At 37.8% G+C, this 47189-nt stretch carries 44 protein-coding genes, 1 pseudogene, 1 riboswitch and 2 other annotated features; of the genes and pseudogenes, 36 read left to right on the forward strand and 9 right to left on the reverse strand.

What is annotated here, in order from left to right:
- Positions 1–285: 30S ribosomal protein S8 (locus tag CLLU_RS08975; RefSeq protein ID WP_242977529.1), on the forward strand; the 285-nt coding region annotated here is incomplete at its 5' end.
- A gap of 223 nt (positions 286–508) precedes the next feature.
- Positions 509–796, forward strand: coding sequence for a hypothetical protein (locus CLLU_RS08980; protein WP_106009411.1), 288 nt, complete (start codon positions 509–511; stop codon positions 794–796).
- Positions 797–983: 187 nt separating this feature from the next.
- Here the strand turns inward: CLLU_RS08980 and rlmD are convergent, their stop codons facing one another.
- Together rlmD and CLLU_RS08990 are read right to left on the reverse strand one after the other, a co-directional pair.
- Positions 984–2339, reverse strand: coding sequence for a 23S rRNA (uracil(1939)-C(5))-methyltransferase RlmD (gene rlmD / locus CLLU_RS08985; protein ID WP_106009412.1), 1356 nt, complete (start codon positions 2337–2339; stop codon positions 984–986).
- Positions 2340–2342: 3 nt separating this feature from the next.
- Positions 2343–2900, reverse strand: a complete 558-nt coding sequence (locus tag CLLU_RS08990) for an RDD family protein (RefSeq protein WP_106009413.1) — start codon at positions 2898–2900, stop codon at positions 2343–2345.
- Between the two features lie 179 nt (positions 2901–3079).
- Between CLLU_RS08990 and CLLU_RS08995 the strand changes: the two genes are divergently transcribed.
- The 6 genes from CLLU_RS08995 (at position 3080) to CLLU_RS09025 (ending at position 9730) form a co-directional block, all read left to right on the forward strand.
- Positions 3080–4930 (forward strand): LTA synthase family protein, encoded by a 1851-nt coding sequence (locus tag CLLU_RS08995; RefSeq protein ID WP_106009414.1) that lies wholly within the window; start codon positions 3080–3082, stop codon positions 4928–4930.
- Between the two features lie 69 nt (positions 4931–4999).
- Positions 5000–5101: riboswitch (TPP riboswitch) on the forward strand.
- Between the two features lie 487 nt (positions 5102–5588).
- The gene (locus tag CLLU_RS09005) at positions 5589–6296 is read left to right on the forward strand and encodes a reverse transcriptase domain-containing protein (protein WP_477100001.1); all 708 of its coding nucleotides are present in this window, start codon (positions 5589–5591) and stop codon (positions 6294–6296) included.
- A gap of 195 nt (positions 6297–6491) precedes the next feature.
- Positions 6492–7226: a TatD family hydrolase gene (locus CLLU_RS09010; RefSeq protein WP_106009416.1), complete on the forward strand. Its 735-nt coding sequence runs from the start codon at positions 6492–6494 to the stop codon at positions 7224–7226.
- A gap of 16 nt (positions 7227–7242) precedes the next feature.
- The gene (locus tag CLLU_RS09015; RefSeq protein ID WP_106009417.1) at positions 7243–7995 is read left to right on the forward strand and encodes an ABC transporter permease; all 753 of its coding nucleotides are present in this window, start codon (positions 7243–7245) and stop codon (positions 7993–7995) included.
- 12 nt (positions 7996–8007) lie between these two features.
- Positions 8008–9012 carry an ABC transporter substrate-binding protein gene (locus tag CLLU_RS09020; protein WP_106009418.1) on the forward strand — a complete coding sequence of 335 codons (1005 nt, stop codon included), beginning with the start codon at positions 8008–8010 and terminating at the stop codon, positions 9010–9012.
- Complete coding sequence (locus tag CLLU_RS09025; protein WP_170065750.1) at positions 8981–9730, forward strand: ABC transporter ATP-binding protein; 750 nt, start codon at positions 8981–8983, stop codon at positions 9728–9730. Before CLLU_RS09020 ends, CLLU_RS09025 begins: the two co-directional genes overlap by 32 nt.
- A gap of 39 nt (positions 9731–9769) precedes the next feature.
- Here CLLU_RS09025 and CLLU_RS09030 read toward each other — a convergent pair whose 3' ends face one another.
- Positions 9770–11554: a serine hydrolase gene (locus CLLU_RS09030; RefSeq protein ID WP_106009420.1), complete on the reverse strand. Its 1785-nt coding sequence runs from the start codon at positions 11552–11554 to the stop codon at positions 9770–9772.
- A 101-nt stretch (positions 11555–11655) separates the two neighbouring features.
- On the opposite strand from CLLU_RS09030, the gene CLLU_RS09035 reads away from it, so the two are divergent.
- The 5 genes from CLLU_RS09035 to CLLU_RS09055 all read left to right on the forward strand — a co-directional run bounded on the left by CLLU_RS09035 (position 11656) and on the right by CLLU_RS09055 (position 16697).
- Complete coding sequence (locus CLLU_RS09035) at positions 11656–13440, forward strand: RHS repeat domain-containing protein (RefSeq protein WP_242977531.1); 1785 nt, start codon at positions 11656–11658, stop codon at positions 13438–13440.
- 18 nt (positions 13441–13458) lie between these two features.
- The gene (locus CLLU_RS09040; RefSeq protein ID WP_106009421.1) at positions 13459–13842 is read left to right on the forward strand and encodes a hypothetical protein; all 384 of its coding nucleotides are present in this window, start codon (positions 13459–13461) and stop codon (positions 13840–13842) included.
- 364 nt (positions 13843–14206) lie between these two features.
- Positions 14207–14635: a sialidase family protein gene (locus tag CLLU_RS09045; protein ID WP_106009422.1), complete on the forward strand. Its 429-nt coding sequence runs from the start codon at positions 14207–14209 to the stop codon at positions 14633–14635.
- Between the two features lie 74 nt (positions 14636–14709).
- Positions 14710–15390 carry a response regulator transcription factor gene (locus CLLU_RS09050; RefSeq protein WP_106009423.1) on the forward strand — a complete coding sequence of 227 codons (681 nt, stop codon included), beginning with the start codon at positions 14710–14712 and terminating at the stop codon, positions 15388–15390.
- Positions 15391–15398: 8 nt separating this feature from the next.
- Positions 15399–16697 carry a sensor histidine kinase gene (locus CLLU_RS09055; protein WP_106009424.1) on the forward strand — a complete coding sequence of 433 codons (1299 nt, stop codon included), beginning with the start codon at positions 15399–15401 and terminating at the stop codon, positions 16695–16697.
- 79 nt (positions 16698–16776) lie between these two features.
- Here CLLU_RS09055 and bioB read toward each other — a convergent pair whose 3' ends face one another.
- Positions 16777–17763, reverse strand: a complete 987-nt coding sequence (gene bioB, locus CLLU_RS09060) for a biotin synthase BioB (protein ID WP_106009425.1) — start codon at positions 17761–17763, stop codon at positions 16777–16779.
- A 191-nt stretch (positions 17764–17954) separates the two neighbouring features.
- Here bioB and CLLU_RS09065 point away from each other — a divergent pair, with 191 nt between their 5' ends.
- The 8 genes from CLLU_RS09065 (at position 17955) to CLLU_RS09100 (ending at position 23376) form a co-directional block, all read left to right on the forward strand.
- The gene (locus CLLU_RS09065; RefSeq protein WP_170065749.1) at positions 17955–18497 is read left to right on the forward strand and encodes a biotin transporter BioY; all 543 of its coding nucleotides are present in this window, start codon (positions 17955–17957) and stop codon (positions 18495–18497) included.
- 30 nt (positions 18498–18527) lie between these two features.
- Positions 18528–19253, forward strand: a complete 726-nt coding sequence (gene bioD, locus CLLU_RS09070) for a dethiobiotin synthase (protein ID WP_106009426.1) — start codon at positions 18528–18530, stop codon at positions 19251–19253.
- 29 nt (positions 19254–19282) lie between these two features.
- Positions 19283–20647 (forward strand): adenosylmethionine--8-amino-7-oxononanoate transaminase, encoded by a 1365-nt coding sequence (gene bioA / locus CLLU_RS09075; RefSeq protein ID WP_106009427.1) that lies wholly within the window; start codon positions 19283–19285, stop codon positions 20645–20647.
- 63 nt (positions 20648–20710) lie between these two features.
- The gene (locus CLLU_RS09080; RefSeq protein WP_106009428.1) at positions 20711–20968 is read left to right on the forward strand and encodes a type II toxin-antitoxin system Phd/YefM family antitoxin; all 258 of its coding nucleotides are present in this window, start codon (positions 20711–20713) and stop codon (positions 20966–20968) included.
- Positions 20953–21216: a Txe/YoeB family addiction module toxin gene (locus CLLU_RS09085; RefSeq protein WP_106009429.1), complete on the forward strand. Its 264-nt coding sequence runs from the start codon at positions 20953–20955 to the stop codon at positions 21214–21216. The genes CLLU_RS09080 and CLLU_RS09085 overlap by 16 nt, the downstream gene beginning before the upstream one ends.
- A 191-nt stretch (positions 21217–21407) precedes the next feature.
- On the forward strand, positions 21408–22073 hold the full coding sequence (locus tag CLLU_RS09090; RefSeq protein WP_106009430.1) for a LysM peptidoglycan-binding domain-containing protein: 666 nt from the start codon (positions 21408–21410) through the stop codon (positions 22071–22073).
- Positions 22074–22156: 83 nt separating this feature from the next.
- Positions 22157–22642, forward strand: a complete 486-nt coding sequence (locus tag CLLU_RS09095) for an ECF transporter S component (RefSeq protein ID WP_106009431.1) — start codon at positions 22157–22159, stop codon at positions 22640–22642.
- Positions 22633–23376, forward strand: a complete 744-nt coding sequence (locus tag CLLU_RS09100; protein WP_106009432.1) for an AIR synthase related protein — start codon at positions 22633–22635, stop codon at positions 23374–23376. The genes CLLU_RS09095 and CLLU_RS09100 overlap by 10 nt, the downstream gene beginning before the upstream one ends.
- A 59-nt stretch (positions 23377–23435) precedes the next feature.
- Here CLLU_RS09100 and cls read toward each other — a convergent pair whose 3' ends face one another.
- A complete protein-coding gene (cls, locus tag CLLU_RS09105) occupies positions 23436–24959 on the reverse strand; it encodes a cardiolipin synthase (protein ID WP_106009433.1) in 1524 nt (507 codons plus the stop codon).
- 52 nt (positions 24960–25011) lie between these two features.
- Positions 25012–25398: a hypothetical protein gene (locus CLLU_RS09110; protein ID WP_207655977.1), complete on the reverse strand. Its 387-nt coding sequence runs from the start codon at positions 25396–25398 to the stop codon at positions 25012–25014.
- A gap of 149 nt (positions 25399–25547) precedes the next feature.
- On the opposite strand from CLLU_RS09110, the gene CLLU_RS09115 reads away from it, so the two are divergent.
- Positions 25548–27257 (forward strand): ABC transporter ATP-binding protein, encoded by a 1710-nt coding sequence (locus tag CLLU_RS09115; RefSeq protein ID WP_242977532.1) that lies wholly within the window; start codon positions 25548–25550, stop codon positions 27255–27257.
- Between the two features lie 3 nt (positions 27258–27260).
- Positions 27261–29108: an ABC transporter ATP-binding protein gene (locus tag CLLU_RS09120; RefSeq protein WP_106009435.1), complete on the forward strand. Its 1848-nt coding sequence runs from the start codon at positions 27261–27263 to the stop codon at positions 29106–29108.
- A 25-nt stretch (positions 29109–29133) separates the two neighbouring features.
- Here CLLU_RS09120 and CLLU_RS09125 read toward each other — a convergent pair whose 3' ends face one another.
- Both CLLU_RS09125 and CLLU_RS09130 read right to left on the reverse strand, forming a co-directional pair.
- Positions 29134–29886 carry a sulfite exporter TauE/SafE family protein gene (locus CLLU_RS09125; protein ID WP_207655978.1) on the reverse strand — a complete coding sequence of 251 codons (753 nt, stop codon included), beginning with the start codon at positions 29884–29886 and terminating at the stop codon, positions 29134–29136.
- Positions 29887–30028: 142 nt separating this feature from the next.
- Entirely contained in the window at positions 30029–30982 is a 954-nt protein-coding gene (locus tag CLLU_RS09130) for an NAD(P)-dependent oxidoreductase (protein WP_106009437.1), read from the reverse strand.
- A 214-nt stretch (positions 30983–31196) separates the two neighbouring features.
- On the opposite strand from CLLU_RS09130, the gene fdhF reads away from it, so the two are divergent.
- The 13 genes from fdhF to leuB all read left to right on the forward strand — a co-directional run bounded on the left by fdhF (position 31197) and on the right by leuB (position 45120).
- Entirely contained in the window at positions 31197–33335 is a 2139-nt protein-coding gene (fdhF, locus tag CLLU_RS09135; protein WP_106009438.1) for a formate dehydrogenase subunit alpha, read from the forward strand.
- A gap of 157 nt (positions 33336–33492) precedes the next feature.
- Positions 33493–34758 (forward strand): replication-associated recombination protein A, encoded by a 1266-nt coding sequence (locus CLLU_RS09140; protein WP_106009439.1) that lies wholly within the window; start codon positions 33493–33495, stop codon positions 34756–34758.
- Positions 34759–34912: 154 nt separating this feature from the next.
- Positions 34913–35356, forward strand: coding sequence for a GNAT family N-acetyltransferase (locus tag CLLU_RS09145; RefSeq protein WP_106009454.1), 444 nt, complete (start codon positions 34913–34915; stop codon positions 35354–35356).
- 20 nt (positions 35357–35376) lie between these two features.
- On the forward strand, positions 35377–36528 hold the full coding sequence (locus CLLU_RS09150) for a transglutaminase domain-containing protein (RefSeq protein WP_106009440.1): 1152 nt from the start codon (positions 35377–35379) through the stop codon (positions 36526–36528).
- A gap of 99 nt (positions 36529–36627) precedes the next feature.
- Entirely contained in the window at positions 36628–37056 is a 429-nt protein-coding gene (locus tag CLLU_RS09155; RefSeq protein WP_106009441.1) for a flavodoxin, read from the forward strand.
- Positions 37049–37675 carry a DUF3793 family protein gene (locus tag CLLU_RS09160; RefSeq protein ID WP_106009442.1) on the forward strand — a complete coding sequence of 209 codons (627 nt, stop codon included), beginning with the start codon at positions 37049–37051 and terminating at the stop codon, positions 37673–37675. Before CLLU_RS09155 ends, CLLU_RS09160 begins: the two co-directional genes overlap by 8 nt.
- Positions 37676–37824: 149 nt before the next feature.
- On the forward strand, positions 37825–38694 hold the full coding sequence (locus CLLU_RS09165) for a DUF1002 domain-containing protein (RefSeq protein ID WP_106009443.1): 870 nt from the start codon (positions 37825–37827) through the stop codon (positions 38692–38694).
- Positions 38695–38723: 29 nt separating this feature from the next.
- Positions 38724–39599 (forward strand): NAD(P)-dependent oxidoreductase, encoded by an 876-nt coding sequence (locus CLLU_RS09170; RefSeq protein ID WP_106009444.1) that lies wholly within the window; start codon positions 38724–38726, stop codon positions 39597–39599.
- A gap of 43 nt (positions 39600–39642) precedes the next feature.
- Positions 39643–39978 carry a divalent cation tolerance protein CutA gene (cutA, locus tag CLLU_RS09175; RefSeq protein WP_106009445.1) on the forward strand — a complete coding sequence of 112 codons (336 nt, stop codon included), beginning with the start codon at positions 39643–39645 and terminating at the stop codon, positions 39976–39978.
- A gap of 144 nt (positions 39979–40122) precedes the next feature.
- Positions 40123–40317, forward strand: a binding site (T-box leader).
- A 38-nt stretch (positions 40318–40355) separates the two neighbouring features.
- Positions 40356–40555: a binding site (T-box leader), on the forward strand.
- Positions 40556–40701: 146 nt separating this feature from the next.
- Complete coding sequence (locus CLLU_RS09180) at positions 40702–42237, forward strand: 2-isopropylmalate synthase (protein ID WP_106009446.1); 1536 nt, start codon at positions 40702–40704, stop codon at positions 42235–42237.
- Between the two features lie 65 nt (positions 42238–42302).
- Complete coding sequence (gene leuC, locus CLLU_RS09185) at positions 42303–43568, forward strand: 3-isopropylmalate dehydratase large subunit (protein WP_106009447.1); 1266 nt, start codon at positions 42303–42305, stop codon at positions 43566–43568.
- Positions 43565–44059 carry a 3-isopropylmalate dehydratase small subunit gene (leuD, locus tag CLLU_RS09190; RefSeq protein ID WP_106009448.1) on the forward strand — a complete coding sequence of 165 codons (495 nt, stop codon included), beginning with the start codon at positions 43565–43567 and terminating at the stop codon, positions 44057–44059. Before leuC ends, leuD begins: the two co-directional genes overlap by 4 nt.
- A complete protein-coding gene (gene leuB, locus CLLU_RS09195) occupies positions 44056–45120 on the forward strand; it encodes a 3-isopropylmalate dehydrogenase (RefSeq protein WP_106009449.1) in 1065 nt (354 codons plus the stop codon). Before leuD ends, leuB begins: the two co-directional genes overlap by 4 nt.
- 25 nt (positions 45121–45145) lie before the next feature.
- On the opposite strand, the pseudogene cooS reads toward leuB, so the two are convergent.
- Positions 45146–47012: pseudogene (gene cooS, locus CLLU_RS09200) on the reverse strand (anaerobic carbon-monoxide dehydrogenase catalytic subunit).
- Between the last annotated feature and the right edge of the window lie 177 nt (positions 47013–47189).

Here is a 47189-nt window from a genome sequence, read left to right on the forward strand (position 1 = left end):
AATACAAAGATTGAGGAGGAAATAATGTATATGGATAAAGAGAATTTAAAGCAAGAAATATTAGACATATTAAAAAAACATAATTATATAAGCGGATTGAGTGAATGTCCAATGACTACTTTAAAATTTCTTTTAAAAATAGATAATGCTCATTTGGATGCTTCTCCAATTTACGATGCTTTATGTGAACTTGAAGAAGAAGATAAGGTAATAAAAAGCTTTGAGCCATCTGCAGGTAATTTGAATATGAAAATCAATGCGTCAAGATGGTATTTAAAGCAATAGGAAAAATAAAAAAACTGTAGTGAGAGTATAGATTAATTTCTATACATATCTGGTCCAATACACCGTGTACGGAAAATCTTATTGTATTATGATACCCTACATGGGAAAGAAATGTAAATATGGGTATGGAAAGATGAATATAGATTAGTCTCATTTATGACATAAGATAAATATAATAAATAAGTGATAATAACAGATTTTATTATATTTGGAGGTAAAATAAATGAGATTTATAATAGATAGTAAAGTATATGATACTGAAAAATCTGAAAGGATTATAAAATATAAAAAGGAATATCCGCTAGAGGGTCCTTTAGGTCTAATAATAGAACCTAAGTACGATACCATTTTGTATAGGACCAGAAGAGGTAATTGGTTTTCGGTGGCTATAAAAAGTTTTGACAAGAAGGTAGCATATAAAGAAAGCAATGATACGGTGAAAAAATTGTTTAAAAGTTTGAATGAAGTTGAGCTCTATAATAAATATTTTGGTACTTTAGAAGAAGCATAAGGGGAGGTAGCTAATGACTATAAAACCTGTAGTTGAGTGGAACATATTTATTGCCGCCATATGTCGCCCATTGCATGTATTTTGAAAAAAATTTTAAACCTTTAAAACCTTTTAAAATATTTTTTGCGTTCTAAAAAAATCAGCCTTAAAGCTTAGTATATAAAGCTTTAAGGTTTCTAAAATATTTTTATAATTTAATGAGTTTTGCAATACTTTCCACATGAGCGGTATGGGGAAACATATCCATGAGTTTTACCTTATCTAATTTGTATCCGAAGCCAATAAATGTATTGAGATCATTTACCAGGGATTTGGGGTTGCAGGATACATAGATTATTTCCGGAGCATTGAAGTCTATAATCTGCTTTATTGCCTTTGGGTGTATTCCCGGCCTTGGGGGATCAAGTATTATTATGTCGGGTTTATCCTCCAGAGTCTTCATTGCGTGTATTACATCTCCTGCTATAAATGTACAATTTTTTATTCCATTCAGTTTTACGTTTTCATTGGCGGATTTTACGGCTTCTTCTATAAGTTCTATTCCTATTACTTTTTTCACGTGGGGAGACAGTATCTGGGCTATGGTTCCAGTCCCACAGTACAGGTCAAAAACTGTTTTTGAAGAAGCATCCACAATAAAATCCTTTATTATACCGTACAGTTTTTCAGTACCTCTGGAGTTGGTCTGAAAGAAGGATTGGGGATAAATTTTGAATTTTAATCCCATAATTTCCTCTATTATATAATTATTTCCATATAATGTTTCCGCTGAATCTATTTTCACTGTGTCGGATAAGTTATCATTTATAGTGTGGATTATACCCTTCAGCTGGCCTTTGTAATTTGAATTTTTTAATATTTCAACGAGCTGGCTGAAATCAAATTCCGCATGGGAAGTAGTCACTATATTTATGAGAATTTCTCCTGTATTTTTGCCTTTTCTAAGTACTAAATTTCTTAAATATCCGCTGTGACTTCTTACTCTGTAGTAAGGCAGCTCCATTTCTCTGAAGTAAGTCACAATTTTGTTCAATATTGTATTAAAATCCTCATCTACTATTTTACAGCTTTCTACATTTACAATTCCAAAAGCTTTTCCCTTCATATGCATGCCTAGAGTTAAATGGCCGCCTTTTTTCTCATCTCCAAATGTAAATTCCATTTTATTTCTGTATTGAAATTCCTCGGGACTTTTTTCTATACCCAGGAATTCAAAACCTTTGATAGAAGATTGTTCAAACAGATCCAGAACCTGCTGCTTTTTTAGTTCGACTTGTATGTCATAGGGTATAAATTGAAAATTACACCCACCGCAGAGGTTAAAGTGAGGACAGGCTGGCTCCACAGCATAATTTACATTTTCAATTACTTGAACTACTTTAGCTTCTGCATATCCATTTCTTTTTTTTGTAATCTGTCCCTTTATTTTTTGACCTGGCACAGAGTTTTTTATAAATACTTTCATTCCATCCTTCTGAGCAACTCCCATACCTGGAAATTGTAGCTTTTCTATAAAAAATTCGTGTTGGCTGCCTCTCTTCAATTTTTAATCTGCTCCTTTTGGTATTGTGGTGAATTTTTCACCTAGTGTTTTCCTGGATTTGCAGCTTCTCGTTATAACGGGATACAAGATGGACGCTATTAGGAACAGTATTATATACATCCCCTTCATATCTGCTATATAATATCCAAAAACAAGTCTCAAAATAAGGTCAAATAAGTAAAGACATGCTACAGAAATTACGGCTGATACAGCTGTATCTATGATAGAAAGCTTCAAATTGTGCGGCACCAGGCTTTTTTTGACTTTCAGCTCTGTGTCCGGGTTAGAGCTTTTTTCATTTACCGCAGGCTCAATTTTTGTATTATCTACTTCATCATTGTCTGCCTTGGTAATATCTGCTTTAGTGTTGTCAAGCTGGGTGTTATCTCCCTGAGACTCCTCTGCTTTTAAACTGGATTCTTCCTCTTTATCTTTTTTATCTTTAATTTCTTTTAATTTTCTCTTTTCTTCCATGTTTTTATTTTTAAGTTCTTCAAGAAACTGCTTTTTTGATTCTTCATCCACTGAAAGTTTATCTTTATTTTCATCGTTTTCTCCCATTAAAAATATACCTCCTTCTTTTTTTAACCTTTCCATAACAAATATATTATGCTACACTATGGCATTTATGTAAATAGGTATAAAAAATCTTTTATTATTATTCACATATTATTTTACAATTTTGTCCGTTAGTTTTATAATCTTATTATTGTATAAATTGATGATTGAGGATATTTGATATGAGTAAATTGAATTTGTTTTTTCTGAGTTTTTTGGATGTAATATTTTTTGTGGTATGTGTAACTTTTAAAATATTGATATACGGAAGGCACATGGAGACAGGGTATATAAAAACCTCTTCTCTTTTTATTCCGGCTATTGCCCCGGTAATAATTGCAGTTTCCCTGTCTTTGGTTTTAAAGGTAAAAACACGTTCCAGAATACTTTATATATTTAATATTGTAATAAGTTCCTTCATAGTAAGTGATATTATTTATTTTAGATATTTCAAGGATATAATATCTCTTCCCGTACTTATAAGCGGTTTTCAGCTCGGAGCTGTAAAATCCAGTGTGTCAAGCTTGATTGATTTAAAAGATTTTTTATATTTTGCTGATATAGTACTTATAATTCCCTTCATAAACAGGTATGTGAGAAATATCAAATACAATTTTGATCTGAATTATAAGATACCGATAGCTGTACTGCTTCTTTTTATGGGAATTACTCTGGATTTCAAAAGCTTCTACGGGCTTTCGAAAGAGCAGCCCAGGCTTTTGAGTACAATGTACAATAAAGTGTACATAACCAGAAAGCTGGGTATATTAAATTATCACTGCCTGGATATCTATAACTCCATTTCAGCAAATATAACTAAGCTGACACCCGTTTCCAGAGAGAAGCTGGAGGATATAAATGCTTTCATGGATAATAATAAGTCGGACAATAAAAAACTGAAGGGATATGCAAAGGGAAAAAATCTTATAATGATACAGGTGGAGGCTCTTCAGGAATTTGTAATAGATGCCTCTATAAATGGACAGGAGATAACTCCAAATCTAAATAGGTGGATGAAAAGATCGGAGTATTTTGATAATTTTTACTATCAAGTGGCGGCAGGAGGCACTTCCGATGCGGAGTTCATGACCAATAATTCAATGTACCCGGCATCAGCCGGTGCAGTATATTTTTTGTATTCCGGGAATGAATTCAATGCCATGCCTGAAAATTTTAAGAACAATGGCTACAGTACAGCGGCATTTCACGGTTTTAGAGAAAACTTCTGGAACAGAGACATAATGTACAAGAAATTTGGCTTTGATAATTTTTATGGTGAAAAAAGCTATAAAAAAGATGAATCCATTGGGTTGGGACTCAGTGACAGATCCTTTTTAGAACAGTCCCTGACAAAACTGAACAATATGAAACAGCCTTATTATGCCTTTTTAATAACACTGACCAGTCATTATCCCTATGATGCTGTGGACAAATATGGGGATTTTGATGTGGGGGATTTAAATGGAACCCTTCTTGGAAATTATTTAAAGGCCATACACTACACTGATGAACAGCTGGGAATGTTTTTAGATTCACTGGATAAAAACGGTACACTTGAAAATTCAGTTGTAATGCTGTATGGAGATCACTATGCAATACCCAAGGACAAAGAGCAGCAGCTGTTTAAATTTCTGGATATGAGCTCCGCCTCCGACGTGGATTGGGAAAAGCTTCAAAAGGTACCTTTACTGGTGCATTTTCCGGACGAATCAGTAAAGGGAGTAAATGATACCTATGGAGGTGAAATGGACATATATCCTACAGTGTGTAATTTATTTGACCTGCCCGGGAAAAATATGTTTGGGAAAGATCTTTTCAATCCCAAAAATCAGAGGGTGATATTCAGAAACGGTTCCTTTATAGATGAAAATTATTATTATTCTGCCCAGGATGACGTATACTACAGTGTAAGAACCAGGAAGAAACTGCCTGAAAACAGCAGCCTCAAAAAAGAGAAAGATAGTACACTGGATCAGCTCGGGTATTCTGATTACATATTGAGGCATGATGCAATTGACAAGCTGAACAAATAAATTATGAACAAAATGTTTACATTTTTATAAATAAGTGATACCATGATGTTGTAATAAACTTAATATTGTCTGTAGTGTCAGGGGTGCCGGTACGGCTGAGAAAAGTGAAAACTTTAACCCTTTGAACCTGATTCGGGCAGCGCCGACGTAGGGAAACCGCTTTATAATTTTGTATCCTGAAGCACTATTTTGATAGTGCTTTTGTTTTTTTGGTGCGTCCAGATAAGCTGGACCATGCTTACTGGTGAAAGTCCAGACTAGGTAATTACCAAGAAGCCTAGTAGCCAATCACCATGTGCAGTAGAAATACTGGGCATGAAGCGTGAAGGTAATGTATCCCGAAAGGGAGATAGCGAAAATGCAGGTTGTAACATAAAATAAATTCTGCCGCATCGTTAAAAAAGGTCTCCGATAGGAGGAAAAGAGGAAGTTGAGCCTTGCGAAATTGGGTGAAAACCACGGAAGATGGGAAGAACTTGGATAGCACCATCAAAGAATCCTCCGGTGTAGAGGAAACGACATGTATTTATAGTATGGTTCGGAACTGGAGAGACCTTCATCTGCACGGCGGTAACCGTAAAATGAAAGCATATAAGCCAATGGCGAAATTGTCATTTCAGCAGAAAAGGAGTCGGAGGAGTTAATAGTACCAATAATTATGCAGACAATAAAACTGTATATAGGGAAGGTAGGGGTAATGGAAGATGGAGAGTATAAAGAAAGCAAAATCGGCTCTCCCCAAGGTTCACCTATCAGTCCATTGCTTTCAAATATATATCTAAATTATTTTGATGTGGTATGGGATAAATACTATAAACACCTTGGCATGCTTGTAAAGTTTGCTGATGATTTTATTATTATCTCAAGAACAAAGAAAGAAATATACCATGCATATAATGCAGTAAAGAAAATCTTCGAAAGACTAGAATTGCAGTTACATCCTGATAAAACAAGATTTGTGAATATGTGGGATGGTAAAGAAGGATTTGATTTTCTCGGGTTTCATCATAGGCGTAGTCTTGTAGAGAATGGTAAAGGGCAGAGATACCATACAACAATACAAGTACCTAATCAAAAGGCTATGAAGAATATGAGAAGAAAGATTAAAGAAGTCCTTGGAAACAGGTCAAATTTGAAGATGGATATGTATGATTTAGTCCAGATAATGAACAAGAAAATAGTAGGACTTAAGAATTACTATAATCTAAAGTATTCTGGTAAGCAATTAAATAAAATAGATTGGTATATTATAGAAAGGCTTACGATTTGGTACAACAATAAGAAACAATGTAGACCCCGACATAGAGGTGTAAAAGAGGTAATGAATAAACTCAATGAAATAGGATTAAGAAAACTTTCTTCTTAGGATTGTAATGCCTTAGAAAGAAGAATATCGGAAAGCCGTGTGCGGGAAAATCGCATGCACGGTTTGATGAGGGTGCGAAGGAAAACAAAGTTTTCCTTCAATCTACTCTACCTCAAGTTCTATCCCATGGAGAAAGGTATTTTTATGTGCAAACTACATCTGAGCTCAGAAATCATTTGATAGGAGATAGTTGAAATGTTTGTTGATTCCCACAATCATATGGACTTTTATGGGAAAAATTTAAAAAAGGCGCTTGATATCATAAGAAAAGACGATATCAGGACTCTGGGATGCTCCATGAATCTGGAAAGTTATATTTTTACGAAAAAGATAAGTGAAGAGAACGAGAATGTAATACCATGTTTTGGAATACATCCCTGGGAGGCACATAAAAACTGTGGCAGGCTGGATTTTTTTGATGATTATATAAAAGAATGTAAAGTTCTGGGGGAAATAGGTCTTGATTATTACTGGGTGCTGGAGAGAGAAAGATATCCTAAAATGGACAGGGTATTTGAATATTTTCTGGACAGGGCCAGGCGATATGATAAAATAACCAATATCCATACCAAGGGGGCAGAGCAAAAGATATTGGAATATATAAAAAGGTATAAATTGAGGACACCGATAATTCACTGGTACAGTGGTGATATGGATGTACTTGAAGAGCTTTTGAAATGCGGATGCTTTTTCACCATAAGTGTTGATATAGGATATTCCGATCTCACAGATGAAATAGTTGATATTCTTCCACTAGATAGAATATTGACTGAAACGGATGGACCAAATTCACTTGAATGGGTGAATAAAAGGTATGGATATCCCGGGGAAGTTAAAAATATAGTCAGGAAGATTGCCCATATAAAGGGAATTCAGTATGAAGAAGCAAGAGATATAATATCCAGTAATTTTACTGGACTAAAACTATGAAGTAAAGGTGTTTGAAATGAAAAGATCAGAAAATATTCAAAACAAGATATATCCTGTAATTACTATAGCGGTGGTGGTGGCTTTATGGCAGATTATAGTGGGACTTCAATACATAGAGCCCTATATTCTTCCATCACCTTCAGATATTGTAAAGACCCTTGTTTTGGATTTTAGAAACATAATGAAAAATGCGGAAACCACCCTTTATGAATCTTTTGTAGGATTTTTTATATCTATAGTACTTTCTTTTATATTGGCCGTAATAATGGACAGTTTTCATACAGTCAAGAAATCACTGTATCCTATTCTGCTCATATCCCAGACCATTCCCACTATAGCCATAGCGCCGCTTTTCATAATATGGTTCGGATTTGGAGCACTTCCCAAAATAATAGTTGTAGTGACAGTATGCTTTTTTCCCATAGTTGTAAGTCTTGTAGACGGCCTTGAAAAGATAGATGTGGATTACATAAATTTATTTCATAATATGAAAGCGTCCAAACTTCAGATATTTTATCATCTGAAACTTCCCTATGCTCTGGTAAACTTTTTTTCAGGTTTGAAGATTGCTGCAACTTACATGATAATGGCTGCAATTATAGGTGAATGGCTGGGAGGAGACAGTGGAATAGGTGTGTATATGGTGAGGGCTAAAAATGCCTATCAGCTTGATAAGGTATTTGCTTCGATTCTGGTTATTGTTGTAGTGAGTATCGCAATAATCTATGTTATAGACTTTACAGGTAAAAAAATAGTACATTGGAAATAGGAGGGGATAATAATGAGAAAAAATAAATTTGCATTGTTGATACTGGCTGTTTTTGTAAGCGTACTGACTATGTCAGGCTGTGGAACAAGTGATAAAAAAGATACATCAAATTCCCTGGATAAAACCACTGTGATACTGGACTGGACTCCAAATACAAATCACACCGGACTGTATGTGGCTTTGAATAAGGGATATTATAAAGATGAAGGACTGGATGTGAAGGTAGTTCAGCCGTCAGAGGGAAGTGTTACAAATCTTATAGCTGCTGGGAAAGGTGATTTTGGAGTGAGCTATCAGGAAGATGTCACTTATGCCCTTACAAGTGACAATCCTCTTCCTGTGAAAGCCATTGCCACAATAATACAGCACAACACTTCAGGCTTTGCCGCACCTAAGAGCAAAAATATAAAAACCCCTAAGGATTTTGAGGGAAGGGTGTACGGCGGCTGGGGATCACCTTCAGAGGAAGCAGTGCTTAAAGCTGTTATGGAGAAGAGCGGCGGAGATTTCAGCAAGGTTAAGATAGTGAATATCGGAAATGATGATTTCTTTGCAGCCACAAAGAAAAATGTGGACTTTGCATGGATATTTGAGGGCTGGACAGGAATACAGGCTAAGCTTAAAGGAGAGCAGCTTGATTACATACCTGTTAAAGATCTGGATCCGGCTCTGGACTATTATACACCTATTCTTATAAGCAGTAACAAGCTTATAAGCAGGAATCCCGAAAAGGTAAAAAAATTCCTGGCAGCTACTGCCAAAGGCTACGAATATTCCATAAAGCATCCTGAAGAAAGTGCAGATATACTTTTGAAATATGCACCTGAAATAGACAAGAATCTGGCTCTTCAAAGTCAGAAATATATGGCCGGTCAGTATGTGTCGGATGCACCGAGATGGGGAGTTATGAAATCACAGGTATGGCAGCGTTATGCCAAATTCCTGAAGGACAAGGGGCTTATAAAAAAGGAGTTAAATACAAGTGATGCATTCACAAATGAATTTCTGCCCAAATAGCGGTGATGAAATAATGGTTGAACTTGAAAATGTGTGCAAGAAGTTTGAGGACAGGACAGTACTCCAGGATATAACTCTGTATCTCAAAAGAGGAGAATTTGTCTCCATACTTGGGCCCAGCGGCTGCGGAAAGAGTACACTTTTCAATATAATAACAGGATTTGTCAAAGAGGACAGCGGCAGGCTTTTTGTGAGAGACGATATAGGATATATGCAGCAAAAGGATCTTCTTCTGCCCTGGAAGACTGTTCTTTCAAATGTAGTACTGCCTCTTGATATAAAGGGGAGGGATAAAAAGCAGTCGAGAAGAGATGCAAAAAAATACATTGACATGTTTGGACTGGACGGCTATGAAAATAAATATCCCTATGAACTTTCAGGCGGAATGAAGCAGAGGGCCAGCTTTTTAAGAACTTTTTTATGCTCAAAGGAGATAATGCTTTTGGACGAACCTTTTGGTGCACTTGATTCCATAACCCGTGGAAAAATGCAGAATTGGATTTTAGACATGAAGGATAAGCTCCATCGGAGCATACTCTTTGTAACCCACGATATTGAAGAAGCAATTGTACTTTCCGACAGGATATATGTACTCTCTTCAAAGCCCGGCAGAGTAAAAGAGGAGATAGCAGTGGATTTTAGCAGAGACAATAAGGGGAACAGGTTGTTTTCACAGGAGCTTTTAAAGATGAAATCAGATATTTTGAAGCTGCTTTAGGGTCAGACCCCCTGACAAAAAATGTCAGGGGGTCTGACCCTATTTCACTTTGTCTCCATGAAATTGCATTCCCAGCTGATACAATTCAAGTCCTGTGACTGTACCTTTACCGTCAATGTTAAATTTTATGCTGGCATCTGTTATTCTGAGGAAAAAGTCATCTTTGGACTGAGCATACAGTTGATATTTTTCACCGCTGTTGTTCTGCTCATAATAGAGAGCTTTTCCATCTGTGGTTATGGATATATTCCCCAGGTTATCCTGCAGCTTGTAATTACCAACATATCTGTCAAGGGTTTTGCCGTCCAGTGTAATTACACGCTTTGCTTTTGGAAGTGTATAATTTCCTCCCAGAGCTATATCCGCCAGGGTGTCATTTAGAGGATTTATATTGTAATAGCCAACATTGGTGAGAATGATTATGGTCAGGTCCTTGTCCGGGTATCTGGCTATATTGCTTGTAAATCCAACTGTATTTCCACCATGGTATATTTCCCTGCCGTATTTTCCATTTGTCAGCATCCATCCATATCCGTAGTAAGGGCCGGAGGGTGTCATTTCCATATGATTTGAAAATATATTGTCCAGTGTGGACTTTTTCACCAGCTTTTCTGTATAAAGAGCCCTGTCCCATTTGTACAAATCTCCTGTACTGGAATACAGGCATCCTGCACCGTAAGCTCCGTTTAGTGTTGTCTCATCACTTACAGGGTAGACATCCAGATAACCACTGTAGCCTGTGGAGGAATACATTTTTTCAGTGCCCTTATAGCCTAAACTCGTATTTTCCATATCCAGCGGCTGGAAGATGTTTTTTTGAAGGTAATCTTCATAGCTCATGCCGCTTACCTTTGTGACTATATACCCGAGCAGAATATATCCTGAATTGCTGTAGCTGAAACTGGTTCCCGGCTTGAATTCCAGAGGCTTGTTTTTAAATAGATTTATCACGTTGTTTATATCTTTTAAGGAGTCCTGGCTCATACTCCAGAATTCAGGAAGATTGGTACAGTTTACAATTCCAGAGCTGTGGGTGAGAAGATTTTCTATGGTTATTTCATTTCCATTTGGAAAATCAGGGATATACTTTGAAAGAGGATCATTCACGTCTATCAATCCCTTTTCAACCAGCTGCATTATGGCCATGGCAGTGAATTGCTTGGTCATGGAACCTATGGGAAATGTGGTATCCTGTGTATTTTGGATATTTTGCTCAAAGTCCGATTTACCATAGCCTTTGTTCAAAATTATTTTTCCGTTCTGGGCCACAAGTACGCTTCCGTGAAAATTATCCGTACTTTGAAGTGTGCTCAAATAGTTGTCTAATTTCCGTGAAGTGTAGGAATTTTCCTGGTCAGGCTGTACTTTTTCAGGAGTGGATATTTTAACTGTCCTGGTGCTGCTGTCCCAGTTTACAGTTTTGTTCAATATTTCACTGAAAAATTCTAGAGGTACAAAAACAAAATTGGTTCTGATGATCGGTGTTGTTGACAAAGTGACATTTTTACTGTTTACGGATACATTTTTATTGTTGTTCTCAAGCTTTATGGCATAATCCGGAGTGGTGAACTCGGCACTGTCGCCTTTTATCTTCAAGCTTCCGCTTAATCTTTCACAAAATACATTGAGGGAAACCATAACCACTGAGTTGGAATCCTGATAAGGTTGTACGTATTTTGACGGAATCCTTTTTCCATCAATGCTCACTGTGAACTGGTTCCCGCCAGGTGCCGGCGCAGTTTCTGCCTTTACATTTACTGCAGCTCCACCTGAGAAAACCAGAAAAATTGATATAAGTATGGAGGAAAACACTTTCTTGAACATTTACATCATCTCCCTTTATAATAAGATACTATAATCATATCATAAAAAAATGCAACACTGCTAAATTCAGGTGAATTTTTAGGATAAATCATTGGTGTACCGTGTATTTAAACAGCAAAGTCTATAGTGCAGATGTAACAAGTTTCAAAGATTTTACGGGGGTAAGCACCATAATAGGAAGCAATCTCAGCGGAAATTATACCCTGAACGGGCTGGTTAAACAATTCACCTATTCACCATCTTCAATCTTGAGCGGAGATTCCATACTGAAGATGTATCACAGGAACAAAGTGAAGTATGAATATGATACAAGGCTTGGAAGAGTGAACAAGAGGATAGTGTATGATACCTATTACGGTTATGTTTCTGGAAACAAGCCGAATTCGACTACGGGTAGACTGTCCTCAATACAAAACCAGGATGAACCAATGAGCTATGAATATGATGCAAAGGGCAATATAACTAAAATAACCCAAAAAGGTACGGATATAGTATATTCCTACAACGAATTGAACGAGCTCATAGAGGAAGACAATCAGGTGCTTGATAAAACTGTGGTGTACAGCTATGATGAGGGCGGAAATATAACGCAGAAAAGGGAAACACGGCATGATACCGGTGCGCAGACAGTGTTTGCCTACAGCTATGACAATACCTGGAAGGACAAATTGGTGAATTATAATGGAAAGCAGATAACCTATGATGGAATTGGAAATCCTCTCACCTATGACGGTTACACCTATACCTGGGAAGAAGGAAGACAGCTGAAGTCCATAACCGGAAACAGCAAAAGTATAAGCTTCAAATACAATGATGCAGGAATCAGGACGGAAAAGGCTGCAGACGGAGTTGTTACAAAATATTACATTACTGGCAGAAAAATAAACTTTGAAGACAACGGCACTGATAGTATATACTATACTTATGATGATCAGGGTGATTTGATAAGCATGAACCTGAAAGGAGAGGAATATTACTATATAAGAAACGGGCAGAAGGATATAATCGGCCTCTTTGACAGCAATGCAGTGCAGGTTGTAAGCTACCTGTACGATTCCTGGGGCAGGCTTGTGAGCATCAAAGATCAGGATGGAACTGACGTAACTGGCAATGCGGACCATGTAGGTTACAAAAACCCCTACAGGTACAGAGGATACAGGTATGATTCCGAGACAGGGCTGTATTATCTGAATTCAAGATATTACAATCCGGAGTGGGGCAGGTATCTGAATACGGATGCAGCGGCAGGAAAAACAGGGGTGCTTTTATCCCACAACCTGTTTGCCTATTCGATGAACAATCCTGTAAACATGAAGGATGTGAATGGATACTGGCCGGGCTGGCTCCGCAGGGCTGCAGCTGCAGTAAAAAGGGTATTCAACCGTATTGTAAGAGCCGTTGCAAGAGTCGTGGCCGCAGTGAAAAAAGCAGTGTCAAATGTAGCCAGTAGAGCTGCTAAAGTGTATTATAGTATACGACCCAGCAATAAACAAGTAAAAAGCGTTGTGGGAAGTACAGCTGTTGCAGGAATTGAAGAAGGAATCAGTTCCTCATTAGAAAAAGTTCCAGAGCATATATCACTGCAGACAAATAGAGCTATGAGACGTGCAGGTGAGCAATTGATAATACCGGCAAGGGCAGCAGGAATAGCAAGAGGAATCAGCAGTGTAGAGAAAATTGGTGCAGCTGGTCTTGCATCCACTGGAATTTCCGTGTGGGATAATTTTCACAGTGGATACAGCAGCAGTGAAGCATGGAGAAGAACTGAAATAGATGTTGGAGCTGCCGCAATTGGGATTGGAGTTGGTTTATCTACTATATCTTTTGGATGGGCAATTGGAATTACATTTTTATTGAGAACAGCTTCAGAAATTATGAAAAATTAAAAGCGGGGATACAAGAATATGCAGAAGAAGAAAGCAGTATCAATAGTATTAATATTGCTGATACTGAATATAACCAGAAGTATGGGTATAAAAAATATACCAGTTTGGGCCATAATACTTGCATTAATACTATGTATAAGAGAAGCGGTTTTAAGTATTTTAAAGCATAAAGGTAGCAAAAAAGAACTGGTTTATACTATGGCTATATTTTTGATATTAATTACGATGGGGATCATATCAATTATATCAGTTGTTATACAAAATAGTTACCCACAGATTTCACAAATATATAAACCAATAATTAAGACCTTGGTGACAATTTTATTTATAGCTTTGTTTATAGTTACATTTGCTGCTGTGATCTATAAGTATAAAAAGAAGAATAAATTTAAGGATAGATAAAATTTTGATGCTTCACTTTTAAATGGGTCCCCATTTTTGCAGCCAACAGGAAAACAAGCCTGCTGGCTGTTTTTCTGCAATTAATGATGTGAGGAAGAAAGTTAAGAGTAAAGAGTAAAAAGTTTAAAGTAAATGAAGATTTTCAACTTTCAACTCTACTTGATTGGGATAAATTAGTATTTGAAAACAGGGGCGTTGGCAGGATATACTATAATTATAATGAAATAGGACATACAGTAATCAAATTCTGATAAAAAAATTTTCAATTTTAATTTATATTAAAGCTTCGCTAAAGGTTTTCCGGTTATGATAATAAATGTAAAGCAGCTGCTTGAAAAACAAAATTCAAATGGAGGTAATCATAATGAGAGTAAAACTTGAAAATATTTTAGGTGCATGCAGAAAGAAAGCTGCCCTTGTTGTCACTTGCTCGGCTCTGGTGTTATCAATCGGCACAGTTACGGCGTTTGCGGCCAACACCGCCTATGAAAAGGGAAAGATGCTGATTAAAAATCAAAATGGAAAAACAAGCTATTCTACCGACAACGGTCAAAGCTGGGTAAATGGCATTCCAAAAGGTGCTAAAATCACAGTTGGTGAAAACGGAAAATCTGTTTTTACGGCAGGTACACCTTCCAAATCTGGTGAATACAAAAGCCTATTGGTGAAAAATGTAAATGGCAAAAAAAGTTATTCCATAGACGGCGGCAAGACCTGGAGTCAGAATGCACCTGATGGATACAAAGTGACAGCAAATGCAGACGGCAGTGTTAGTGTTGGCAAAGCTAAATAGTATGATATATCCCAGGCAAAGTATAGGCTGTTTATCAGCTTGCTTTGCCTATAAGAATTGATTGGAGGATGCTGATGAGAATTTTAATGGTGGAGGATGAAAAATATATTGCAGAAGCAGTTGCACAGGTGCTTAAACGGAATAATTACAGTGTGGATCTGGCATATGACGGAGAATATGGAATGGATTGCGCAGTTTCCAATATCTATGATATTATCATTCTTGACATTATGCTTCCTAAAAAGGACGGATTGAGTGTTCTGAAAGAAGTCCGGAAGAGTGGCATTGAAACGCCGGTAATTTTATTGACAGCCAGAGGTGAAACGGAGGATAAGGTACGTGGCCTTGATACTGGTGCTGATGATTACCTGGCAAAACCATTCCATACTAATGAGCTGCTGGCCCGTTTGCGTGCATTGGGGCGTAGAAAAACAGAACTTGTAAATAACGGCATACTTAAGTATGGAGATATTGAGCTGAATCCGCTCTCACTTCTTCTTAAACGGGGGAACAGTGAGATAATGCTGACCTTAAAAGAATCTCAGCTGTTGGAATTGCTCATAAAAAGAAATGGCATGATTGTTTCAAAAGAAATTATTATTGAAAAACTATGGGGTTATGATACCGATGCAGAAGACAGTCGTGTAGAAATACATGTATCTCTCCTGCGAAAAAAGCTGACACGGATAAGATCCGGCATTTCCATCCGGGCCGTACGGAATGTGGGATATATTTTAAAAAACAGTAAAGGATAGGTAATAAAATGTTCACGAAACTGCGCAACAGATTTCTTATTTTCAATATGCTTATTACTTCAATAATTATGATTGCTGCATTTGCTGCCATTTATATCATTACCTACAGCAGCATACATTCAGAGATTCAAAAAAAATTAGATCAGCAGTCTCAAATGCAAATTATAACTAAAGAGGAAGATCTGCCTGATAATACCGGAAAAGGAACCAGGTCTACCATCCAAAAATTTTCATTGAATGATAATCTTTCATTTGATATCGAAGTAGATAAAAATGGAAAGATTTTAAATATAGACTCTTTTGTCGATATGCCTGATAAAGCATATCATAAAGCTGCGGAGACTGTCTGGAACAATAAAAAAGACAATTCCACCATAACTTTAGAAGGAAAAGAGTGGAGATATTCCATAGCTAAAATAAAAAAGGAAGTTATTAGAAACGAAGAAAAAAGCATTGTTGTAGAAAATAATTACCGGATAATGTTTTTAGATGTAACGGCGTACAATAAAACACTGTTTCAACTGCTTACTACACTGCTTTCTGTAGCATTAATAATGCTTTTTGTTATTTTTATCATAAGTTTCTATTTTGCCAACCGGGCAATTAAACCAATAGCCGAAGCTTGGGAAAAGCAGAAACAGTTTGTTGCTGATGCTTCTCATGAATTGAAAACGCCGCTTTCAATTATAAATGCCAATTATGATGCACTTTTGGCAAATCAGGAAGAGACGATTAAAAACCAGTTAAAGTGGTTTGACTATATAAAAATCGGCACTGATAGAATGACAAAACTTATAAATGACCTTCTGGCATTTGCAAAGATGGAAAGCATAAATTTAGAAATACGAAAAACACCATTTAATATTGGGAATACCATTGATGAAGTCATATTATCCATGGAAGCCGCAGTGATTGAAAGAGGTATCAGAATAATCAGTTCTATAGAACCTGATGTAATTATTAAAAGCGATCCTGAAAAAGTAAGCCAGCTTGTCACAATTTTACTGGATAATGCTGTAAAGTATTCAAATAGAAATGGGCATATCTACATATCGCTGATAAAGTCAAAACGACGAGTTGTATTTTCCATAAAAAACAGTGGAAAGGGAATAGCAAAACAGGATCTGCCGAAAGTTTTTGACAGATTTTACAGATCAGATCTTTCCAGAACATATGAAAATGGCAGTTATGGTTTGGGATTGTCAATTGCAAAAACAATCATAGACAGGCTGGGCGGCCATATACATGTCACAAGTGAGGAAAATGGATTTACAACATTTACTTTTACACTTAAACTCCATTCATAATTTGCAAACAGCAGTGCTGGCGGATACACCTCAATTGAAAGCAATACCTGCCAGCATATTATAGGAATTAGTGTGATTGTCAATATGTCAGGTTCAAGTCCTGGAGCATTTGAAAATCCTTGTTTACTTCCTGGCCTTCCGTGGTCAGGTAGTCACCTATCAGCATGCCGTTTATGCCTGCGACAAATCCAAGAGCCTGAAGGCTTTTCAGGTTTTTCTCCCTTCCTCCTGCAAATCTTATGTTCTTATGGGGAAGTATGAATCTCATCAGGGCGAAAGTCTTTATTATTTCCAGAGGAGAGAGGGGTTTTGCATTTTCAAGTCTTGTACCTTTAACCGGGTTCAATACATTTACAGGTACTGCATCCACGTCCAGTTCCTTCAGCAGAAATGCATGCTCGATGCGCTGTTCCATGGTTTCCCCCAGACCTATTATCATTCCGGAGCATACTTCCATGCCGGCTTTTTTTGCATAGCGTATTGTGTCAATTCTTTCGTCATATCCATGAGTTGAAACAATCTTGGGGAAAAAGCTCCTTGCTGTCTCCAGGTTGTGGTTATAACGTTCAACACCTGCTTCTGCCAGCTGATTTGCTGCATCTATGGTAAGAGTTCCAAGACAGGCGCACAGCTTTAAATTGGTACTTGCCTTCATCCTTTTAAATGCATTTATTATTATTTTAAAATTCTTTTCCTCTCCTGTATAGCCAAGACCGCTTGTACAAATATCACAATGCTTGGCACCGGCCTTTTCACGTTTTATTGCAGTTTCAACAATTTTATCTTCGTCTATAAGCGGATAACATTTTGCATTTGTATGATGATGGGCGGATTGGGAACAGAATGCACAGTCCTCAGGACATCTGCCTGATTTTGCATTTATTACCGAACACAGATCCACATTATTTCCATTGAATTTTTCCCTCATTCTATTGGCAAAGCTGCACAGCAGAAATATGTCGCTTTCTTTGGATTTTCCAAGAGCTTCAGCTTCTTCCCTGGTGATGTTTCCGCCGTTTAAGATCCTCTGGCCTATTGTAAGTATTTCATTCCATAATTTATCCATAAAAAATCTCCTTGTATAATTTATTGTGAACTTAATTTCGTATAAAGGTTAACAATATAATTATAGCAATACATAAAAAATATATCAAGATATTTTTTGCATTGACAAATATTGAATATTCTACTATGATATTTAATTGTAAACCTAGTATTAATTATAAGTTGACAATAAAATGGAGGTGAGTGATTCTGATGAAGACAAAAGATATGGTGCTGGTATCGATATTTGCAGCACTTACTGCCATAGGTGCCTTTATAAGAATTCCCATACCTTTTGTACCTTTTACACTTCAGTGGCTGTTCTGTGCGTTGAGTGGAATTCTTCTGGGTGCCAGGCTGGGGGCACTGTCACAGGTATTGTATGTGGGGATGGGCCTTGCTGGAATCCCGATTTTTACAGAGGGAGGAGGCTTGTCTTATATATTCAAGCCTACTTTTGGATACCTGATAGGTTTTATAGCAGCTGCTTATGTGATTGGAAAGCTGTCATCCCGGATTAGAAACACCAATTTTATAAAATCCCTGTTATGTGTTTTAAGTGGATTGTTCTTTGTATATCTGTTTGGTGTACTGCACCTGTACTTAATTTACAATCTGTACATGGGCGACAGAAAGACCATTGGATGGGCCATATTTTACGGCTTTATTATCTGTGTGGGAGGTGACCTTGTCATAAGTGTGTCTGTTGCATTTTTGTCTTTGAAATTAAAGGTTTTAAAGGCAGTCAGCAATTGAAATTAAAAATAAAAAATGGAGGGTATTAAAATGACAAAAGCTGTTTACGTGGTGGGAACTGATACGGAGATCGGGAAAACGCTGGTTACTGGAGCTCTAGTTTATATTTTATGCAAAAATGGCTTTAAAGCAGCTTATTTCAAAGCTGCACTCAGCGGCGCAAAATCAATACATGGTGGAATCGTTCCAGGAGATACTGAATTTGTCTGTTCAATTGCCGGTATTGATGAAAAATATGAGGATTTGACACCCTATATCTATAGAACAGCGGTTTCACCTTATCTGGCTTCGAAAATTGAAAACAAGCCCATTGATATAAAAATTATTCAGCATAAATTCAATAATCTGAAAGAAAGATACGACTACATAATATGCGAGGGCAGCGGAGGTGTAACTTGTCCAATTACAGATGCAGATGGTCGGATATACACTTTGGATAATCTAATAAAGGATATGGACATGGATGTTGTCCTGGTGGCCAGGGCAGGACTTGGGACCATAAATCATACTCTTTTAACCGTTGACTACCTGAAAAACAGGGACATTTCCATAAAGGGAATTATAATTAACGGTTACAAGGACAATATGCTCTGCAGGGACAATATAAAAATGATTGAGAATATGACCGACATTCCAATACTTGGAATAATGCCTTTTATAGACACGGGGTCCGGTGAATTTATGGAAAATGTAAAAAGGGAATCTGAAAGGGTATTTAATCCGGAAAAAATAATTGACTGCATGAAAGAAATATAGAATAAAAATTTCATAGGATGGTGAAAAATATGGAAGAACTTGAAAAAAAGGATTTAAAGTACATATGGCATCCATGTACCCAGATGAAGGATTGTGAAAAGCTGCCTCCCATTGTAATAGAAAATGGTGAAGGATGCTATTTATACGACATAGAGGGCAACTCATATCTGGACTGTATAAGCTCATGGTGGACAAATATATTTGGACATAGTAATTCAAGAATTAACAGGGCAGTTGAAAGACAGCTCAGTCAAATTGAACATGTGATTTTTGCACACTTTTCCAATAAGCCTGCTGTGGAATTGGCGGAGAGGCTGGTTAAAATCACGCCGCAAGGATTGTCCAAGGTATTCTTTTCAGATAATGGGTCCTCCGCAGTGGAAATAGCTTTAAAGATGAGCTTTCAATATTATCAGCAGATTGGAAAAACTAAAAAGATAAGGTTTGCAGCAATAACCGGTGCCTACCATGGAGAGACCATAGGCGCCCTTTCCGTAGGGGATCTGGACCTGTACAGTAAAATTTACAAGCCTCTTCTCATAGACACGCTTAGGGTTCAGGGACCTGACTGCTACAGGTGCAAATACGGAAAGGAGAGATGTACCTGTGATGCCCAGTGCTTTAAACACATGGAAAAATCCCTTGCCGACCATCATGATGAGCTCTGTGCTGTGATCATAGAGCCCATGGTTCAGGGAGCTGCAGGCATGAAAATGTATTCACCTGTTTATTTAAAAAAATTAAGAAAAGCCTGTGACTACTATGATATTATTTTGATTGCAGATGAAATAGCCGTTGGTTTCGGAAGGACAGGCAAGATGTTTGCCTGTAATCATGCGGATATAAGTCCGGATATAATGTGTCTGTCCAAAGGAATTAGTGCAGGCTATATGCCCATGTCCGTAGCCATGACCACGGAAAAAATATACAATGCCTTTTATGATGATTATGTCAAGCTGAAAACTTTTATACACAGCCATACCTATGCAGGCAACGCAATGGCTTGTGCCGCAGCCTGCGAGAGCCTCAATATCTTCAAAGATGAAAATATAATTGAAAAAAATATTGAAAAATCCAGGCTGATTGGAGAACTGACAGCCGAAAGGGCAAAAAATATGGATTTTGTGGGGGATGTCCGCCAGCAGGGAATGATAACGGCCATAGAATTGGTCAAGGATAAAAAAACCAGGGAGTGTTTTGACTGGAAGGACAGAGTAGGCTATGAAATATATAAAATAGCTTTGAAAAAAGGGCTTCTTCTCAGGCCCATAGGGGATATACTGTATTTTATGCCGCCTTATGTTATTGAAAAAAATGACATGGAATTCATGGTGAATGGATGTTTCCAAAGTATAAGCGAATATTTTGATTTACCACATGCAGCCAAATATTAAATTTGGCAAAGGTATAGACATCCGTAAAAACGTACGCTATAATATAGGTAAAGAGGTGATATCATGAAAACTGTTAATGTTACTGCTGCTAGAAATGATATATATAATATTATAAATCAAACTATAGTAAGTTCCGAGCCGGTACAAATAACTAGTAAGAATGGTGATGTCATAATGCTCAGTTTGAAGGATTGGGAAGCTATACAGGAAACATTAAATCTTGTTTCTATACCAGGCATGAAGGAAAGTATACTTGAAGGTAAAAAAGAAGCTGTTGAGGACTGTGAAACATTAGAGGATATAGGATGGAATTTAAAGTAGTTTTTACCAGGCAGGCAGTAAAAGATGCTAAAAAGTTAGAAGCTTGTGGTTTGGATAAAAAGGCTAAAAGTTTATTAAAAATAATGATAAAAAATCCTTATCAGAATCCACCTGGATATGAAAAATTAGTGGGTGATTTAAAAGGAGTTTATTCAAGACGAATAAATATACAGCATAGGCTGGTATATGAAGTATTAGAGGATAAAAAAACAATAAAAATTTTAAGAATGTGGACACACTATGAATAATTGATTGTTCATAGTGTTGACTTTGATGACACTAAGGTTTTTGTTAAAATAATGATGTTGGAAATAGCATATAGGTTACATCGGTAACAAAAATATGTTTTCCGTCATAGTATGTAATGTGACAGAGAGATTTTTCTGGATCAAATGAGTCCGGGAAATCTCTCTATTAATTTATAGAGGGAAAATTTTTTATGAGATGCAATTATTACAGGCAGTGTTCTGTAAATCATTATCCTTATATTATACAGCCAGGTGATACTTTATACAGTATTTCACAGAGATTGGAAGTGAGCCTGGATAGGATATTTGCGGCGAATCCGGGAATAAATCCGTATTATCTGCGGGCAGGTCAGGTTATATGCATACCGGCTTGTCTGCCCGGTTATACTTCCAGAATAATTCGTACAGGGGATACTTTGTATAAAATTGCCCGGGAGTACAACGTAAGTATAAGAAGTATACTGGAGGCAAATCCAGGTGTGGATCCAGATTATCTGCGTGTAGGACAGCGGCTGTGTATACCACCTGGAAATGGAGAAGCCTCAAATTGCACGGAAACTGTAACGGCAATGCAGGAAGATATTGACATGCTGATACCTGAAAGCAGTGTTCAGCAAACCCATGAATCAAATTACGGGGATTCTGCTCAGACAACTGCCGTACTTATGGTGAACAGTGATCAAATACGTTTTGATGCGGTACCTGTAACTTTTCACGGTGACTATGCCGGACATTATACGGAAGGCAGAAATTATCCTTATTATACTGATGCAGCTTCAGGAGGCCAGAGAGGCATAAATGTAAAGGATAATTTTGGGGTATGGCATTCTTTTGGATATAGAGTACCTGTAACTTAGTATGAAATTTGGTGCATTGGTCAATTTAAAACCAGTGCATTTTTAATTGATTTCACTTATAATAAAAGGAAGGAGATGATAACATGAAAACAAAAAAGTTGGTCATAATGGCACTTTTTATAGCATTGAGTTTCATAGGTGCCAACATAAAAATTGCGGGAAGCATAGCTTTTGATTCCACTGCAGGGTTCCTGGGAACACTGATTATGGGACCTCTGTATGGAGCAGTGATAGGTGCAGTGGGCCATCTGCTCACGGCAGCTGTCAGTGGATTTCCGCTTAGTCTGCCGATACATATGATCGTCATGGTGGATATGGCGCTTACCATGTTTTTATTTGGAATAGTATATAAAATTTTTTCTAAATCAAAGGAAATAACTGCAGTAATAGTGTCAGGTATAGTGGGTGTTTTGATAAACGGTCCACTGTCGGTGTTTATGCTTATACCTATAATGGGCAAGGCTGTATTGGCCATGCTTCCTCTGCTGGTATTGGCTGCTGTGTTGAATATTGTGATAGCCCATGTAATATACAAATTTTTGCCGGGGAGCATAAAAGAATGGAAATAGAAAAGATAAGGGATTTGAGCTTGATAAAATTAGATGAAACAAGAACCATGATTATAGCTTGTGACAGCTGTGGAGGAGTTGGGAGCAAAAAAGGGGATGTACTTAAAATCCCCCCCTTTTATGTGGGAAGATTCACAGCCAGGGTGGTTCTGTTGGAGGTGATTTGCTCTGGAGCAGAAGTAGTTACAATTACAAATACCGTCTGCAATGAAATGGATAATACAGGAATAGAGATTATTAGGGGAATAAAAGAGGAATTAAAAGAAGCGGGCATCAGGGATGTGATTCTTACGGGCAGCACTGAAGAAAATTTTACTACTGTTTCTACGGGCCTCGGGATAACAGCGGCAGGTATAGCAGTTACTGAAAATTTAAAAGTAAATAATGTAAAGGGAGAAGCAGTTATAATAAGTGCAGGTCTGCCTAAGGTAGGTGCTGAAATAAATCTTGAGTGGGATGAGGAAATAGTGCATTATAGGACAATATATGAATTGCTGCATAATGATCTTGTATATGAGATAGTTCCCGTAGGCTCCAAGGGAATGGCCTATGAAGCAAATCAGCTTGCGGTAAACAATAATTTGAAATGCCATATAAAAGGCAGCTGCGGTGTAGATGTTCAAAGATCAGGGGGACCGGAGACTTCGGTGATTGCGGCAGTGGACAGCAAAGCGGTGGAGAATATATTGAAAGCTGTGCCCAAGACACATGTTATAGGGTATTTGAAAAAATAGATGTGTTTTAAGATGATTCCAGAGTCCAGACGGTTAAACCCTCCTTTCGGGGAAATTTTCTATGCCAGTGGAGCAAACATCCTTAGAATGGATTCCAGAACTCTTTTTAAAAAGCATCTTTTTTCCCATGTTTTTTTTTCTATTTTTTTAGATACTTTTATGGTGCTTATAAAATCATTGTAAATGTCCTTTATTATGGGAACATCATACATATATACCGCGCATTCAAAATGCAGGTACAGGCTTCTGTAGTCCATATTTATAGTTCCCACCACGGCACATTCCCCATCGGAGACAAATGTCTTTCCATGAATGAATCCAGGTGTATACTCATATATTTTTACTCCTGAATCCAGCAGTTTGTCATAATGGGATCTGGTGAGGATCTGTATTGTCTTTTTGTCAGGTATGGAAGGGGTCAGTATTCTGACGTCAACCCCTCTTTTTGCAGCCAGGGAAAGTGCAAGTATCATTTCATAGCCTATCACCAGGTAGGGCGTTGTAATATAGATGTAATCTTTAGCACTATCTATAATGCTCAGGTACACATCCTGTGCCACATCATTGCTTTCCTCTGGACTGCTGTTATAGGGTACCACAATACCCGTATATTCATTGAATTCACTCTCAAACTTGTATTTTCTAAAATTCTCTCTCTTTTTTGTTATTGACTGCCACATTCTCAAAAACATGGACGTAAAGCTGTAAACTGCATTTCCTTCCAGACATACCCCCATGTCTTTCCAGTAGCCGTATTTTCTGTAGGAGTTTATGTATTCATCTCCTATGTTCATTCCTCCGGTAAAGGCAATTTTTCCGTCGATTACTGCAATTTTTCTGTGGTCCCTGTAATTCAGCATCACATTCAATAGTATTTTTATAGGATTGAATATCTTGTATTTTATATTGTTCTTTTTCAAAGATTCTTCAAAATCCTTTGGAAGAGCGAACATGGATCCTATATAATCCACCAGAATTCTGACTTCTACACCGCTTTGTGCCTTCTCCTTCAGTACTTCGAAAATTTCATCCCACATTTTCCCCCTGGAAATTATAAAGTATTCGAGAAATATAAATTTATCTGCTTTTTTTAATTCTTTTAATAGGCTTTTGTACATACTCTCCCCTGAGGAAAAATAATTTATTTTTGTGTTGAAATAAACTCCATATCCACTTATGTTCTTAATTAACCTTGTTTGATTGTAGCGGGTTTTGTTTTCACTTTTCAGCATAGACAGCATGGATTCATTTTCTTCGGGGAATATTTTTTCATCCAGCTCCATTTTGTTCATTTTGTTGAAATTGCGCTTTATGCCGATTCTGGACAAAATGTAGATAATCACTCCCACCACCGGAATCAGCAGTATTAATGCTATCCAGCTTATTTTATAGGATGTATTTTTATCTTTATAATTCAAGTGTATTACAGAAACAGCACTTATAAATTCAAAGAATATAAAATAATAGATAAAAAATATATTGAATATGTTGAATATAAGTGCTATGGCTATAAATTGAAATATTAGCCAGAATATAAAAGCTATGAATTTTAAAATTGAAATAAACGTCTTTCTTTCGCCCAATTGCAGCACCTACTCTTGTATTTTATTTTGAGAATAATTTAAACCCATGGATTTATGACTTTCCCTTGAAGATAGTTCCGCAATTTCTACAGGTTATGGTTACTCTGCCCTTGTGTCTCGGAACCCTCATTTTTTGGGAACAGTTGGGACATTTGAATATTTTATAGTATCTGTTATTGCCAACTTGAATTTTATATTTATTTATCCACCTGACCAGGGGAGAAATAAAGTTTTCATAGGCTTCACGTTCTCTATTTCTCCTGTATTTGTTTCTTGAAAGACATCTCCAGGTGGAATATACTATGCATACGAAACCAAATGTGGCACTGCGTCTGAACAGGCAGAATACAAATCCAGCCGCATAGAGGTGGAGCGAAAGCTTATCCATGCCATAGCTGTTTTTGAAATAATACTGGATTCTGTTTAAATATTTGTTCATGGTAATCACTCCTGTAAATTAAGCTTTATATAGCTATTATACCAGTGTTATATGATATAGTAATATTATATAACATAATTGATGATTTATAATAATTGTCAGTACATTTTAATGTAATAAATTTTTAGGAGTGCATATAATTGAAATTCATGAAAAAATATGTGGATAAATACTGGAAAGGGTTTTTCCTGGCCATATTGTGCCTTACTGTAGAGGCACTGTGTGATTTGATGCAGCCTACCATAATGTCCAAAATAGTGGATGTAGGTGTGGCAGATAAGAATATGGACTATATAGTGAAAAATGGACTGTTGATGCTTGGAATTACAGCATTGGGAGCTGTGGGTGCTTCAGGACGGAACATATTGTCAGGGATGGTATCTCAAAATTTCAGTGCGGATTTGAGGCAGGATCTGTTTAAAAAGGTTCAGAATTTTTCTTTCCAGAGTATTGATAAATTTGAGAGGAGCTCACTTATAACGCGTCTTACAAATGATGTTACACAGGTTCAGAATTTTGTGAACAGCCTTATGAGAATAGCTGTAAAAGCGCCTATCATATGTCTGGGAAGCATTATTATGGCCGCCAGGCTGAATCTCAGGCTTTCAATAATAATATTTGCAGTCATATCACTTGTAGCCCTGCTTATATTTTTGAATATGAAGATGGGGTATCCTTATTTTATAAAGGTTCAGTGTGCTTTGGACAAGGTGAACTCCGTGATGAGGGAATATCTTTCAGGAGTAAGGGTTGTAAAGGCATTTAACAGATCCGATTATGAAAATGAAAGATTTAAAAACTTCAACGAAGATCTGGGCAGATTGTCTATAAAATCAATGAGGTTTATGTCCATATTTTCTCCAGGTATAAATCTGGTTATAAATATTGGAATAGTGTTCGTGCTCTGGATTGGAGGATTATACGTCAACAGCGGGACTATGCAGGTGGGTCAGATAATTGCATTTACAAATTACATGACCCAGATACTGTTTTCCATTATGATCATATCTGCGGTTTTTAATACATTTGTAAGATTCAGGGCCTCTGCAGGAAGAATTTTTGAAATATTTGAAGATGAAAACGAGGGCAGCTCCAATGGATTACTTTCAGATTTTAAGGTAAATGGAAAAATAGAATTTGAAAATGTGAGTTTTTCCTATGGAGATGGGCATAAAGCTGTTGAAAATGTAAGTTTTGTCTGTATGCCGGGAGAGACGATTGGAATTGTAGGGGCGACAGGTTCGGGTAAGAGTACTCTGGTGAATCTGATTCCCAGATTTTATGACACAACCTCTGGTATTATAAGAATTGACGGTGTTGATATAAAGAATATAGATGAAAAGGCATTGAGGGATAAAATAGCTCTGGTGCCCCAGAAAACTATATTGTTTACAGGAAGTGTACTGGAGAATATAAGATGGGGAAAGGAGAATGCTTCTCTGCAGGAGGTAAAAGAGGCTGCAGGGATTGCACAGGCAGATGAGTTTATTTCAAAATTTCCTGAAAAGTATGATACAAGGATCGGCCAGGGGGGAGTAAATTTTTCCGGAGGTCAGAAACAGAGAGTTTCCATAGCAAGGGCAATTGTGAGGAAGCCTTCAGTACTTATACTGGATGATTGTACCAGTGCTGTAGATGCGTCTACGGAAGTTGAAATCAGAAAAAAATTGAAAAATTATTCTGATAAACTGACCTGCATAATAATTGCACAAAAAATAGCTTCTGTAATATCTGCAGATAAAATAGTTGTTATGGATAATGGAAAACTGGCGGGTATGGGCAGACATGATGAGCTTATAAAAAACTGTCAGGTGTATAAAGATATTTTTTTATCCCAGGTTGGAAGGGAGAAAGAGTGATACATGGAGAAAAAATTTAAATATAAAAATAATGTGAGGATGCCATTGGGACCCAGGAGAGGAGGAAAGGGGAGAGGAAGCATCAGGCCGGTTGAAAAGCCAAAAAATTTTAAAAAGACCCTGCTCAGGCTGTGGAAGTATTTTGGCGGTGAGAGAAAGCTTTTACTTTTAATTTTTGTGTTTGTAATATTGGATTCCTTGATATCACTCCTGGGACCTTATTTTATAGGAAAATCCATTGATGCCATGTCCGGGTTGAAATCCATGGTGGATTTTCACCTGCTTTTTACAACGATTCTGCTGCTTCTGTTTACGTATGTATTGGATGGGCTGCTGACTTTTTTTCAAGGATGGCTTATGGCTGGGGCGGCACAGAGGATAATAGTGGAACTTAGAAAAAACTTATTCAGCAAGCTTCAGAAGATCCCCATATCTTTTTTTGATAAAAATACCCATGGTGAAATAATGAGCAGACTCACCAATGATATAGAAAATGTGAGCTCCACCATATCCCAGTCCACTACCCAGCTTATGTCGGCGGTAGTAACTGTGCTGGGTTCCTTTGTGATGATGCTTGTTCTGAGTCCTGTTCTGACTTTTGTAAGCCTTATTACAGTGCCGCTGGTATTTTTACTTACTAAAGCCATAGCAAAGAATACCAGCGATTTGTTTAAAGAGCAGCAGACACAGCTTGGAAAGCTGAATGGGAATATTGAGGAGAGTATATCCGGTATTCAGGTAGTGAAGGCCTTTAACCGGCAGCAAAAAATTATAGATGAATTTGCTGAGATCAATGACAGTCTATGCAGGGTGGGCTTGAAAGCTCAGATATTGTCAGGCTTTTTAATGCCCATTATGAATGTGATAAACAATATAGGATTTGCTGCGGTTGCATGGGTAGGAGGCATCCTGGCCGTAAAGAATATTATAACCGTGGGAATTATAGCCAGCTTTTTAAGTTATTCCAGACAATTTACCAGGCCTCTAAACAGTATAGCCAGTATATTCAATACTCTTCAATCTGCAGTGGCAGGTGCAGAAAGGGTGTTTGACATACTGGATGAAAAGGAGGAATTGAAGGATTGTCCCGGGGCAAAAGTGATTCAAAACGCCAGAGGCCATATTGTTTTTGAAAATGTATGTTTTGGATACAGACGGGATGTGGAAATATTAAAAAATATAAATTTTGAAGTGAAATCTGGTACCAGTGTGGCTTTGGTGGGTCCTACAGGAGCAGGCAAGACCACTATTGTAAATCTGCTCAATAGATTTTATGATGTATCCTGCGGGAAAATTTTCCTTGACGGAGTGGATATAAGGAAATATACCAGGGACAGTCTTAGAAAATGTTTCGGCATAGTTCTTCAGGATACTTATCTTTTTACAGGCACTATATTTGAGAATATCAGGTATGGAAGGCTGGATGCAGATTACTCTCAGGTAAAGAGGGTTGCAGAGTCAGTTGGTGCGGATAAATTCATCGAAAGACTTCCTAAAGGATATAATACTGTGCTTCAGGAAGGGGGAAGCAATTTAAGTCAGGGTGAAAGGCAGATAATATCCATAGCAAGGGCCGTGCTTTCAGATCCTTCCATACTTATTCTGGATGAAGCCACCAGCAATATAGATACCAGAACGGAAATTGGGATACAGAAAGCTATGCGCAAGCTTGTGAAAAACAGAACCAGTTTTATTATTGCACACAGACTGAGTACTATTAGGTATTCTGATATTATAATGGTAATATGTGACGGGAAAATAGTGGAATTGGGAAATCATAAGGAGCTCATAGATAAAAGAGGTGTTTACTATGATATGTACTATAAACAGCTTATTCAGCCGGACCTATAGAAATATGGAAAATACACAATCCAATTTACTTGATAATACCATAGAATATTTTCACAGCAAGGCACAGGGATATGGTTATAAATATCGGCTTTATGAGTTTGGAACCTTTTAAAATGGCTGTGCTGGCGCCTAGTCTGGATCCTATTATCATGGAAATGGCTGCAGGTATGCCAAGTCTGTAGTCGATTTGTCCGTTTATTAAAAATATTGACAGGGATGTTATGTTGCTGGTGAAATTTAGAATCTTTGAATTTCCGCCGGCACGCACAAAATCGAAATTAAAAATGTATATGAGTCCGAATATTAGAAATGAGCCTGTGCCCGGCCCAAAAAAGCCATCGTAAAATCCCAGGGAAAATGCCAGTAAAATACCCCAAAATACGGACTTTTTCTTTAATGCCTTGAATTTGTTTTCCATGCCTATATTTTTAGAAAATATGCTGTAGGTGCTTACCAGCAGTAAAAGTACTACAACTATGGTATTTAAGTATTCAGTGTTGATATTTAACATTGTGTGGGTACCTATTACGGCTCCTGCCAAAGTAAAGGGAACTAGAAATTTTAATATTTTGGAGTCGACCTTGCCGGATTGTGCAAATTTTATGGAGCTGGTAAAAGAAGCGCAGGTTGACGAAAATTTATTTGTACCCAGTGCCATATGGGGAGAAATACCTGTCATCAAAAAAGCCGGGAGGCTTATCAATCCTCCACCTCCTGCTATGGAATCCACAAATGCGGCTAAAAATGCCGCGATACACAGCAGTGTAATTTCTATTATCATCATAATACCCCCTAGGCAATATAAAGTGTCAAGCTATAAATACTTTTTAAATTATAGAACCGTATACTTTAAAAATCAACCTGTAAATTATTATTTATTCTGGTTTTGTCTATAATAAAAAATAAAATACGGTGAACAGCTAGCTGTTCACCGTATTTATTGGATTCTTCTCTATGAAAGCTTTGATATTATTTCCCAGGAGTTCTACGAGTCTCTGTCTCGTTTCAACACATTTACATCCTATATGGGGAGTCAATATGACATTTTTCATGGAAAAGAGGGGATTTTTTACATCAAAGGGCTCCTGTTCCTGTACGTCTAAAGCTGCACCTGCAATGGTTTTATTCTGCAGTGCTTTTATCAAATCCGTTTCGTTTATTATGGAGCCTCTGGCAGTATTTATAATGAATGAAGTTGGTTTCATAAGTTTCAATTTATCCTTGTCTATAAGATATTTTGTATCTTTAGTAAGTGGACAGTGAATTGTTACAAAATCGCTTTTGCGTAAAAGTTCATGGAGAGCAACAAATTTCACGTTGTCAATTGGTTTAATGCTTCTGTTGTATACCAGTACCTTCATACCAAGCTCCAAAGCTGTTTTTATTACACGCTGTCCTATGGCACCTGCACCAATTACCCCCAGGGTTTTACCTTTTATTTCAAAATGAGGTACCTGCAGATCCCTGGTAAAATTACTGAAATCCCTTTGAGTCAGCATTACCTGCTGCAGTGCCAGAGAGGAGCATAAATTCAGCATGAAAGTGATTGTGAGCTGGGCTACTGCATTTGTGCTGTATCCGGGTACATTGCATACCGTGATATCTTTTTTCCCTGCAGCTTCTATATCTATATTGTTGTATCCTGTACCGGCTTCGCAGATAAGTTCTACAGAAGGCGGGAATCTGTCTATTAAATCTCTGCTTAGAGGAAGTTCCTTGGTCACTACGATATTTTGATTTTTTACTCTTTCAAGAATTTCATCTTCAGTACTTCCATCATATAATGTAACTTTAGTGAATTCATTCAAGATGGAAAAATCAATTCTGTCATCAAAATTTATCTTCCTGGAATTTAAAAATACAGTGTTTTTCATTGATATCCTCCCTGTTATTAAATGCTTAAATTCAGTATAACTTTTGTGAAAATTGCTGTCAAATCGTTTACCATATTTGTGATCATCGTATAATATTATCAAATTTAACCATGGGTGTAGTATAAATATTTTTTATATATTTTGAAATAAGTGTCTATTAGTTGTATTATTATAATTGGGAATATTCAAAATATAGTTTAATGGGGTAATTATTATGGAAAATAAAATTTTAACTGTGTGTCCTTACTGTGGAGCTGGATGCAGACTGTATTTAGTTGTCGAAAATGGAAAGATAAAAAGAGCTGAGCCTGCACAGGGTAGGACTAATGAAGGAAGTTTATGTCTTAAAGGTTATTATGGATGGGATTTTCTAAATGATCCTAAAATACTGACTTCTAGAATAAGAAAACCTATGATAAGAAAAGATGGAGAACTTAGAGAAGTCAGCTGGGATGAAGCTATAAAATATACATCTGGCAGGCTTACGGAAATAAAAGATAAATATGGCCCTGATGCTATAATGGGGACAGGCTGTTCCAGGGGGCCGGGCAATGAGGCAAATTATATTATGCAGAAATTCATGAGAGCCGTTGTGGGAACAAACAATGTGGATAATTGTGCCAGAGTCTGTCATGGTCCCTCTGTAGCAGGGCTTGCCAAGGTGCTTGGCAACGGAGCTATGTCCAACAGCATTCCTGAAATTGACAATGCGGATTTGATTTTTATTTTTGGGTATAACCCGGCGGAATCTCATCCTATAGTTGCCAGGAGGATAATAAAAGCAAGGGAGAAAGGTGCGAAGCTGGTAGTTGTCGATCCGAGAATAACGGAAAGTGTCAGAATTTCAGATCTATGGCTTCCGCTGAAGGGCGGTACCAATATGGCACTTGTAAATGGTTTTGCAAATGTTCTCATAAACCAGGGGCTATATGACAAAGATTATGTTGAAAAGTATACTGAAGGCTTTCAGGAGTACAATAAAATATTGAAAAAATATACGCCTGAATATGTTGAAAAAATATCGAAAGTACCTGCGCAGAAGATAAGAAAAGCCATGGAAATGTATGCAGCTGCTAAAAATCCTATGATACTCTATGGTATGGGAGTATGTCAGTTTGGCCAGGCTGTGGATGTAGTAAAGGGACTGGCTTCACTTGCTCTTCTTACAGGAAATTATGGAAGGCCCAGTGTGGGCATAGGACCTGTCAGAGGACAGAACAATGTGCAGGGTGCCTGTGACATGGGTGCACTTCCCAATGTTTTCCCCGGATACCAGAGTGTAACTGATGAAAATATAAGGAAGAAGTTTGAAAAAGCCTGGGGAGTTGAAAAACTTCCGGACAAAATAGGATATCACTTAACTGAAGTGCCTGAATTGGTGCTTAAGGAGCATAAATTGAAGGCATATTATATAATGGGAGAGGATTCAGTTCAAAGCGATCCTAATTCCAATGAAATGAAAAAAGCTTTAAAGGAATTGGAGTTTGTAGTAGTTCAGGATATATTCATGAACAAGACAACCTTATATGCAGATGTGATACTGCCAGCCACCTCCTGGGGTGAGCATGAGGGAGTGTACAGTTCTGCAGACAGGGGACTTCAAAAGTTCAACAAGGCAGTTGAACCGGTTGGAGACATTAAGCCTGACTGGCAGATAATCTGTGATCTGGCTTCAGCTATGGGATATGAAATGCATTATAACAATACAAAGGAAATATGGGATGAGATGAGAGGACTTTCTCCTAAATTTGCAGGTGCAACTTATGAGAAAATGGAGAGCTTAAATGGTGTTGTATGGCCCTGTCCTACTGAGGATCATCCAGGTACTCCGTATCTGTACGAAAATAATGAATTCAGTACTCCAAGCAAAAAGGGTATTTTGTTTGCTTCAGAATGGAGACCTACACAGGAATCACCTGACAGTGAGTATCCGCTAAGTTTATGTACTGTAAGGGAAATAGGACATTACTCGGTGAGAACTATGACGGGAAATTGCCGTGCCCTTCAACAGCTTGAGGACGAACCAGGCAAAATATGGATAAATCCTGAAGATGCCAAAAAACTCAATATAAAAGACGGACAGCTGGTCAGAGTATCTTCCAGAAGAGGTTCGGTGATGAGCAGGGCCTACGTTACAGACAGGGCACTGAGGGGTTCTACTTATATGACTTATCAGTGGTGGATAGGAGCATGTAATGAACTTACCGTGGATAACCTGGATCCTATATCGAAAACTCCTGAGTACAAATACTGTGCAGTGAAGGTGGAGCTAATAGAAGATCAGGATAAAGCCGAGGAACAGCTGAGGGAAACTTATAAAAACATCCGTAAAAAAATGGGAGCATTGAGTTAAAGTATTGAATAATTATTGTGATTGAGGCAGTGTGGTGGAAAGTATTTTAAAAACTTTCCACCATTTTTATGTGGGAAATCTACATGTTATTGAATTCTGCCTCTATAGGTATATAATAAAAATCATTATATGTTTTAATATCGTAGGAGGTGAAATTATGAAGCCGATGGCAGAATTGATGAGGCCGCTTTCACTGGATGACTTTGTGGGTCAAAGTCAAATACTTGGCAGGGGAAAACCCCTATACAATCTCATAGTCAAAAAAATGATACCAAATTGTATATTATATGGACCGCCGGGCACTGGTAAGACCACATTGGCCAATATCATGGCAAATTATATGGATAAAAAGTTCTATAAACTCAATGCCACCACTGCATCATTGAAAGATATACAGAATATTACTTCCAGCCTGGATAATTTACTCAATTATAAGGGTGTTGTCATTTACATAGATGAACTGCAGTATTTCAACAAAAAACAGCAGCAGGCCCTGCTGGAATTTATTGAAAACGGGAAAGTGACGCTGATAGCAAGTACAACTGAAAATCCCTACTTTGCCATACACAAAGCTATTTTGAGCAGATGTAATGTGTTTAGGTTTTTGCCGCTGACCGTTGATGAGATAATTGTGGGATTGGAAAGGGCATTGGGAAAATTGACGGAGGAAGGTATAAAAATCAAATATTCTCGGGATGCCCTGAAATATATAGCTGAAAGTTCTCAGGGTGATTATAGAAAGGCCTACAATATACTGGAATTGGCAGTTAATTCCCAGATGGAGCAGAATAAGGAGATATCGGCGGAATATGTAGAAAAATTGGAACAGTCGCATATGAGAGCTGATTCCAGTGGTGATGAATTCTATAATATTTTAAGTGCACTTCAGAAAAGTATCAGGGGGAGTGACCCGGATGCATCCGTTCATTATCTTGCAAGACTTATAAAGGCAGGTAATATGCTGGCAATAACTCGAAGACTATCGGTAATTGCTGCAGAGGATATAGGACTGGCTTATCCTAATGCTCTTTCAGTGGTGAATTCAGGGCTGGAGCTGGCTTTGAAGGTGGGATTTCCTGAAGCTAGAATAATACTTTCTGAGATTGTAATATATCTGGCTACCCTTCCCAAATCGAATAGTGCATATGCTGCCATAAATTCAGCCATGGAGGATCTTACGCACACCAATGTAGGTGATGTGCCGGATCATCTGAAGGATTCTCACTATGGCGGAGCCGGCAGATTGGGGGTAAAGGGATATAAATATCCACATGACTATCGCAATAATTATGTAAGTCAGGAATATATGCCCAGGGAGTTGAGAGGAAAAAAATACTATATTGCCCAAAACAACAGATATGAAGATAGCATCAAAAAATATTGGAATTCAGTTAAAAAGGTTTCTGAATCAGGTGACTCCTGATTTTAGATAATAACAGTAATTATCTCCTGACTTAAGAAGCTGGGAGTATTAACAATGCCAGCATCTGGATAAATAAAGAATCTGTTATTTGAATAATCTCAAAAAGAAATATATACTTATATTGTTGGTACTTAATGGGATTGGAGATGATTCTGTGATAAGAAAAGGAAAATTGAGAGATCTGGACACAATTGTAGAATACAACTACAATTTGGCAAAGGAAACGGAAAATTTAGAATTGGACAAGGATATTTTAAAGAAAGGTGTGGAAAAAGCCCTATCGGATGATAAAAACGGAGTATACTTTGTCTATGAAAAAGATGACATGGTAGTGGGACAGATGATGCTGACCAGGGAATGGAGTGACTGGAGAAATGCAAATTATTGGTGGATACAGAGTGTTTATGTGAATAAGGACTACAGAGGACAGGGTATATATAAAAAATTATTTGGATATGTAAAATCTGCTGCGGATTCAGAGGATAATGTATACAGTTTGAGACTCTATGTGGAGAAAAACAACGAAAGAGCAAAACGTACCTATAAATCCCTTGGTATGGATGAAACCTATTATCTGGTGTATGAAATAAAAAAATAATGATTTTATGGAGAGATATTATGTTTAAAAAATTATATAAAATTTTATTGGTATTTTCTGTGATGCTGATATTATTTGCTGGAAACAGGTGCTATGCAGCTGAAAATTATGAAATTTGGGACAATAGTTCCCTTTTCAGTGTAGATAAAGGTAAAACATGGACTGTTAACTTTAATAAAAATGTTGATATAAATTCAGCTGAAAATTCTATCAAGGTATATGAACAGGACAATAATCAGCTTGTACAAATTAATGTGGCAGGTCTGCAGCCTAATTCCATAAGGATTTCACCTAAAAGTCCGTATGTGCCGGGAAAAAATTATGTTCTTGTGATAGAGGACACCCTAAAATCCACTGAAGGAAAACAATTGGGTCAGGGAGTAAAATACAATTTTACAGTGGATGAGAATACTTCTCAGGATGGGATTTCAATACAAAATTATACACAGTATTATGATGCATTAAAAGAAGCGTTGTCGAATTATAGAAGCAAATTGGTCTTGAACATAGTGAATTATGATAAAAATACTTATGATTTAAAAGTCATAGATGATGTACTCAATGACAATCCCAATTTGCGTGATTGGTATTTAAGTGCAGAAGCCAATCTGGAGGGCAGCAGTTCTGTAAAGATGAGTATTGATTTTAAATACAGCGATACCAAGCAGAATTTGATGAAGAAGGAAAGTGAATTACAGAATAAAGTTTCAGAAATAGTGGACAAGGTTACAGATCCCGGCATGAAAGATTATGAGAAGGAACTTGCACTTCATGATTATGTAGTAAATAATGCCGATTACGATCAGAGCGTAGATATCCCGGATGATTCCTATACTGCCTATGGCATTTTAATGAAGGGTACCGGTGTCTGTCAGGGTTATGCAGATGCAATGAACAGACTTCTTACAGCAGCCGGCATAGAGTGTAAAATGGTTATAGGAAAAGCAAATGATGGCAATGGATGGATAGATCATGCCTGGAATATAGTGAAGATACAGGGTAAATATTATCAACTTGACTCTACCTGGGATGATCCTGTTATGAATGATGGTTCTCATTTACTTTCCCATGCCTATTTCAACATAACGGATGCTCAAATTGCCAGGAATCATATATGGAACAGGACGGAATATCCTCAATGCAACAGTATTTTTGAAAACCAGATCTCATGACAAAAAATGTCAAGGGGTCTGACCCTTGACAATTACAAGAAATAATCATATCATATAATTGAAAATGATTATCATTATTATTTATATGAGGTGACCAAAATGAGCAAAGTAAATATTATTTATTGGAGCGGAACGGGTAATACAGAATCCATGGCAAATTTGATAGCAGAAGGTGTAAAGGAAAAAGGAGCAGAAGTAAATGTATTGAATGTTTCTGAGGCATCTGCCGATGATGTGAAAAATGCAGATGTGGTTTTGCTTGGATCTCCTGCCATGGGAGTTGAAGTAATTGAGGAGGAGGAAATGGATCCTTTCGTTGAATCCATATCATCCTTTGTATCCGGCAAGAGGATAGGATTGTTTGGATCTTATGGCTGGGGATATGGAGAGTGGATGAGAAATTGGGTTAAAAGAATGGAAGACTACGGTGCAGATGTATTGAACGAGGGATTGATTGTAAATGAAGCACCGGAAGGAGAAAAGGAAGAAGACTGCAAAAATTTTGGAAGGCAAGTGTTAGATGAATGAGAACAATTTTACAGGTTTTATCTTTGAAGAAGATGATGAAAAAAAGTACATGATGACACTTATAACTTACAGCATATCTCCTACCATATCAGGATATAAGCCTGCTTCCATAATCAATATTTCTAATAAATATAAAAGCATGTATGATCTGTGGTGCAAATATGGAGAAGAATATATGAGCGGCATAAATTTAAAGGCCTTTAAAATTTTTAGTACTGACAGCTCATTGATACTTTTATTTTACAATGAAGTATTTTTATCCAGAGTGTTATTTTGTAAGGATAATATGGATTTTCTAAATAAATTCGGATATTCCAGCGATATGTCCTTGTTAGACAGTTTAAATTTGCTGAAAGAAAGGTACAGAAGCAGCTGCTGTCCCCATGAGATGGGAATTTTCCTGGGAATACCTCTTCCAGATGTAAAAGATTTTATGTATGGGAATGATAAAAAATGTGTATGCTGCGGATATTGGAAAGTATATAATGACAGAGAGCAGGCATTAAAAACTTTTGAAAATTACAACCGGTCGAAACATAATTTTATAAAATTGATTAGAAAAAAGATGGAGATTGTTAAAGTTGTAAAAATGCTTTCCTCTGCTGCTGCAGAAATCTGACAGGTAGATAGAACTGCTGTTTTTCCAGAGCAGTTCTATTTTTACATGTAAATTTTATACTTTGTTTATAATTTTACACTTCTTTTATTAATAAATATAGTATATTATATTTAATGATATGTACTTTTTAAAAAAAGGAGTTTTGAATCATGAAGATTAAAACAATTTTCAGTAAATTTGTAATTGCACTTATGGTTCTAACATTGACTGCATCTTTTGGAAGTGTAAGAGTCTATGCAGATGCCTATAAAGTTGTAACTTTAGGTGGGGATCTCACAGGTGAACAGAAAGAGGATATGCTTAAATACTTTGGAGTTACCAGACAGGACGCAAATATTATAGAAGTGAATATAGATGAAGAGAGAAAATACCTGGGGAATGTTGCTACCAGTGAGCAGATAGGTACTAAATCCATATCCAGTTCTTACGTAGAACCAACTTCAAGCGGAGGCCTCAATGTGAGCACCAACAACATATACTGGGTGAGCAGCAGTATGATAAAAAATGCACTTATAACAGCAGGAATAAAAAATGCCAATGTAAAAGTGTCGGCTCCTTTTAATGTGTCGGGAACTGCAGCACTTACTGGAATTTTGAAGGGATTTGAAAATAGCAGCAGCGGAAATAAAATTGATGAAGCTAAAAAGCAAGCTGCAAATGACGAGTTGATGACCACAGGAAATCTTGGGGATAAAATAGGAAAAGACAAAGCCGCAGGCCTTATAAATGATATTAAAACCCAGGTAGTGAAAGATAAGCCCAAGACAGATGAAGAAGTGAGACAGATAGTTGAAAATGTGACCAATAATTATAATTTAAATTTGAGTACAGGTGATATTGATAAAATAACTGCGCTTATGACAAAAATAAATGGATTGAATCTGAATTTTGGTGATATAAAAGGACAGCTGAGCAGTGTGGCGGATCAACTAAAGGGAAGTTTGTCCAGCGCGGAAACACAGAATTTTTTCCAGAAGATAATAAATGCAGTTAAACAATTTTTCTCGAATCTTTTTTAAAATAAAATTAAACAGAGGTGGGTTGTTATATGAAAGATGGTAAACCAATTATAGGATTTATTGGATTGGGAGTAATGGGAAACAGTATGGCATCCAATATTTTAAAAGGCGGTTATGACTTAGTTGTTTATAACAGAACAAAGTCAAAGGGGGATAACCTGGTTGCACAGGGGGCAGAATGGAGAGATGATCCAGCAGGTGTTGCCAGAGAATCGGACATTATCATCTCAATGGTGGGATATCCCGATGACGTAGAGGAGATTTATTTTGGAGAAAATGGAATAATTAAGAATATAAAAAGGGACGGCATAGTAGTGGATATGACCACCTCCAGGCCATCTCTTGCAAAGAAGATATATGAGGAAGCCAAGAAGAAAGGCGTGTATTCTCTGGATGCCCCTGTTTCAGGAGGAGATATAGGGGCCAGAAATGGCGTGCTTTCAATTATGGTTGGCGGAGATGAGAAAATATTTAAGAGAGTTCTTCCGGTTTTCAGGCTTATGGGGAAAAATATAGTATGGCAGGGAGCAGCAGGTGCAGGACAGCATACCAAAATGTGCAACCAGATAGCTATAGCGGGGAATATGATGGGAGTATGCGAAACCATGGCATATGCCAGGAAGTCCGGTCTGGATCCTGAAAGGGTTCTTGAAAGCATAGAAACAGGTGCGGCTGGAAGCTGGTCCTTAAGTAATCTGGCCCCAAGGATGATAAAAGGAGATTTTGAACCTGGATTCTATGTAAAACATTTTATAAAAGACATGAACATAGCCTTAAGTGAAGCTGAAAATATGAATCTGGATACCCCGGCGCTGAAACTTGCAAAGTCTCTTTATGATGAACTGGAAAAACAGGGAAAGGGCAGCTGCGGTACCCAGGTGCTCTACAAATTAATAGACGGTTAGTCTGGATTGAGCTTTTTTAAGATTATTGAGGGGGATTTGAAAATTGGACTGTGAAGTATTTAAAATAGAGACATTTATACCGGAAGGGTATGTTGAAGCTCTGAGGGAAAGCCTGAACTCAATTGGAGCTCTCACCATTGGAGGAAGTTATGATAATTGCATGTCTGTTTCAAAGGTTACAGGCTACTGGCGTCCTTTAAAGGGAGCAGATCCATTTTTGGGAAATGTGGGAGAAGTGAGCAGGGAGACAGAATGTAAAGTTGAATTTTGCTGCAGGAACAATATTGTAAAAGAAGCTGTAAATGCTATAAGAAAAGTGCATCCCTATGAAGTACCTGTTATAAATGTAATTCCTCTTGCCAACCTCACTTCTATGTAAAAATAGATATGCAAATATGACTTTATAGTCCAAGCTGCTTTCGAGGATAATGAATCACAGGGCAAACGCATGGGTAAATAAATTTTAAAATAGCTATTGACATTATGAACAACTTATATTATACTTACTAACATAAATTATGATAGAAAAACTTAGATAGGGAACAGTAGATGTGATATATTTTTAAGAGAGCGGGAGCAGGTGAAAGCCCGTAAATATTACATGTTGAACTCGCCCTGGAGTTGCAGGCTGAAATAATAGTAGGCTGTGCCGGCAGATGCCGTTAATGAATTGAGTGCAAAATTGGGTGGTACCGCGAACAGATTTCTCGCCCCATGGGAAATCTGTTTTTTATATTAACTTTTAAAAATGAATATAAACAAGCTGTGATGGGAAATAGTAGATATGATTTCTATTTTAAAGAGAGCAGGAAAATGCTGAAAGCCTGTAAATAGTATCTGTTGAACTCGTCCTGGAGCTGTAGGCTGAAATATATAGTAGGCTTTATCGGCAAAAACCGTTAAATAATTGAGTACAAAATTGGGTGGTACCGCGAAACAGACTTCTCGCCCCATAAGGAAGGCTGTTTTTTATTTGTCCAATTTTAAAAGAAAGAATATTTTTACTTTTCAAAAAAGTTTTTAACTGGCCAGTTAAACTTATGCAGTGAAAATAGTGGAGTGATTTGATGAATTATGAAAATAGAAATGGAGGATAATTGTTATGACAGATAAAATATATGTTTTTGACACTACGCTTAGGGATGGAGAGCAGACACCAAAGGTAAGCCTGAATATGAAAGATAAATTGAGTATTGCAAGACAACTTGAAAAATTGAATGTAGATGTTATAGAGGCTGGTTTTCCAGCAGCTTCCAATGGAGATTTTGAAGCAGTCAGGGCTGTGGCGGAACAAATACATGGACCACATATAGTGGCACTTGCAAGAGCTTTGAAAAATGATATACAATCTGCCTGGAATGCAATCAAGAACGCTGAAAAACCGAGGATTCATGTCTTTATAGCAACCTCTGATCTTCACATGAAATATAAGCTTAAAATGGAACCGGAGGAAGTTTTAAAAAAAACAACAGATATGGTGTCATATGCCAAAAGCCTTTGCCCCAGTATAGAGTTTTCTCCAGAAGATGCCACGAGGACCAGACCGGAATTTTTGTACAGAGTACTGGAAGCTGCCATAGATGCCGGTGCGGATGTAGTGAATATACCGGACACCGTAGGATATTCCACTCCAAGCCAGTATGGCGCATTCATAAAAGCTGTCAAGGACAATGTACCCAATATAGACAAAGCCGTCATAAGTGTCCATTGTCACGATGATCTGGGGATGGCCGTGGCCAACTCTCTGGCGGCGGTGGAAAATGGTGCAAGGCAGGTTGAATGTGCTGTAAACGGCCTGGGAGAGAGAGCGGGAAATGCGGCGCTTGAGGAAATAGTAATGGCAATCAAAACGAGGTCCGATCTTTTTAACTGTCATACGGACATTGTAACAGAAGAATTGACAAGAACCAGCAAGCTGGTAAGCCATGTAACAGGAATGCAGGTTCAGGGAAACAAGGCTGTAGTAGGTACCAATGCATTTGCACATGAATCCGGTATACATCAGCATGGAGTTTTAAATTGCAGGGAAACTTATGAAATCATGACTCCTGAGTCTGTTGGATTAAAAAAGAGTTCCATAGTACTTGGAAAGCATTCGGGTAGACATGCTTTTGTCAAGCGCCTTGAGGAGCTTGGATACAGCAACTTGAATGATGAAAAGATAAATGAAATTTTCGAGCAGTTTAAGGATCTGGCCGATAAGAAAAAGGATGTTTCCGATGAGGATATAGAGAGTCTTGTAAAAAATGAAATATTTCAGGTACCTGAAGAATTTAACTTGAAATACTATCAGGTTTCTACAGGAAACACTACTGTGTCCACATCTACTGTCAGGCTGGAGTTTGAAGGCAAGAGTGTAAGCGAAGCTTCCTGTGGAGACGGTCCGGTAGATGCCACCTTTAAGGCAATTGAAAAAGCTGCTGGAATTAAAGTCAAGTTGAATGATTATTTTATAAAGTCGGTGGGATATGGCAAGGACGCACTGGGAGAAGCCACTGTAAAAGTGGAGAAGGATGATAAAATTTTCTCGGCAAAAGGTCTCAGCACTGATATAGTGGAAGCCAGCGCAAAAGCTTTTGTAAATGCCATGAATAAAATTCACTATGAAAATTCTGCGAAGAGAGCTTCAGTTTATTGATCTGTCAGCGGCTCTAGAAGGACTGGAAATCACTTGATTTAAAATTTTAATAGGAGTTGATATAAATGGGTATGACAATGACACAGAAGATATTGGCCCGCCATGCAGGAGAAAGTGCTGTAAAAGCTGGGCAATTGATAAAAGCCAGATTGGATTTGGTGCTTGGAAATGACATAACCACCCCTGTGGCAATAAAGGAATTCAATAAAGTTGGAGCCAAAGAAATCTTTGACAGGAATAAGGTGGCCATTGTGCCGGATCATTTTACACCAAATAAAGATATAAAGTCTGCACAGCAGTGCAAATTTGTAAGAGAGTTTGCCAGAAAGATGGAGGTGAAAAATTATTTTGAGATAGGGCAGATGGGAATTGAGCATGCACTTATTCCCGAAAAAGGTCTGGCAGTATGTGGAGATGTAATAATAGGTGCTGATTCACATACATGTACCTATGGTGCCCTTGGAGCTTTTTCCACGGGAGTTGGAAGTACAGATATGGCTGCAGGAATGGCTACCGGGGAAGCCTGGTTTAAGGTGCCTCCGGCAATAAAATTTGTACTTGATGGAAAACTGCCCGAATGGGTAAGCGGAAAGGATGTTATTTTACACATCATAGGAATGATAGGAGTGGACGGAGCCCTTTATAAATCCATGGAATTTGCAGGCAGGAGCGTAGGTGAACTTTCCATGGATGATCGTTTTACCATATCCAATATGGCAATAGAGGCAGGAGCTAAAAATGGAATTTTCTCTGTAGATGAAAAGACTGTGGATTATATAGAAAAACATTCAAAAAGAAAGTACAGTGTGTACAAAGCAGATGAAGATGCGGAGTATGAAAAAATCATACACATAGATTTATCTGAAATCCGTCCTACAGTGGCATTTCCGCATATTCCTGAAAATACCAGAACCATTGATGAAGTCGGGAATATAGAAATAGATCAGGTGGTAATAGGTTCCTGTACCAATGGAAGAATAAGTGATTTGAGAGCTGCAGCTGGTGTTTTAAAAGGCAGGAAAGTAGATAGAAATGTAAGAACCATCATTTTTCCTGCCACCCAGCATATATACCTGGAGGCTCTAAGAGAGGGACTCATAGAGATATTTATAGAAGCAGGTGCCATAGTTAGTACTCCTACCTGCGGGCCCTGTCTTGGAGGGCACATGGGTATACTTGCAGAAGGTGAGAGGGCGGTATCCACTACAAACAGAAATTTCGTGGGAAGAATGGGACATGTAAAAAGCGAAGTTTATCTTGCAAGTCCGGCAGTAGCTGCAGCTTCTGCAGTAATGGGCAGAATTGCATCCCCGGAGGAGGTGGTAAAATGATAGAGGGAAAAGTGATTAAATATGGAGACAATGTGGATACAGATGTTATAATACCGGCTAGATACTTGAATACCAGTGATGAAAATGAACTCGCCTCACACTGCATGGAGGATCTGGATAAAAAATTTCCTTTAAAGGTTAGGAACAATTCCATACTTGTGGCAGGGAAAAACTTTGGATGCGGATCTTCAAGAGAACATGCACCTATAGCCATCAAGACATCGGGGATCAAATGTGTGATAGCGGAGACCTTTGCGAGGATATTTTTTAGAAATTCCATAAACATTGGCCTTCCCATAATTGAATGTAAGGCTGCGTCTATGGAGATAGAAGAAAATGATGAAGTATCCGTTGATATAACTTCAGGTGTAATAATCAATATTAGTAAAGACAAAAAATACAATGTTGCTCCATTTCCTGAATTTATGCAGAAAATTATAAAATCCCAGGGGCTTATAAATTATTTGAAGGAAGAGGTGAAAAACAAGTGAAGATAGCTATTATAGCAGGAGATGGAATTGGCAGTGAAATAATCGAACAGGGGAAAAAGGTATTGAGGACTGTTGCTCATAAATATAATTTTGATTTTGAACATAAAGATGTACTTCTAGGGGGAAGTGCAATAGATGAAAAAGGGGTTCCGCTGCCTGAAGAAACTGTGGAAATTTGTAAAGAAAGTGATGCAGTACTTTTGGGTGCAGTTGGAGGACCTAAATGGGATAAGCTTCCCGGAAATTTAAGACCGGAAGCCGGACTCCTTGGCATAAGGAAGGCATTGGGGGTATTTGCAAACCTCAGACCTGCCATATTGTTTCCGGAGCTTGCAGGATCGTCCAATTTGAAGTCTGAGGTTCTGGGAAATGGGCTGGACATAATGATAGTCAGGGAACTGATAGGAGGAGCCTACTTTGGAGATAAAAACAGGATAGATATAGAAGGAGGCAAAAAAGCTTGGGATACCATAGCTTATACAAGCTTTGAAATAGATAGAATCGCCAGAAAGTCCTTTGAAATAGCCAGGAAAAGAAATAAGAAAATTACATTGGTAGACAAGGCCAATGTACTTGAAAGCTCAAAGCTGTGGAGAGAGGTTGTAGAGAAAATTTCCACTGAATATGAGGATGTTGAGATCAACTATATGTATGTAGACAATGCTGCAATGCAGCTCATAAGAGATCCCAGACAATTTGATGTGATTCTTACTGAAAACATGTTTGGAGATATACTGAGCGATGAGGCTTCCATGCTTACCGGTTCTCTTGGAATGCTTCCTTCTGCCAGTGTCAGAGGTGATTCTTTTGGCCTCTATGAACCGGTGCACGGTTCTGCACCTGATATTGCCGGACAGGACAAGGCAAATCCAATTGGCACAATCATGAGCGCTGCAATGATGCTCAAATACAGCTTTAACATGACAGCTGCTGCGGAGAATATAAAAAATGCGGTGTCTCAAGTTCTCAAAGAGGGCTACAGAACTTTGGACATTGCTTCTGAAGGTACTAAAGTTGTTGGAACAGAGGAAATGGGAGATATAATATGTAAGGGGGTCTGACCCCCTTACAAAATTTGTCAGGGGGTCAGACCCCTATTTTTTTTCTTCTTTCAAGTATAATTCCTTCTAATTTATCCGCAGCTTTTACCACGTCATCCTCTATTATGAGCTTGCCGCCTGTGAGATTTGTCATATCTTCGGTGAGGACTTTTGTGACGACTTTGCTTCCGCCTATAAATGGAGAGATGGCCAGGTGAAGCGGAAGCCCAAGTGCAAGTCCGAAGCTTCCGTCTGCAAGAGCCTGCTCTTCCAGCCATTGAGGTGCTGAAAGTACAAGCGGCAGCTGGGGAATATCTATATTCAGGTATTCTGCCAGTTCTTTGGCTACAATTTCAAGTCTTCCTATGGCGAGGCAGGGACCAAAATTTAGTACAGGCGGTATTCCGAGACTTGTACATACTTCTTTTAAGCTGTCTCCTGCAAGTTCTGCAGCTTTAGGGGACATTAGACCTACATTTTCAAGGCCGCCGCTGGAACAGCCTGCAGACAGGACAATTATGTTTCTCTTTATGAGCTCCTTTGCAAGCTCCACTGTAAATACGTCATGGCCTTTGGCAGTTAGATTTGAGCAGCCTACTATACCAGCCACACCTTTTATTTTACCTGCAGCAATCAAATCCACCAGAGGTTTCCAGCTGCCGCCTAAAAATTCTCTAAGCGAAGTTTCACTTAAGCCGGTTATAACATCATCAAAACCGTGATTTCTTGGGATGTTCATTTTAATTTTAGGTCTTCTTTCCCTGTAGCTTTCAAGTGCCGTATCTATAATATGGCTGCTTATCTTATCTTTGTCCTCAAAGGAGTACTCCACATATTCAGCATTGGGTTTTTTGCTCACATCATCCAGACATATCATCTTAACGAGAAACTTGTCAGCTATGGGTTCTATACCTGGAAGGGTACAGTTGAATTCTGATATTATGGCGTCTATGCCTCCTGTAGCTATAAGTGCTTCACTTGTGAAATTATTCCCGGCATGTCCTGAAAAAACATCAGTGTAGTATTTGCCCCTCAGCTGCAAATCCTGTCCTACGCAGGTACAGCCTACCAATTTGAAGCCTTTTGCACCCACTGCCTGTGCCTTTTTTACAACTTCAGGCTTTGTTAGTTCTTCTTCAAGATGGGAGATTATGGACTGCTGATGACCTGTTATCATTAAATTTATATAATCCGTATCTATGACTTTAAAACCAACCTTTGCAGGCCTTATGGCAGGTTCGCCTAAAATTATGTCATTTAATAAATTGGTAAGAGTGAGTCCGTAAATTCCAGTGGATATTCCAAGCTTCAAACAGGTCAAGAGCATATCCACAGGATCACTGTTCAGATTTGTGGAAGTTTTTACTATGCCATCAAAAACTTCCGACTTGGCACCTCCCGGCATTATATTTAATTTTTGCCAATTATCCAGTCTGGGGGTATAGCCCAGCTCATTTACAATTTCCATTTTTTCAAATTTGGGTTTGTACAGATCTTTTAGTACCAGATCAGCTACCAATATGGCTTTTTTATGAGGATCTGATTCTGTTATGCGATAATCTGTCAAGTGCATGAATCCCCTTTATCTCTCCACCGGTTTTTCCAAGGGATTTTAAGTTTCTTGCCGTATTTTCGAGCACATGAATGTAGCAGCCGCTGCCTGCAGCTACAGCTCTTAGAAAGTTTCTTGCCACTATGGTGTCTGCATTGGCACCACATACCCCCTTTGGAGCTTTAGGGGTTATTCTACAGGGACCATTGGCACATAATTTACAGCATATTCCCAGCTGCCCAAAATTACATTTGATTTTCTGGCTGTCCATTCTGTGGTGAGAAGTTTCCACATCATCTAAAGAGTTTATAAAATTCTGAAGAACCTTGTCTGCTGATTCACAAATTTTGCTGTTTGACATAATAAAACCTCCAAATTATACTATTTTGGTATACTTTTAAATTATTTAAAAACACTAAATACAAACGTACACATAGTGTGATTTGAAATAGTGAAAAAATAATTACAACTATTAAAATATTTTGGGTTCCATATTTGTGACGGCTTTAAATAACATTTAAAAATACTTGTATAATAC

Origin of the sequence: Clostridium luticellarii (genome assembly GCF_002995845.1) — a bacterium.
Taxonomy (GTDB): domain Bacteria; phylum Bacillota; class Clostridia; order Clostridiales; family Clostridiaceae; genus Clostridium_B; species Clostridium_B luticellarii.

Bases quoted from the DNA above. Each gene is read 5' to 3' on its own strand.
- CLLU_RS09120 (WP_106009435.1), top strand. From the start codon at position 27,261: ATGGAGAAAAAATTTAAATATAAAAATAATGTGAGGATGCCATTGGGA.
- CLLU_RS09015 (WP_106009417.1), top strand. From the start codon at position 7,243: ATGAAAAGATCAGAAAATATTCAAAACAAGATATATCCTGTAATTACT.
- CLLU_RS09115 (WP_242977532.1), top strand. From the start codon at position 25,548: ATGAAAAAATATGTGGATAAATACTGGAAAGGGTTTTTCCTGGCCATA.
- CLLU_RS09040 (WP_106009421.1), top strand. From the start codon at position 13,459: ATGCAGAAGAAGAAAGCAGTATCAATAGTATTAATATTGCTGATACTG.
- CLLU_RS09090 (WP_106009430.1), top strand. From the start codon at position 21,408: ATGAGATGCAATTATTACAGGCAGTGTTCTGTAAATCATTATCCTTAT.
- CLLU_RS09020 (WP_106009418.1), top strand. From the start codon at position 8,008: ATGAGAAAAAATAAATTTGCATTGTTGATACTGGCTGTTTTTGTAAGC.
- CLLU_RS09170 (WP_106009444.1), top strand. From the start codon at position 38,724: ATGAAAGATGGTAAACCAATTATAGGATTTATTGGATTGGGAGTAATG.
- CLLU_RS09180 (WP_106009446.1), top strand. From the start codon at position 40,702: ATGACAGATAAAATATATGTTTTTGACACTACGCTTAGGGATGGAGAG.
- CLLU_RS09130 (WP_106009437.1), bottom strand. From the start codon at position 30,982: ATGAAAAACACTGTATTTTTAAATTCCAGGAAGATAAATTTTGATGAC.
- CLLU_RS09150 (WP_106009440.1), top strand. From the start codon at position 35,377: ATGTTTAAAAAATTATATAAAATTTTATTGGTATTTTCTGTGATGCTG.
- CLLU_RS08980 (WP_106009411.1), top strand. From the start codon at position 509: ATGAGATTTATAATAGATAGTAAAGTATATGATACTGAAAAATCTGAA.
- CLLU_RS09140 (WP_106009439.1), top strand. From the start codon at position 33,493: ATGAAGCCGATGGCAGAATTGATGAGGCCGCTTTCACTGGATGACTTT.
- CLLU_RS09095 (WP_106009431.1), top strand. From the start codon at position 22,157: ATGAAAACAAAAAAGTTGGTCATAATGGCACTTTTTATAGCATTGAGT.
- CLLU_RS09025 (WP_170065750.1), top strand. From the start codon at position 8,981: ATGCATTCACAAATGAATTTCTGCCCAAATAGCGGTGATGAAATAATG.
- CLLU_RS09050 (WP_106009423.1), top strand. From the start codon at position 14,710: ATGAGAATTTTAATGGTGGAGGATGAAAAATATATTGCAGAAGCAGTT.
- leuD (WP_106009448.1), top strand. From the start codon at position 43,565: ATGATAGAGGGAAAAGTGATTAAATATGGAGACAATGTGGATACAGAT.
- CLLU_RS08990 (WP_106009413.1), bottom strand. From the start codon at position 2,900: ATGGGAGAAAACGATGAAAATAAAGATAAACTTTCAGTGGATGAAGAA.
- CLLU_RS09160 (WP_106009442.1), top strand. From the start codon at position 37,049: ATGAATGAGAACAATTTTACAGGTTTTATCTTTGAAGAAGATGATGAA.
- CLLU_RS09110 (WP_207655977.1), bottom strand. From the start codon at position 25,398: ATGAACAAATATTTAAACAGAATCCAGTATTATTTCAAAAACAGCTAT.
- bioA (WP_106009427.1), top strand. From the start codon at position 19,283: ATGGAAGAACTTGAAAAAAAGGATTTAAAGTACATATGGCATCCATGT.
- CLLU_RS09080 (WP_106009428.1), top strand. From the start codon at position 20,711: ATGAAAACTGTTAATGTTACTGCTGCTAGAAATGATATATATAATATT.
- CLLU_RS09045 (WP_106009422.1), top strand. From the start codon at position 14,207: ATGAGAGTAAAACTTGAAAATATTTTAGGTGCATGCAGAAAGAAAGCT.
- CLLU_RS09055 (WP_106009424.1), top strand. From the start codon at position 15,399: ATGTTCACGAAACTGCGCAACAGATTTCTTATTTTCAATATGCTTATT.
- CLLU_RS09165 (WP_106009443.1), top strand. From the start codon at position 37,825: ATGAAGATTAAAACAATTTTCAGTAAATTTGTAATTGCACTTATGGTT.
- CLLU_RS09155 (WP_106009441.1), top strand. From the start codon at position 36,628: ATGAGCAAAGTAAATATTATTTATTGGAGCGGAACGGGTAATACAGAA.
- CLLU_RS09085 (WP_106009429.1), top strand. From the start codon at position 20,953: ATGGAATTTAAAGTAGTTTTTACCAGGCAGGCAGTAAAAGATGCTAAA.
- bioD (WP_106009426.1), top strand. From the start codon at position 18,528: ATGACAAAAGCTGTTTACGTGGTGGGAACTGATACGGAGATCGGGAAA.
- bioB (WP_106009425.1), bottom strand. From the start codon at position 17,763: ATGGATAAATTATGGAATGAAATACTTACAATAGGCCAGAGGATCTTA.
- leuC (WP_106009447.1), top strand. From the start codon at position 42,303: ATGGGTATGACAATGACACAGAAGATATTGGCCCGCCATGCAGGAGAA.
- CLLU_RS09010 (WP_106009416.1), top strand. From the start codon at position 6,492: ATGTTTGTTGATTCCCACAATCATATGGACTTTTATGGGAAAAATTTA.
- fdhF (WP_106009438.1), top strand. From the start codon at position 31,197: ATGGAAAATAAAATTTTAACTGTGTGTCCTTACTGTGGAGCTGGATGC.
- CLLU_RS09100 (WP_106009432.1), top strand. From the start codon at position 22,633: ATGGAAATAGAAAAGATAAGGGATTTGAGCTTGATAAAATTAGATGAA.
- CLLU_RS09005 (WP_477100001.1), top strand. From the start codon at position 5,589: ATGCAGACAATAAAACTGTATATAGGGAAGGTAGGGGTAATGGAAGAT.
- CLLU_RS09030 (WP_106009420.1), bottom strand. From the start codon at position 11,554: ATGTTCAAGAAAGTGTTTTCCTCCATACTTATATCAATTTTTCTGGTT.
- CLLU_RS09065 (WP_170065749.1), top strand. From the start codon at position 17,955: ATGAAGACAAAAGATATGGTGCTGGTATCGATATTTGCAGCACTTACT.
- CLLU_RS08995 (WP_106009414.1), top strand. From the start codon at position 3,080: ATGAGTAAATTGAATTTGTTTTTTCTGAGTTTTTTGGATGTAATATTT.